Source organism: Roseomonas sp. CCTCC AB2023176 (genome assembly GCF_042259275.1).
In the GTDB taxonomy this organism is placed as follows: domain Bacteria; phylum Pseudomonadota; class Alphaproteobacteria; order Acetobacterales; family Acetobacteraceae; genus Roseomonas.
Genome location: NZ_CP170086.1, coordinates 3,538,536 through 3,594,260, shown reverse-complemented (window position 1 = coordinate 3,594,260; position 55,725 = coordinate 3,538,536). Strand labels below are relative to the sequence as shown.

The following is a 55,725-nucleotide window of genomic DNA, read 5'->3' as shown; positions in this document are numbered from 1 at the left end:
CTTCTCGAAGAACTGGGCGATGACGGGGTGGCGCGCCGGATGGCTCATCTACCCGCAGGGCCTGGCCGAGGTCTTCGGCCGCCTCGGCCAGTACAACACGACGTCCATCCCGACCTTCGTGCAGCACGCCGCCGTTACCGCGCTGGACGAGGGCGACGACTTCATCCGCACGATGGTCTCCCGCTGCGCCGAAAGCCGCGCGATCATGGTCGAGGGCCTGTCGCGACTGCGCGGCGTCACCGTCTCCGCGCCGGAGGGCGCGTTCTACCTCATGGCCCGGATCGACACCGGCGAGCCCAGCCTCGACCTCGCCTTCCGCCTGCTGCGGGAGGCGAAGGTCGGCGTCGCCCCCGGCACCGCCTTCGGCCCGGACGGCGAGGGCTTCGTGCGCATCTGCTTCGCCGTGTCTCCGGAACTGGCCCGCGAAGCCGTCGCCCGCCTGGCCCGCGTGCTCGGGGAACGATAGGCAGCCCCTATCCGGCCGAATCGCCGACGGGCCGTCGTCGCGCGACCGGCGGCGGCAACGCGGTGTGGCGCGACGGCCCCCGTCCCGGCGCCGGGTAGCTGGCAGGGGCATCCGGCCTGTCAGAAGCCCGCGCCTGACCCGGCGCCCGTTCAGGCCGGTCGGTCCTGCGGCGTGACGCCGATCGCGCCAGCTCAAGGCCCCGGCCGGGCGATACGTCACCCGCCTCGACCGCACGCGTCACTCCGCCCGATGGTCCGCTCGGTGCGCTCCGACCTGGCGCTCGCCAGCGCGCGCGAGGTCGCGGCGCCCGTGGTCGCCGCCCGGTTCTGTCCGAAGGTGGCGCCGGGCCGACGAGCCTGGCCTGGGCCGATTGGCGCAGGCCGGGCCACGCCGACCTGATCCGGACGCCGCCGGCGCGGGTTCCGCGCGCAAGGCCGACCTCGCGCGCGGCTGGTGGCAGCCGACCATCGGGACGCCGCGGGAGGGGCGGCGCAGGGCGGCGTCGCTCGAGCGCGCGGGACACGCGACTGGCCAGGGAGCACGAGGTCGCGACGCCCCGGGACGGGTGACGCCGTCCTGGCGCGGTCCGCACCGAGGCGCGGAGCCTTCCTGAGCCGGCCCGCCGCGCGCTGGCCCGTCGGCCCCGTCGGGGTGGGTCCGGCCGCCGCCACCCGCCCATCCCTGGACGCGTTGCCGCACCTTCGGGTTGCAGGCCCAACCCTCGCGGGCTGATACTGCCCAGAACCACAACGTCCCGGGGGCGGCAACCGCGATGGCCAAGCTGAACATCAACGGCAACGTGGTCGAGGTGGACGCGGAGCCGGATACGCCCCTGCTCTGGGCCATCCGCGACCATGTCGGGTTGAGCGGAACGAAATACGGTTGCGGCGTGGCCCAGTGCGGCGCCTGCACGGTGCATATCGACGGACAGGCGATCCGGTCGTGCTCCCTGCCCGTCTCCGCCGTCGCCGAGGACCAGAAGATCGTGACGATCGAAGGCCTGTCGCCCGATGGGAACCACCCGGTGCAGGTCGCGTGGCGCGCGCTGGACGTGCCGCAATGCGGGTTCTGCCAGTCCGGGATGATCATGGCGGCCGCCGCGCTGCTGGCGGAGAAGCCGCGCCCGACGGACGCGGACATCAACGAGACCATCACGAACATCTGCCGCTGCGGCACCTTCAACCGCGTGCGCGCCGGCATCCACCAGGCCGCCGCCGCGGGCACGACGGGCTGGGGGGAGGACGCCATGAACACGCTCGATACCGTTCGTCCGTCCCGCCGGGGCATCCTGAAGGGTGCCGGCGCCGCCGCCGTGCTGCTCGGCTTCCACGTGCCGCCGAAGGGCGCGCTGGCACAGGGCGCCACGCCCGCCCCTCGGCGGTGCCGGAAGTCAATGCCTGGGTCGTCATCCACCCCGATGACCGGGTGGTCTTCCGCATGGCGCGGACGGAGATGGGGCAGGGCACCCGCACCGGCCTCGCGCAGCTCATCGCGGAGGAGCTGCAATGCGACTGGTCGAAGGTGTCGACCGAATACGTGACGCCGGGCCAGAGCCTCGCGCGCAACCGCGCCTGGGGCGCCTTCCTCACGGCGGGCAGCCAGGGCATCCGGCAGAGCCAGGACTACGTCCGCAAGGGCGGCGCGGCGGCGCGCATGATGCTCGTCCAGGCCGCGGCGAACCGCTGGGGCGTGCCGGCGGATCAGTGCACGGCGCGCAGCAGCGTCGTCACGCATGGGCCGAGCGGGCGGACGCTGCGCTACGGCGAGGTCGCGGCGGAGGCCGCGCGCCTGACGCCGCCGGCGGACGTGCCGCTGAAGGACCCGCGGGACTGGACGATCGCCGGGCAGCCGTTGGCGCGTTTCGACACGGCGGACAAGACGACGGGCAAGCAGGTCTATGGCGCGGACCTGCGGATGCCCGGGATGCTCGTCGCGGTGCCGCGGCGCTGCCCGGTCTTCGGTGGGCGCCTGCGGTCCTTCAACGCGGCGGCGGTGACGGGCATGCCCGGCGTGAAGCACGTGCTGCAGGTCGGGGATTCCTGCGTCGCGGTGGTGGCGGATACCTTCTGGCGCGCGAAGACGGCGCTCGACGCGCTGCCCATCGAGTGGGACGTCGGCGAGAGCGGCCGCGTCTCCTCCGCCACCATCGGTGCGATGCTGGACGAGGGGCTGACGGCGTCGCAGGCCTTCGTCGGCAACCAGAACGGCGACGCGCGGGCGGCGATCGCCGGCGCCGCGCGGAAGGTGGAGGCGACCTACTCCTACCCCTTCCTCAACCACGCGCCGATGGAGCCGATGAACGCCACGGTGCTGTGGACGCCCGCGCGCTGCGACGTCTGGTGCCCGACGCAGAACGGGGAAGCGGCGCTGGCCGCCGCCGCCGCGGCCGCCGGCCTGCCACAGACGGCCTGCGACGTGCACCGCGTGGACCTCGGCGGCGGCTTCGGCCGGCGCACCGTCCATGACTGGCTGGAGGACGCGGTCCGCATCGCCCGCCAGGTGCCCGGCGTGCCGGTGAAGACCATGTGGACGCGCGAGGAGGACATGGCGCAGGGGCGCTACCACCCCGTGACCAAGGCCCGGCTCGTCGCGGCGCTCGACGCCAACAACGAGATCACCGGGCTGCACTTCCGCATTTCCGGGCAATCCATCCTGTCCACCGCCTTCCCCGGCGGGCTGCAGAACGGGCGCGACCCCGTGCAGTTCCAGGGCCTGAACCCCGGCGGGGCGGAGGGTGCGATCGGCTACACCTTCCCGAACCTGCTGGTGGACCACGCGATGCGGAACACGCATGTGCCCGCCCATTTCTGGCGCGGCGTGAACCACAACCAGAACGCCATCTACCTCGAATGCTTCCTGGACGAGGTGGCGCATGCGACGCGGCAGGATCCGCTGGCACTGCGGCGGAAGCTCATGGCGAACCACCCGAAGCACCTGGCCGTGCTGAACGCGGTCGCGGAGCGCACGGGCTGGGGCACGCCGGCGCCGGCGGGCGTGTTCCGGGGCCTGGCGCAGCAGATGGGCTTCGGAAGCTACGTCGCGGCCTGCGCGGAGGTCTCGGTGAGCGATTCGGGGCAGCTGCGCATCCACCGCATCGTCGCGGCGACGGATCCGGGCCACGCCGCGAACCCGCGCCAGATCGAAATGCAGGTGGAGGGGTCCTTCGTCTATGGCCTCTCCGCGCTGCTCTACCAGGAGATCACGATCAAGGACGGTGCGGTCGAGCAGACGAACTTCGACACCTACAACGTCCTCCGCATGGACGAGATGCCGAAGGTCGAGACGATCGTCATGCCCTCGGGCGGCTTCTGGGGCGGCGTGGGCGAGCCGACGATCATGGTGGCGGCGCCCGCGGTGCTGAACGCGATCTTCGCGGCGACGGGCAAGCGCATCCGCGACCTGCCGCTGAAGCATCACGACCTGCGCCGCGCCTGACACGGGGCGGGGTGCCCGTGCGGGGAGTGGGGCTGGCGGTGCTCGCCCTGCTCGCCGCGGCGCCGGCGGCAGGGCGGGTCGCGCCCTTCGTGGTGGAGGAGGACGCGATCGCCGCGCCGCTGGACGGACTGTCCGGCGGCGCGGCGCGGGGCGAGGCGGTGGTGCGGAACCGGGAGACGGCGAATTGCCTCATCTGCCATTCCATCCCCGGCACGGCCGAGCGCTTCATGGGCGATGTCGGCCCGCCGCTCGTCGGGGTGGGGGCGCGGCTCTCGCCGGGGCAGATCCGTTTGCGCGTCGTGGATCCCACGCGCGTGAATCCCGAGGCGATCATGCCGCCTTACCATCGGACGGAGCGGCTGCTGCGCGTGGATCCGCGCTACCGCGGCCAGCCCGTGCTGACGGCGCAGGAGGTGGAGGACGTCGTCGCCTACCTCTCGGCCTTGAAGGAGTGACGCGATGAAGGGGTTTTCGCGGCGCGCGGCGCTGGCCCTGCCTCTCTCCGCCGGCGCGGCGGTGCGGGCGCGTGCCCAGGTGCCGGCCAACCTGACGCAGGTGCAGAGCGAGGAGAGTTTCGCGGACGCCGAGCGCGCCATCCTCGCCGGCCGGCCGCCGGTCGCGGGCGGGATCGTTCTCGACCTCCCTCCCCTGTCGGAGAACGGCAATTCCGTGGACCTGGCCGTGCGCGTGGAGAGCCCGATGACGCGGGACGACCACGTGACGGCCATCCACATCCTGTCGGAAAAGAACCCCTTCCCGCGCGTCGCGACCTTCCACCTGACGCCGCGCTCGCTCGGGCCGCGCGGAGGCGGCGACGCGGATCCGGCTGGCGACGAGCCAGACGGTCGTCGCCCTCGCCGAGACGAGCCGCAGGACCGTCCACCGCGTCAGCCGGGAGGTCGTCGTCATCCTCGGCGCCTGCGTGGAGACGGGCTGACCATGCGGACCGTCCCCATCACCGCGCGCATCACGATGCCACCCTCCGCCCGGCGCGGGGACGTCGTGCCGGTCCGCGTCCTCGTCCGCCACGGGATGGAGCGGGCGACCAACGCGGCCGGCGTCGCGCCGACGCCGCGGAAGATCCTGCACAGCTTCCGCGTGACCTACGGTGACGAGGAGGTGTTCCGCATGAACCTTTCCACGGGCATCACCGCGAACCCCTATGTCGAGTTCACGACCGTCGCGACCGAAAGCGGCACGCTCGTTTTCGAGTGGCAGGAGGATGGTGGCGCCGTCTACCGCCGCGAGGCACAGCTGGACGTAACGTGAGCGCGGGACGCCGGACGAAGCGCGCCCTCGTCCTCGCCCTGCCCTGGGTGGCGGTGGGGCTGCTGGCGGGGGCCGCGGAGATCCGGCCCACGCGCGACTACCTTTCCCCCGAACTCCGCGGCGCGCAGGACGATCCGTCGCGGCATCCCGGCTGGCTCTGGGTCGAGGAGGGCGAGTCGCAGTGGCGGGCGGGCGGGCGGAGTTGCCAATCCTGTCATGGCGACATCGGCTCCATGGCCGGCGTGGCCGCGCGCTACCCCGCCGTCGCCGCGGACGGGGCGCTTCTGAACCTGGAAGGCCGCATCGAACGTTGCCGCACGGCGAACCAGGGCGAGGCCGCCTTCGGCTACGAGAGCGAGGCCCTGCTCTCCCTGACCGCCGCAATCGCGCTGCGGTCGCGCGGCATGCCCGTGGCAGTCGCGACGGAAGGGCCCGCCGCGCCGTTCCTGGAGGAGGGGCGGCGCTTCTACGAGACGCGCCAGGGGCAACTGAACCTGGCCTGCGGGCAATGCCACGACGACAACGCGGGACGGCACCTGCGCGGCGACGTGATCTCGAACGGGCTCGGCACGGGCTATCCGGCGTACCGGCTGGACTGGAACACGCTGGGGTCGCTGCACCGGCGCCTGCGGGCCTGCTCCCTCGGCGTACGGGCAGAGCAATTGGCGCTCGGCTCGCCGGAATACCTCGCGCTCGAACTGTTCCTCGCGAGCCGTGCGAGGGGCCAGCCAATCGAGGCGCCGGGCTTGCGGCGCTGATCGAAGGGAGCGCTACCGGCCTGAGGCCCTGACGCCTCGTCGGTGCCTCGGCGCGCACCGGGGCAGGACTGCGGGACCGCAGCAACCGCACCAGCGCCTGGCGGCTCACATCGTCGCCGGGCCGGGTCGTGAGGCCGGGGCACTCGCGCGGCAAGGGACCCTTGCTCCCCGCCCGAGCGCTGCAGCACCATCACGGCAAGCATCGGGAGGAGACGACGCGTGCGCACGATCCGCGGTCCGGCGGTGTTCCTCGCCCAGTTCGCCGGCGATTCCGCACCGTTCGACAGCCTCGACGCCATCGCGGGCTGGGCCGCCGGGCGGGGCTTCGTGGGCGTGCAGATCCCGTCCTGGGACGCGCGCCTTTTCGACCTCGCGCAGGCGGCGGAGAGCACCGCGTATTGCGACGACGTCCGCGCGACGCTCGGCCGGCATGGGCTGGCGCTGACGGAACTGTCCACGCACCTTCAGGGCCAGCTCGTCGCCGTGCATCCTGCCTACGACGAGGCCTTCGATGGCTTCGCAGCCGCCGCGGTCCGCGGCGATCCCCGTGCGCGGCAGGAATGGGCGGTGGAGCAGATGCGGCTCGCGGCCCGTGCGTCGCGCAACCTCGGGCTCACCGCACACGCGACCTTCTCCGGCGCGCTCGCCTGGCCCTACGTCTATCCCTGGCCGCAGCGGCCGCCCGGGCTGATCGAGGCGGCCTTCGCGGAGCTCGCGGCGCGCTGGCGACCGATCCTCGATGCCTTCGACGAGGCGGGCGTGGACGTCTGCTACGAGATCCATCCTGGCGAGGACCTGCATGACGGCGCGACCTTCGAGATGTTCCTCGCAGCCGTGGGTGGGCATCTCCGCGCGAACGTCCTCTACGATCCGAGTCATTTCGTGCTGCAGGCGCTCGATTACCTCGACTTCATCGACCGCTACCGCGACCGTATCCGCATGTTTCATGTCAAGGATGCGGAATTCCGGCCGACCGGGCGCGTCGGCGCCTATGGCGGCTACCAGCGCTGGGCGGATCGTGCGGGACGTTTCCGCAGCCTCGGCGACGGGCAGGTCGATTTCGGCGCGGTCTTCTCGAAGCTGACGCAGTACGGCTTCGACGGTTGGGCGGTACTGGAATGGGAATGCGCGCTGAAGCACCCGGAGGACGGGGCGCGCGAGGGCGCGGAGTTCATCCGCCGGCACATCATCCGCGTGACGGAACGGGCCTTCGACGACTTCGCCGCCGGCGGGACCGATGACGCGGCGAACCGGCGCATGCTGGGACTGTCCCCGTGAGGCGCCTGCGGCTCGCGATGGTGGGCGGCGGGCGCGGCGCCTTCATAGGCGGGGTGCACCGCATGGCCGCGCGGCTCGACGATCGCTTCACGCTCGTCGCGGGCGCGCTGTCGGCCGATCCGGAGAAGGCGCGCGCCTCCGGCGCCGATCTCGGCCTGCATCCGGAGCGGGCTTACGCGGATTACGCAGCGATGATCGCCGGGGAGCGTGCGCGCGCGGACGGGGCGGAGGTCGTGTCCATCGTTACGCCGAACCACGCGCATCACGCCCCCGCGAAGGCCTCGCTGGAGGCAGGGCTGCACGTGATCTGCGACAAGCCGCTGGCCCTCACCGTGGAGGAGGCGGAGGACCTCGCCGACGTGGCGAGACGGACCGGGCGTGTCTTCGTGCTGACGCACAACTACTCCGGCTATCCCATGGTGCGGCAGGCCCGCGCGATGGTGGCGGCGGGCGAGATCGGGCCAGTGCGCGTCGTGCAGGTGGAGTATCCGCAGGACTGGCTGTCCGCCCCGCTGGAGGCGACGGGGCAGAAGCAGGCGGAGTGGCGCGTAGACCCCTCGCGTGCGGGGATGGGCGGCTCGCTTGGCGACCTCGGCACGCACGCGCACCAGATCCTGGAATACGTCACGGGGCTGCGGGTCGAGGCCGTGCTTGCGGATGCGCAGTCCTTCGTCACGGGGCGTCGCGTGGACGACAACGCCCACCTGCTGCTGCGCCTGTCCGGCGGCGCGCGCGGGATGATGTGGACGAGCCAGGTCGCGCCGGGCAACGATAACGCGCTGCGGCTGCGCGTGTACGGGGAGCGGGGCGGGCTGGAATGGGCGCAGGAACACCCGAACCAGCTGCGCCACGCGCCGCTGGGCGAGGCGCCGCGAATGCTGGCGCGCGGCGTGGGCGCGCTCTCCCCGGCGGCGGCGCATGCGACGCGCATCCCGTCCGGTCATCCGGAAGGCTACCTGGAGGCCTTCGCCATCCTCTACCGCGACGCGGCCGAGCGCATCCTCGCGCTGGAGGAAGGGCGGGAGCCCGACCCGCTCTGCACCACGACCCCGACGGTGGCGGACGGACTGCGCGGGATGCGCTTCGTGCGCGCCGCGGTGATATCCTCCCGCGCCGGCGGGGTCTGGAAGGCGCTGGACGTCCCTACCTGACGCGCGGTGTGGGTCAGGGCAGCAGGACGAGCGACCCGGTCGTGCGGCGGCCTTCCAGGTCCTGGTGGGCGCGCGCCGCCTCGGCGAGCGGGTAGCGGGCCGGAGGCGCGACGCGGAGCACGCCGGCCGACACGGCGTCGAACAGGGCGCCTGCGATCCGCAGCAGGTCCGGTCGCCCCGCGGTGTAGTGGAACAGCACGGGGCGCGAGAGCGAGGCCGACTTGGCGGAAAGCGTCGCCGGCGCCACGGGTTCGATCGGTCCGCTGGCCTGGCCATAGGAGACCAGGCACCCGCACAGTGCGAGGGCGCCGAGGGAGGCGGCGAAGGTGTCGAGGCCCACGCCATCGTAGATGACGCGGCATCCGCGGCCGCCGGTGATCTCCTTCACGCGCGGGACGAAGGCGTCGCCGCGCGAGACGATGGGATGGTCGCAGCCGTGCTCCGCGGCGAGGCGCGCCTTGTCCTCCGTGCCGACCGTGCCGATGACCGTGCAGCCCAGGTGCTTCGCCCATTGGCAGAGCAACAGGCCGACGCCGCCGGCAGCGGCGTGGACCAGCACGTGGTCGCCCGACCGCACCGGCGCGGTGTCGTGCAGGAGGTACTGGGCCGTCATGCCCTTGAGCATGATGGAGGCCGCCGTCTCGTCGCTGATGGAGTCGGGAAGGCGCACCATCTGCGCGGCCGGCGCGACCCGGTGGGTGGCATAGGCGCCAACGGGTGCGCAGGCGTAGCCCACGCGGTCGCCGGGCGAGAGGTCCGACACCGTCTCCCCCACCGCCTCGATCACACCGGCCCCCTCCATCCCGATCGTGACGGGCATGGCGGGCAGCGGGTAGGCACCGCTGCGGTGGTAGACGTCGATGTAGTTCACGCCGATCACGGTGTGGCGGAGCAGGACCTCGCCGGGACCGGGGCGCGGGACCTCGACGTCCTCGAGGCGCATGACCTCCGGTCCGCCCGGGGCGTGGATGCGGATGGCCTTCGGCATGCTCAGCGGTTCCCGCCGAAGTAGCGCTGCGCAACGGTGTCGAAGGCCTTCAGGTAGACCTCCTTCTCGGCCATGGGGATGAGCGTCACGTCATCGCGGGGGTCCGCGACCCAGTCGCCGGTCCAGGCGCCGAAGGTCTGGCTGCAGTCCGTCACGGGCCACAGGCGCGGGCCGCTGACGTAGTTCATCCAGGGCAGATCGGACTTGCTGATGAAGTAGGAGAAGGACCGCTCGGCGTCGTCGAGGTGAAGCAGGTTCTCGTTCAGGTGTCCCTCCCCGAAGCGGAAGTCGCGGATGCCCGAGACCTTGTCGCCGCGCACGCCGCCGAGCATGTGCATCTCCGTAATCGCGTCGTGCCAGCCACCCATGCCCGCGAAGTCGCGGATGATGCACCAGACCTCCTCGACCGGTCCCGGGATTACCGTGCTGCACCACACCTTGTTCGGCGGGAAGCCGGCCCAGCGCTTTGCGGCGGCTGGCTTGACCATGCCGGGCAGGCGGGTCTTCAGCGCGTCCCAGCCGGCCTGGAAGACGTGCTTCGAGATGATGCCCACATACTTTCCCTCGTCGCCCGGGGCTTCGTCAAAGGTCGCCTCCCACTCGGCGAAGGTGCGGTCGCTCGCGGTCACGGGCATCAGGCGGATCCGCGCGACGTAGTTCGTCACCGGGAAAGCCGGGGTCTCGAAGTTGTAGGAGAAGGAGTAGGTCCGGTCGCAAAGCGACAGCAAGCGCTCCCGCACGTGGCCGCCGTTGGACATTTGGAAGGAGCGGACGCAGCCGACGACGTCGGGATCGAGACCGTCCTCGATCTCCGAGCGTACCACGGCGGGCACCCAGTTCGGCAGGCCGTTGAAGTCGCGGACGACGGACCAGACGGTCTCGACCGGTGCGTCCAGGATGGTGGAGGCGTAGGCGCGGGCCATCTCTCGGGTTCCCCTAGAAAGCGATCTGCTTGAAGTCGCGGGTGCGTTGGGTCAGGGCGACCTCCGTCGGCAGGCGCTCCATCGAGGACGCGCCGTAGAAGCCGTGGACGCCCGGCGTTTCCCGCAGGATGAAGGATGCGTCCTCCGGCGTCGCGATCGGGCCGCCGTGGCAGAGGACGATGATGTCGGGGCGGATCCGGCGCGCGGCATCGGCCCATTTCGTGATGAGGGCCGGACAATCCTGCAGCGTCAGCGCGGTTTCCGCGCCGATCGAGCCGCCGGTCGTCAGGCCCATGTGGGGGACGATGATGTCGGCACCCGCGCGCGCCATCTCCGCCGCGTCGTGCTCGGAGAAGACGTAGGGCGTGGTGAGCAGGTCCTTCTCCCGGGCCGCTCGGATCATGTCCACCTCCAGCGCGAAGCTCATCCCCGTCTCCTCGAGGTTGGCGCGGAAGGTGCCGTCGATCAGGCCGACGGTCGGGAAGTTCTGCACGCCGGCGAAGCCCAGCGCCTTCAGCTGGTCTAGGAAGTGGTCGAGGATGAGGAAGGGGTCGGTCCCGTTTACGCCTGCGATGACCGGGGTGCGTTTGACGACGGGCAGGACCTCCCGCGCCATCTCCACCACGATCTCGTTCGCATTGCCGTAGGCCAGCAGCCCGGCGAGGGACCCGCGGCCGGCCATGCGGTAGCGGCCCGAATTGTAGATGACGATGAGGTCGATGCCGCCTCCCTCCTCGCATTTGGCGGAAAGTCCGGTTCCGGCACCGCCGCCGATGATGGGCTCGTGGCGTTCGATCATGCCGCGGAAGCGCTGCAGCAGTTCCGCGCGGGTGGGGCGGGGCATGGGATCGCGTGTCCTCAGGTGATCTCGCGGAAGGCCGCGACGACGGCCTCCGCGAAGGCGGGGTCGTTGATGGCGGCCTGCACCTCGACCAGGCGCCGGTTCGGGCCGGGCTGGAAGCGGGCGCGCAGCGTTTCGAAGAGCGCGGCATCCGCCGCGGCGTCGTGGAAGGGCATGCCGGGCACGGCGATGGCGGAGACGCCGCCGAGAGGCAGGAGGAACCGCACGGGGCCTTCCATGCGGTTCAGCCGCGCCGCGATGAACTCGGCGATGGCCGCGTTCTCCTCCGGCGTCGTGCGCATCAAGGTGACCTGGGGGTTGTGGACATAGAGGTTGCGGTCGGCGAAGCGGGCGGGGACCGTGTCCTTCGCGCCCCAGTTCACCATGTCCACCGCACCGACCGAACCGACATAGGGAACGCGCGTGCGGATGACGCTGCCGAAGCGGTCCTCCGTGCAGGGGAAGACGCCGCCGACGAGGAAGTCCGGGACCTCGGTCGTGGTGAGATCGAGCAGGGCGGACAGGAGGCCGGAATCCGCCAGCTTCTCCATGCTCTGCCCGCCGGCGCCGGTGGCGTGGAAGACGTAGCATTCGTAGTCGGCCTCCAGCGCCTGGCGCACGGCCGTGACCACGGGCGTCGTCACGCCGAACATGGTCATGCCGATGCCCGGCTTTTCCCCGGCTGGCGCCGCGGGCGGCTGGTGCATCGCCATGCCGGCCGCAGCGTGGGCGGCATTGGCGATGACGCGGCGGGAAATCGCGTTGATCCCCGCCACGTCCACGACGGAATACATCAGCGCGAGGTCGGAGGGCCCGACATAGGGCGCGACGTTGCCCGAGGCCACCGTCGAGACCATGAGCTTCGGCACGCCGACCGGCAGCGCGCGCATGGCCTGGGTGACGAGCGCGGTGTTGCCGGAACCCCCGAGTCCCAGCACCGCGCCAATGTCGGTCCGTGCGGAGAGCCAGCGGGTCAGCGCTTCCGCCATGCCGACGACGGCGAGGCCGCGGTCGTTCAGGCCGAGCACGGCACCGGCGCCGTCGGGGTGGCGGGAGGCGACCTCCTCCGCCGGCACGTCGGCCGCGTGGCCGTGGCCCTTCGTGCCGACATCCACCAGCAAGGCCTCGGCACCGGCGCCGCGCACGCAGTCCGTGGCGAAGCGCAGCTCGGCTGCCTTCGTATCCATCGTCCCGATGACGTAGACCTTTGCCATCTCCCCTCCCCTTCTCAATGGCCGCCGGCGGAGACGCCGAGGTAGCGGCGCTGGATGTCCACGTCGTTCGCGATGGTCGCGGCCGGCATGGTCGCGGCGATGCGGCCGGTGACCATGATAGCGACCTCCTCTGCCACCGCGGTCGCGACGCGCAGGTTCTGCTCGACGAGCAGGAGCGAGATGCCGTCCTCCGGCAGGCGGCGCAGCACCTCGATCAGATGGTCCACGATGACCGGGGCGAGGCCCTCGGACGGCTCGTCCATCACGACGAGGCGCGGGTTCATCAGCAGGGCGCGGGAGATGGCGAGCATCTGTTGCTCTCCGCCCGAGAGCTGGGTACCGCCGTTACGGCGCCGTTCCGCGAGGCGGGGGAAGGTGTCGTAGACCCGCTCGATCGTCCAACGAGCGCCGCGCGGAGGCGCGATGAGCTTCAGGTGCTCGTGCACCGAGAGGGACGGGAAGGTACGGCGCCCCTGTGGGACGAGGGCGACCCCGCGCCGCGCGATCCGGTACGGCGCGAGGCCGGTCAGGCGCTCGCCGCCGAGCGCCACCTCACCGTCCGCCGCGGCGACGAGGCCCATGATGGTGCCGCAGAGCGTGGTCTTGCCCATGCCGTTACGGCCGACAAGGGCAAGCGGCTTGTCGCCGAGCGTGAGAGAGACGCCCTGGAGGATATGCGCCTGGCCGAAGCGCACGTGCAGGTCGCGAACCGCGAGCATCAGTGGCCACCGCCGAGGTAGATGGCCTGCACCGTGGGATCGCTCTCGATTCGGTCGGGCGGCGCTTCGACGACGACCTCGCCGTCCTTCATCACCGTCACGATGTCCGCGGCGGGAAGCGCGATGTCCATGTCGTGCTCGATGAGGATGAGGGTCAGGCTCCGCGGCAGTTCGCGAAGCAGGCGCAGCAGTTCGGGACGGTCGCCGGGCGACAGGCCGGCGGCCGGCTCGTCCAGCATGAGGACCCGCGGATCGCCGGCGAGGGCCATGCCGACCTCCAACTGGCGTCGCTGGCCGTGGGACAGGTTCACGACCTCCGCATCCAGCAGGTGCGACAGGCGCATGCGGTCGGCAAGGGCCGTCGCCTTCGCCATGCCCTCGTCGCCCGCGCGCGGACGAAGGAAGGAGAAGCGGTTCGGGCGCAGGCCGCGCACCGCGACGAAGAGGTTCTCCCGGACCGTCAGACCGTTGAAGAGGAGGGAGGTCTGGTAGGTCCGCCCGATGCCCAGGCGCGTGCGCTGGTGCGGGCGCATCGCCGAGATGTCGGTCCCGAAGAACTCGATCCGCCCGCTGGTCGGCGGGAAGTCGCCGCAGATCGCATTGAACAGCGTCGTCTTTCCCGCGCCGTTCGGGCCGAGGATCGCGCGCCGCTCCCCCGGCGCGACGTCGAGGGTGACGTCGCGCACGGCCTGGAGCGCGCCGAAGCGGCGGCCGACGTTGCGCAGCCGGATGGCAGGGACGGTCACGGGGGTTCCGGGAAGGTGGGGGCCGGCGCAGGCCGGCCCCCGGGGATCAGTTCAGGAGCCCTGGGCGATGCAGCCCGGGTTGTCGCGCGACGGCGCGCCGAGGGCGAGGAAGCGATCCTCCGGCGTGCCGAGCGTCTGGTTGACCTGCGGTACCTTGCCGAAGGCGACGACCTGGGCGCGCCCGTCCCGCTCCTCGATCTTGTTGAGCAGGATGTCGGAGATGGCCTGGCGGTTGTGGTCCAGCCGGACGTCGGCGCCGGTCGGCGCCTTGATGCGGGCGCCGGCAAGCGCGCGCTGGAAGGCCTGCTGGTTGTTCGACAGGTCGCCATCCACCTCCCGCAGCGCGTGCAGGATGCCATAGAGGTTCGTCGTATAGTTCACGCCGTGGATCGAGGGGGACTGGAAGCCGCCCTCATTCAGCCAGCGGCGGCGGTAGCGCTCGACGAAGTCGCGCCACATCGGGTCGTCGATCACGTCGGCGATCGGGCCGGCGGAGAGCATGCCGGCCATCACGCGGCGGTGCGGGCCGCGGGCGGAGAGCATCGTCTGGTCCGCCATGATGGAACCGCCGATCAGCGGCTTGCTGCCGCCGGCCTGGGCGTACTGGGTCATGAAGGCGAGGCCGTCCGTGCCGCCATGGATGACGACGATGGCCCCGGCGTTGGAGCGGTTGATCTGCGCAATCTGCGCCGCGAAGTCCGTGGTGCCGAGCGGCGCCCAGTAATGCGTCACCCGGCCACCAAGGCGGCAGAACTCCAGGTTGAAACCGAAGACCTGGGCGTAGGGGAAGGCGTAGTCGCCCGCGGTCACCGCGACCTCACGGATGCCCATCGTCTCGTAGACGTGCTTGCCCAGCCCCGCCATCCACTGCGTGCCGTCGGTCGAGAAGCGGAAGAAGTTCGGAGACGGGTTCCGCAACGTCGTGTCGGAGGCACCCGAGGAGCCGTTGACGATCGTCTTGCCGGTCAGCGTGCGGGAATAGTCGCGTAGCGCGATGCCCTCCGCGCCCGACAGTGGCCCGAGGATGATGTCCACGCCGTCTTGCTCGATCAGCTTGCGGGCGCGGGCCAGGGCGACGTCGGCCTGGGCGTTGCTGCTTTCCCGGATCAGCTCGATCCGGCGGCCGCCGACCGTGTTGTTCATGCGATCCAGTTCTAGCTGGATGCAGCGGTAGGCGTCCTGGCCGCCCGTAGCGAAGGGGCCTTCCAGCGTCGCGATGCCGCCGAGCTTGATGGGCGCGCGCTGCGCGATGGCGGGTGCCTTGAGACCACTCGCGGCCAGGGCGGCAAGGCCGCCCGTGCCGAGCAGCGCCACGCGCCGCGTCACTTTCGTCGTCATGACCGTTCCTCCTGTGGTTGGCCCCCTGGTCGGGGTAGTCCCGCGGGCCGGGGACGCAGCCCCAGCACCCCGCGCAGCCGGCCCGCGATCCCGATCACCCCGTCCGGCGAGACGAGGACGATCGCGAGGAAGACGAGGCCGATCAGCGTGTTGAAACGCTCGCGGTCGTAGATGCTGGCCGCGAAGGTGTCGAAGACCGTGAAGATCAGCGATCCCAGGAACGCGCCGATCGGGTGGCCGAGCCCGCCGATGACGCTCATGATCAGCACGTTCACGGTGGCGCCGAGGCCGATGGAGCCCGGTGAGATGCCGATGTTGTAGATCGTCGCGAGCACGCCGCCGCAGCCCGCGACGAAGCCGGCGACGCCGAAGGCCGCGATGCGGTGCAGTCCGACGGAATAGCCGAGCGTCGCCACGCGCCGCGGGTTGTCGCGGATGCCCTGCAGCACGAGGCCGAAGGGGCTGCGCACCAGGTAGAGGATGCCGAGATACAGCAGCGCCGCGACGCCGAGGGCGACGTAGTAGAAGACCCAGGGGTCGCGGAAGCTCCGGCCGAGGAGCGTCGGTCCCACGACGTTGCGGATGCCCTCGTATCCGTTGAACCAGGCGAGATTCGTCTCGACGAAGCGGAAGATGCCCATGGCGACGGCCAGGGTGATCATCAGCAGGTAGATGTCGCGCGTCCGCACGGCGATCGCACCGACGACGAGGCCGGCCAGGGTTGCGGCGAGCAGGCCGATCGGGACGGCCGCGGCGTAGGAGAAACCTCCGGCGATGCGCGGCACCGCCCCGTCGACGAGGATCGCGACCGCGTAGCCCGCGACGCCGGCCATCGTCATCTGCGCGAGCGAGACGAAGCCGCCATAGGTCGCGAGGAAGGTGAGCGACAGCGCGATGATCCCGAAGACCACCGCGCGCCCCAGGATGTTCGCGGTCCAGAACCCGGCCTGGCCGGGCGGCAGCACGGCCGCAAGCAGGAAGGGCGCGGCCGCCAGGACCAGGAGCCCGGCGATCGTCCGGGGCATCACGCGGTCACGCACGGCCGAGCAGCCCCTGCGGCCGCAGCGCCAGCACCGCGACCATGATGGCGAAGGTGAGGATGACGGAGTAGGTCGGGAACAGCGCTTGCCCCAGCTGCTCCGCGAGGCCCACGAGGACGGCGCCGACCGCCGTGCCGGTTACGGATCCCATGCCGCCGACGATGACGACGACGAGGGAGATGAGCAGGAAGCGCCCGTCCTGGCCCAGTGCCAGTGGCTGCGCCGTGGAGCCGATGACGCCGCCGAGGCCGGCCAGCGCGGCGCCGAGCGCGAAGACCGCGATCCCCACCGCCGGCACGTTCACGCCGCAGGCGCCGAGCATCTCCCGGTCGTCCACGCCGGCGCGGATCATCATGCCGAGGCGGGTCCGGTTCAGCAGCAGCCAGAGGCCCACGCCGACCGCCGCGGCCACCGCGATCTGCACGAGGCGGAAGGTCGGGTAGCCGCCGACGCCCGGAACCTGCGTGGAGCCGAAGATCGCGTCCGGCGCGAAGAACTGCCGCGGGTTGCCGCCGAAGACGGCCAGCAGCTGGTCCGCGACGATGATGGAGAGCCCGATGGTGACGAGAGCCTGGCGCAGTTCCTGCCCCTGCATCCAGCCGAGGAAGAGGCGCTGCATCAGCGCGCCCGCGATTGCCGCCGCCGCGATCCCGGCGCCGAGGCCGGCATACCAGGCCCACCACACGTCCTGGTCGTAGAGCGGCTCGAAGACCCGGTACCCGACGTAGCCGGCGATCAGGTAGAGCGAGCCATGCGCCATGTTCACGACGCGCATGAGGCCGAAGATGAGCGAGAAGCCGCTGGCGACGAGGAAGTACAGCGCCGCGAGCGTCAGCCCGTTCAGAACGACGGTTGCCGCGAGGTCCATCCCCGGTGCGTTCCCCGACCCTTCCCCCGACGCCGGCTGAACCGGTGCCTCGTCAGCCCCTTTGGGGGCCGTTGATCCCTGTGTGCGGGAGCCCGACCGAAGCCTCAAGATGAAAAGCGGGTTAGGATTGGGTAAAACTGGGTCATGCCCGCGCCGCGCCGCCTGACTGTCATCGCCGACCTCCAGCGCGTCCCCGCCGGCCGACGACGCGACGCGATCTTCCTGCCGGCCCTCGCGCCCTTCCCGCCCGCGCTCTGGCCGCTGGCGGGGCTCCTCCCCATCCTCGACATCAACGGGACCCTGCGCGACGCGCTCGCCGGCAGGCCCGCGCCGCGTTCCGCAGCCCCCATCGCCGGCATCTTCGCCTGCGATCCCTTCCTGCGCGTCGCCGATCTCGCCCCCGTCCTCCGCAGGGCCGGCATCCTGGAAGTCGCGAACTTCCCGACCGTGCAGGCCCATGCCGGCGACACTGCCGAGGCGTTGCGATCGCTCGGCCTCCGCGCCGAAGCCGAATACCGGGTGCTCGCCCGCTTCGCGGAACACGGGCTCTCCCCCATCGCCTGCGCCACCGGCCGGGAGGCCGCAGCCGCGGCCATCGCCGCAGGGCTCCGCCGCATCCTGCTGCATCCCGGCATCGAGCCACCGGCGGACCCCGCGCGTTGGTGGTCCGACCTCGCAGGCTTCGTGGCGGTCGAGGGCGGAGAGCCCTTGGCCTGGGCCGATCCCCCTCAGGGCCGGAGGTCGAGGCGCCGCATTCGGTTGTAGAGCGTCTTGCGCGAGATCCCGAGGAAGGCCGCCGCCTCCCCGCGCCGGAAGCGGTGGCGCCGCAGAGCATCGAGGATCCAGGCGCGCTCGTCGCCGACGGGTCCGGCTGGTGCCGCGGGCTCCGCGCTGCCCGTCGCCGCCTCCATCTGCGCGACGCCGATGCGATTCTCCGCCCCGTCCGTCGCGGCGCGGGTGAGCACCTCGCGCAGGCCGCGTAGATTGCCCGGCGGGGGTTGCGCCATGAGGAAGCGCAGCGCCGCGGGGTCGAGCGACGGGGCCGGGCCGCGCCCGCGCAGCCCGGACAGCATGGCGCGCGCCAGGGCCGGGATGTCCTCCAGCCGCTCGCGCAGCGGCGGGACCACGAGCCGCTGCGCAGAGAGGGACCGGGCGAGCGCCTGTCCGCCGGGCGGATGCACGAGCATGAGGCGGGCGCGCGGCGGACGCTCCGGCGCCGCCGCGAAGCGCTCGAAGGTGCCGCGCTCGATCCAGTCGGCGAGGCGGCCCCGCAGGACCGGCGGCAGGGCGTCCGCGCCCTCGATGACGACGCTGACGCGTGGCTGCGCGAGGAGCCCGAGGGCCACACCGTCGCCGAAGAGCCGGCGCGCCATGTCCTCCCGCGCGTCGAGGACGACGAAGGCGCCCCCGCGGCGTCCCGCGACATGCAGCGCGCGGGCGACGGTGGTGCGGCCCGATCCCGGCTCGCCCTCGATCACCACGGGCAGGTCCGTCAGCGCGATCCGGGCGATTCGGTCCGCCAGGGACGCCATCGCGCGCGACCGGCCGATGAGGCCGGACACCTCCGCCACGCGCTCGCGCTCGCGCGACGCAGCGGCCCGCGCCGGCCGCAGGAGGCCGGCCGACTTGAAGGCTGAGGTGGTCTGCATGACCGACAGTTCGAGCGGCAGCCGGTCGAGCGTGGACCCGCCGACATAGCCGTCGGCGCGCGAGGCGTCGCAGACGGCGAGCATGTGGGCGGGGTCCACGATCGGACCGCCCTCCACGAGGCAGAGCGTCGCCGGGGCTGCGCGGCGCACGTGCCGGAAGACCGCGCGCGCCCGTTCCGCCGCTTCCTCAAGGGGAACCCCGCCCGGCACGCCCTGGCTGCCCCCGGCATTCCAGCCGAAGTTGAGGCAGAGCCGCTCAACGCCCGCTCCGAGGAGCAGGTCCACCTCCGCGCGCGTCTTGGCGTAGCCGAGCGTCATCAGGCCGGCGTCGCGGGCGGCGCGGAGCACCGCGGCCTCCCGCGCGAAGCCGAGCCCGGCCTCCTCCAGCGCCGCGCGGAAGGGGCCGTCGTAGTGGATCGCGGTCGGGAAGTTGGCGATGCCCTGGTAGCCGGCCTGCCTGACCCGGGCGACGAGGGCCGCCGCCTCCTCCCTCGGGTCGCAGGCGGCGGCGCCGAAAAAGACGGGGATGGCGACGCGGTCGAGGATCTCGGCGCGGGCGAAGGCGTCGGTGAAGGCGTTGCTGTCCCGGATGGGCAGCATGGCCGCGACCGAGGGCGCCCCCATCACGCGGAGCCGTCCCGCGTTCAGGACAAGCAGGAAATCGGCACCGCCATCCGCGGCCGCCCGCGCGGTCATGCCCAGGCCGATGGCCGCGCCGACGATGATGTCGCCCTTTCCCACGATCGGCAGCCTAGTGCCGGCGGGCCGCGAGGGAAGGCCGGCCTCCACGCGGCCGGCAGCGCCCGGACCGCCGCAACCCGCCCCGATGGCCTGGCGAGGACGCGGCGGTGTGCACGTGCGCCGGGGCCCCGGGCCGCGCGGGACGGCGCCGTGCCGCCCATCCCCGAAGACCGGCCACGCGGCCGTGATGCGCCGATCGCCGGCCGGGCGCTCGCGATGGACGCAAGGTGAGGAGGCCGCGGGTGGCACGCCGCCCCGCGACGGCATATGGGTGCAGGTCGGGATGGGCACGCGATCCGCCGCATCCGACGACGTTGCTGGAGCCGTTCTTGTCTTTCTCTGCCCCGGCATGGCCGGTCCCCTGACGGTCCGGGCCTTTCTCGCCGGGGGCGGCAAGACCGGAGCGCTGATGCGGGGCCAGGACTGGTCGGCCTCGCCGCTCGGCGACCCGGCCACTTGGCCGCAATCCTTGCGGTCGGTCGTCGGACTGCTCCTCGGTTCCAAGTTCCCGATGTTCGTCGCCTGGGGGCCGGAGCTCGGCTTCCTCTACAACGACGCCTACGCCGAGATTCTCGGCGCCAAGCACCCGGGCGCCCTCGGGGGCCGCTTCCAGGACATCTGGGCCGAGATCTGGCCCGATATCTCGCCCCTGATCGAGGCTGCCCTGGCCGGCGAGGCGAGCTACCGGGAAGACCTGCCGCTGGTCCTGAACCGCCGTGGCTTCGACGAGCAGACCTGCTTCACCTTCTCCTACTCTCCCGTCCGGGACGAGGACGGCCGCGTTGCCGGGATGTTCTGCGCGGTGGCGGAGACGACGGACCGGGTGCTCGTCGAGCGCAAGCAGGCCTTCCTCGTCCGGCTCGGCGACGAACTCCGGGGCGTGGAGGACCCGAAGCGCCTGCCGCTGCGCGCGGCGGAGCTGCTGGGGCGCGAGCTCGGTGGCGACCGCGCCGGCTACGGCGGGATCGATCCCGGTGGAGAGGTCGTGTCCGTGGAGCGCGACTGGACGGCCGCCGGCACGCCGTCGCTAGCCGGCGCGGCCCGCCTGCTCGATGCCTTCGGACCCGCCGTGATCGACGAGCTCCGGGCCGGGCGCACCCTCGTCGTCGAGGATTGCGAAGCCGATCCGCGCACCGCCGATCCGGCCTTTCTCCCGACCTGGCAGGGCATCGGTACACGTGCGCTCATCGTCGTGCCGCTGCGCCGCGGCGGCCGGCTCGCCGCCATCCTCTACGTCCACAGCGCCGCCCCGCGCCGCTGGACGCCGGCCGAGGCCGACCTCGTCGAGGAGGCGGCCGGGCGGACCTGGGACGCCGTCCAGCGCGCCTGGGCCCAGGCCGATCTGCGCGCCAGCGAGGAGCGCCTGCAGCTCGCCCTCGACGCGTCGGGCATGGTCGGGCTCTACGACTGGCACATGCCGGAGGACCGGCTCTACGCCGACGCACGCTTTGCCCGGCTGTTCGGCGTGGCGCCGGAGCGGGCCGCCACGGGCGCGCCGCTCGCGGATTTCGCGCGTTCGATCCATCCCGACGACTGGCCGCGGGTGGAGGCGGCGATGGACCACACCTTCGCGACGGAAGCACCCTTCGAGGCGGAGTACCGGCTGGTCCGGCCGGACGGGGAGGTCCGCTGGGTCGCCGCGCGCGGCCGCTGCTTCCGGGCCCGCGACGGGTCCCCGCGGCGCTTCTCGGGGACGGTGGTGGACATCACGGAACGGAAACGGGCGGAGGAGCGGCAGGCCCTGCTGTCGCGCGAGGTGGATCACCGGGCGAAGAACGCCCTTTCCGTCGTGCTGGCGGCCCTGCGGCTGACGCGCGCGCCCGACCTGCCCTCCTACGCGCACGCGATCGGGGGGCGCGTTGCGGCCCTGGCACGGGCGCAGACGCTGCTCGCGGATGACCGCTGGGCGGGCGCCGACCTCGTGACGCTGCTGCGCGGGGAACTGGCCCCCTTCCTCGACGCCGGGGGCGGCCCCGAGGTCGAACTGAGCGGGCCGACCGTCGCGCTGCCGGCGGGGGCGGCCCAGCCCTTCGCGATGGCGATCCACGAGCTCGCGACGAATGCGGTGAAGTACGGCGCGCTCTCCGTCCCCGCCGGACGCGTCGTGGTCGGCTGGACCGTCACGGGCGGGCCGTCGGGCTGCCTGCGCCTGCGCTGGTCGGAGAGCGGCGGGCCGCGCGTCGAAGGACCGCCCGACCGCCGCGGCTTCGGGACCCGCGTGCTGGACGGCACGGTGCGCTCGCAGCTTGGCGGCACGCTGACCCTCGCCTGGAACGCGCCGGGCCTCGTCTGCGACCTGGCGGTGCCGCTCGGGGCCGGATCGGCGTCACTTGCCGACGAAGGCACGTCCGCCGCGGGGTGAGGCGGCGCGCGGCGGCGCGGGACGAAGGCGGCCGGTGCCGTCTCGTGCCCTTCCGGCCGTCCGGTCGATCCCGGCCCGGGGGAGCCGCGGGCGGGTCGGCGACGTCGTAGCCAGGACGCCAAACGCGCAGCCGCGCCGGGGCGGCGGAGGTGCGCTGCGCCTTCACCGCGGGCTCCGCGCCCTTCGTCCAATCCGGCGTGCCGTGCTGATGCGTCCGGCCCTTCGCTCTTCCGGCACGGGCCACCCGTTCCGGGGACGCGAGAGATCGGTTGGCCGCCGGCCGGAAGCGCTGCCGGCCTGCCTCTGGCCTGCCGGCAGCCGGTGCGTCCGGTCAGATGAGGTCGAGGTTGACCGGCAGCAGGACGTTGTCGATCGCTTGGAGGGCGCCGTTCGCGGCCAGTACGTCGCCGCCCTCGTCGAAGCGTACGGCGTAGCCCGGCTCCGCGTCGCGGATCCCGTTGCCGCGGAACACGAGGTCCGGCCCGAGCAGCGTCTCCACGCTGCCCTCCGCCCGCAGTTGCTGCTTCGAGAACGTCCCGTCCAGCACGTGGTAGGAGAGGATGTCCGTCAGCACCGGGTTGGGATCGCCGCCGCCGAGGGACGTCAGGGCCTGCACGATCGCCCCGAAGGCGCCCGCTTCGTCCTCGCCCCCGAAGCCGAACCGCTGAGCGAGGCGGACGAAGCCCGCATCGGTCGGGGCGAGCAGCGTCAGGCTGGCCGCCGCGTCGCCTAGCGCGCCGTCGAGCCCGACGGCCTCCAGCGCGGCGTTCAGGATGTCGAAGTCGTGGCCGTTCCGGTCGAAGCCGTCGCCCGAGGCGTCAAGCAGTCCGGCCAGGGTCGGCAGCGGGGCCGTCCCGGGGCCGGCCTGCGGCACGTCCAGCGGCAGCAGCACGCGGTCGATTGCCTGCACCACGCCGTTCGTGGCCTGGAGGTCGGCGCGCCCCACGATGACCCGCGCGTCGGGCAGGGTGGGATCGAGGTCGATCAGCTGCCGGCCGAATGGCGTGATCGCTTCGCCGGACAGGGTCGTGACGCTCGGCGCCGCGACGATCTCGGCGGCCGTCAGCGACTGACCCGACACGTGATAGGTCAGGATATCCGTCAGCAGGGGTACCGGGTTGCCGTCGGGCGAGAGCGCCGTCAGCCCGTCCACGATCGCATCGAACGCGCCGGCCTCGTCGCGGCCGCGGAAGCCCAGGTCACGGGCGAGACGCAGGAAGGCCGCGTCGGTCGGGGCGAAGAGCGTGAGGTCGAGCGACAGGTTGTCGAGCGTCGCCGTCAGCCCGGCCGCGTCGAGGGCCGCGTTGAGGATGTCGAAATCCTGCCGGTTGGTGTCGAAGCCGCTGCCGGAGGCCGCGAGCTGGTCGGCGATGGAGCTGCCGAGGCCTGGTCCGGACAGGTCGAGGTCGAAGGGCAGCAGCACTCGGTCGATCGCCTGCACCGCGCCGTTCGACGCGGCGACGTCGGTCTGCCCCGGGACGAGGCGGGCGTCGCGGAGCTCGGGCTCGGCGTCCACGACGGTGGTGCCGCGGACGTCGAGCGTCGCGCCGTTCAGCGTCGTGATCGTGTCCTCGGCGTTGAGCTGGCGGACGTCCAGCCGCTCCGGCACGACGTGGTAGGTCAGCACGTCGGTCAGCAGCGGGATCGGGTTGCCGTCGGGCGCGAGGCCGGTAAGCGTCGCGACGATCGCGTCGTAGGCGCCGGCCTCGTCGGTGCCAGTGAAGCCGAAGGTCCGGGCGAGCTGGACGAAGGCAGCATCGGTCGGCGCGAAGACGGTGAGGTCGGCCGCCGGGTCCGCGAGGGCCGAGACCAGTCCCGCATCGCTCGCGGCGCGGAGGAGGATGTCGAAGTCCGCGGCGTTGGTGTCGAAGCCGTTGCCGGACGCCGCGACGATGCCGGCGATGCTCGGCGGCGTTGGCAGGCCGTCGGAATTGCCGGGCAGGTTGATCGGCAGCAGGACCTCGTTGATGGCCTGGATGTTGCCGTTGCCGGTTTCCAAGAAGAGCGGCTGGAGACGAGCATCGGCCGCGTCGGGGTCACCATCCTGCAGGGCGCCGGCGAAGGGCCGGACCGTCGCGCCATCCAGCAGGGTGGGCAGTTCCGGCGTGCGCGCGATGCCCGCCGTGGTCAGCGGCTCCGGCACGACGTGGTAGCGCAGGACGTCGGTGAGCAGCGGGATCGGGTTGCCGTCCGGCGCGAGGCTGGTCAGCGCGGCGACGATCGCATCGAAGGCGCCCGCCTCGTCCTGGCCCTCAAAGCCGAGGCTGCGCGCGAGGGAGAGGAAGGCGGCGTCCGTCGGGGCAAGCAGGGTCAGCGAGGCCGCCGGATCGGCCAGGGCCGCGTCGAGGCCGGTGGCGCGAAGGGCCGCGTTGAGGATGTCGAAGTCGCCTTGCCTATCGTCGAAGCCTCGGTCCGACCTGGCGAGGCGGCTGGCGATGGTGCCGGTGGGGGTGCTCATCGGGGTCTCCGGAGGGCGGTTGACGCTGGCGCCTGCCAGCCCGTGGGGAAATATCCCACGCAGTCGCTCATGTCGTCCTGAAAGCACACTGATCGATCTTCACAGCCGCGTGATACTGAGAGATATTCCCGCATGACTTCCGATGCGGGGGAGGGTGCGAGATGCGGCCGCTTGAACAGGGCTGCTAAACTGCGCATCTTTCCCACAGACCTAGCCTGGGACTCGTGAGCACAACCCCGCAGCACCCGCCGCTCCTCGCGGCGCTGAAGGCGCTTCTCCGGCCCCTCGTGCGGCTCCTCGTCGCGCGCGGGGTGACGCTCGCCGGCATGGTCGCGGCGCTGAAGGAGCTCTACGTGGAGGTGGCCGTCCGCGACTTCCGCCTCGGCGAGCGCGCGCCGTCCGACAGCCGCGTCAGCCTCCTGACCGGCGTCCACCGCAAGGACGTCCGGGCCATCCGGGACCAGGCGCGCCCCGTCTCCCTGCCACGGGGCGGCGGGCTCGGCGCGACGGTCGTCGGGCGCTGGCTCGGCGATCCCGCCTTCGCCGGGGCCGATGGCAGGCCCGCCGCGCTCAGCCGGGCGCGCTTCGACGCGCTCGTCGCGGGCGTGTCCACGGACATGCGTCCCCGGACGGTGCTGGACGAGCTGCTGCGCCTCGGCCTCGTCGCCTGGGACGAAGCGGTCGATGAATTGCGGCTGCTCGCCGACGCCTACGTCCCCGGCGACCCAGCGGCGGAGGAGTCGCTGCGCTTCTTCCGCGACAACCTGCGCGACCACCTCGCCGCGGCCACCGCCAACCTGCTCGCCGGGCCGGGAGAGCGCCGCTTCCTCGAGCGGGCGGTCTTCTACAACCGCCTGCGCCCCGAGGACCTGGACCAGCTGGAGCAAGAGGCGCGCACCCTCGGCCTCGCGGCCCTGCGGCACCTCAACAGCCTGGCGCTGGAACGCCAGCAGGCGGCCCGTGGCATGCCCGACGCCACCGAACGCTTCCGCTTCGGCCTGTTCTTCTTCCGCGAGGCGGCGCCCGACGAGGCGCAGCCGGATCCCGCCGGAGAGCCGTGATGACCCGCCGCCGCGATACGTTCCGCGCCATCCCGGCCGCCATGCTGCTCGCCGCGGGCTGCGCGCCCGCGACCCGGCGCCTCGCCGCGGGTGGAGAGGAGGGCGGAATCGGCGGCACCGGCATCTCCCCCGCCGGCAATTCCCCCGCCGGCAACTCCCCCACTGGCATCTTCGGCACCGTCACCGCGCTGGGCAGCCTCTACGTCAACGGGCTGCGGGTGGAGACCCCGCGCGACACGGTGATGGATACGACGGACGCCCAGCCGGTCCTGCCCGGCGATACGGTCGCAGTGGAAGCGACGCGGGAGGGTGACCGCTTCCTCGCGCGCCGCGTGACGGCGTTCCACCCGCTGATCGGTCCGGTGGAGCCGTTGCGGGATGGTCGCCTCGCGATCCTCGGGACGCCCGTCGTCTTGGGCCCGACCCTCCCCGTCCGGGCTGCGGACGGGGGCTTCGGTTCCGTCGGCACCCTGCGACCAGGCCAGCCCGTCGCCGTGAGCGGGCTGTGGCGCGGGGATGCCGTCGTCGCCACCGCCCTCCGCCCCGTCGGCGCTGCGGCGGGCACGGTGCTGCGGGGCCAGTTGCGGCGTGACGGGTTCGCGTGGCGGGTGGGCGCGACCCGCCTGCGCTTCCGCAGCCTTCCGTTCGACCTGCCCGAGGAAGCCTTCGTCACCGTGCGCGGTCGGCCCGAAGCCGGCGGGCTGGCGGTCGAGAGCCTTGAGGAGCAGCCGCTGGCGGTCTTCGCGGGACGCATCGCCGCGCTCTCGGTCGAAGGCTTCGGCGCGCGGAACCGCGGGGCACCTGGTTTCCACTTGGCCGGCTTCGGCCTGCCCCTCGACCCCGAGAGCCCCGCGATGCCAGCGCCCGGCGAGCGTCGCCTGTTCCTCGGCCGCTACGGGACGAGCTTCCGGGTGGCCGAGGGTCTGGCCCTTCCGCCGGACCCGGACCGGCGCGCCGCCCTCCTGGAGGGAGCGGAAGGGGCCTCCGCGATCCGCCGGTGGCTCGCGAGGACATGAGCGGGTGCCGGCACACGCCTTTCGTTGCCGGGGCGGGGTTGCGCGGCCGCGGGGCTTCGATTCGCCCCGACCTGCCCGCAATCGCGGCGGCCCGGCGGAGCGCCCCCGACGAGGCGCCTCCGACGGGCCGCCCCGCCCGGCGCCGGGCAACAGGCCATTCGTCCCCGTATTGTCCCGGACCCTTCACGAGGCGACGCCGCACGCCGGCGTAACCGTCGGCCGCTGTGCCGCGAAGATCGGCAGGCCACGCGTTGTCCGAGGAGGGTGAGGCATGACCAGGGCTCTCGCCGAGATCGTCCTCGCCGCCGGCGCGGGCTACGCGCTCGTCGGATTGGTCGTCGGGGTCGCATTTCTCCTGCGCGAGATCGAACGGGCCGTGCCCGCGGCTCGCGGGGCCTACGCGGTGCGGCCGCTGCTGCTGCCGGGGCTGATCCTGGCCTGGCCCATCGTCGTCGCCCGCTGGGGACGAACTTCGGGCTCCCGGCCGACGCGCGACCTGACGGCCGGCTGATGCGGCCGGCGCAGCGGCGCGTTCATGCCTGGGCCTGGATGGGGCTTCTCGTCCTGCTGTGCCTCATCCTCGGTTCGGCCGTCCTGCTGCGGCCGGACCACGGGGCATCGGCCGCGGTGCGCCTCTCCGCGCGGGGTGGGCAGCGGTGAGCGCGCGCCTGCTGCCCGTGAGCTGGACGCGCGCGAAGATCGCTTACGACGTCGTGCTCGGCGTGGCGGTCGTGGGGTACCTGCTGGCCTTCCTCTACCTCGCGCCGCTGCTGGCGGATCCGAACGCGCCGCTCGATCCGCCGACGCTGTCCCTCCGCGCATTCGGCAGCCTCGCCTTCCTCCTGCTCACGGCGGCGCTCTGCATCGGGCCGCTGGCGCGGCTCGACCGGCGGTTCCTGCCGCTGCTCTACAACCGCCGCCACCTCGGCGTGGTCACCTTCCTCGTCGCGCTGGCGCATGCTGCGGAGGTCCTGGGCTGGTACTTCGCCTTCAGCCCGACGCCGCCGCTCGTCGCGCTGCTGTCCTCCGAGCCGCTGGCGGGACCGGGTCACGCGCCGCCCTTCGTTCCCTTCGGGGTCGTGGCGCTGCTGATCCTCTTCGCGCTCGCGGCGACGAGTCACGACTTCTGGCTTGCCTATCTCGGCCCGACGTCGTGGAAGTGGCTGCACATGGCGATCTACCCGGCCTATGCGCTCGTCGTGGCGCATGTGGCGTGGGGCTACCTGCAATCCTCGACGGGTCCGGTCTTCCCGCTCGTCATGCTCGGATCGGGAGGGCTCGTCACCGGGCTGCACCTCGCCGCCGCGCGTGCGGGCCAGCGGGCGGAAGTGGTGAGCGCCGCGCAGGACACGGGCTGGCTGCGCGTCGGACCCTGCGACGCAATCCCGGAGGGGCGGGCGGTCATCCTCCGGCCTGAGGTGGGCGATCCCATCGCCGTCTTCCGCCATGCCGGGCGCCTGGTGGCCGTGACCAACCTCTGCGCGCACCAGAACGGCCCGCTCGGGGAGGGCCGCATCCTCGACGGCTGCATCACCTGTCCCTGGCACGGCTTCCAGTATCGCTTTGAGGACGGCTGCGCGCCGCCGCCCTACACCGAGCGTCTGGCCACCTATCCGCTGCGGATCGAGGGGCGCGATGTCCTCGTCCACCCGGAGCCGCACCCGCCCGGGATGCCGGCCGAACCCGTCGCGCTGCCAGGGTCACCATGAGGCCCGCGCGTGACGCGGCGAGGGACGCGTTCTTCGTCGGCTGGGCCGCCTCCCCTCCCCCGCGCTGCGGCGCTTTCTCGCGCTCGTCGCGGTCGCGGCGCTGGTGCTGCTTCCCGCAGCGGCGCTCGTCATCGGCGCAGCCTCGCGCGACGTGGCGGGGCGGGGCTTCGCGACGGTGCCGGGGGGCCGCCCCTCGCGGACCTGCCGGTCGAAGGAGGGGTGACCGGAGTGCTGCTCGACGGCCCTACGCCGCTCCTGCGCGTGCCGCCGGGCGAGGGCCGCGCGACCTCGCGAACCCTCTTCCTCTCCGGCGACGGCAAGCGCGGTGCGCCGCTCGGCGATCCGCCGCCCTACGGACGCATGGTGCGGATCGAGGGCTTCGTCCTGCGCCGCGGGACGCTCGAGATGCTCGTGGCCTCCGGGCCGCCGATGCCGGTCGCGGCGGAGCCGGTGGCCCCACAACCCGCCGAAGCCCTCGGGCGCTGGCGCGTGACGGGCGAGATCTGCGACGGCAAATGCGCGGCGGGCGCCATGCGCCCGGGCACCGGCCTGTCGCATCGCGCCTGCGCGGTCCTGTGCCTGGACGGCGATATCCCCGCCGTCTTCGTGGCGGCGTCGCCCGTCACCGGGCAGGCCTTCCTCCTCCTCGCGGACCGCGAGGGTCGCGCACCGATGCCGGCGTTCCGGCATCTCGTTGGCCACCGCGTGACGCTGGAGGGCGAGGTCGAGCGGCGCGGCGACCTGCTCGTCTTCCGTGCCGAGGAGCCTTGAGGGTCTCGCGCCCCGCGCTGGTCGGCGCGCTCGCGACCGTCGTGATCCTCCTCGCCTGTCCCGCGGTGTGGATCGCAGCGGGATGGCTGTCCGGAATGTGCGATCTGGGGCCGCTCGACGCGCTGTTCCGGCCGGCCGTCCTCCTCACCTTTCTCGGCGTCCTCGCCCGCTACGCCGACGGTGCGATACAGCGGGTCGCAGATCATCCGGAGAGACCCCTTGGACCCTATGGCTGACGCGGCACCCATCATCCTCGTGACCGGCGCGACCGGGCATCTCGGCCGCGCCGTTCTCGCGGATCTGGACGCGAGGGGCTGCCGCATCGCGGCGATGGACCGCACGGGGGCGCCGCTCGAAGCGGTTCTCGCCGACCTGCCGGGCGCCGCGCGACACCTCCCGCTGGCCGGCCACGACCTGACCGACGCCGCGTCCTGCGGGGAGGCCGTCGCGGCGGCCGAACGGCATTTCGGCCGCGTGGACGGCCTCGCGCATACCGTCGGCGGCTTCGCGATGACATCGGTGACGGAGGCGGGGCCCGCGGAGTGGGAGGCGATGTTCCGCCTCAACCTCCTCGGCACGGCCAATATCTTCCGTGCGGCGATCGGGGCGATGCGTGCGCGGCGCGCGGGCAGCCTCGTCGCCGTCGGTGCGCTCGCGGCGATCTCGGCACCAGCGATGCAGGCGCCCTATGCCGCGTCGAAGGCCGGCGTGCTGCGCCTTGTGGAGAGCGCCGCGGCGGAGTTGCGCGGCGACGGCATCCGGGTGAACGCGGTGCTGCCGACGACGCTCGACACGCCCGTGAACCGCGCGGCGATGCCGGGGGCGGATCACTCGGCCTGGGTGCAGCCGGCCGCGGTCGCGCGCGTCATCGGCTTCCTCCTCTCCTCCGACGCATCGGGCATCACCGGTGCGCTGCTTCCGGTCACTGCGCCGGGCTGAGCGCGTAACCACCCATCACGCCGTCGCGAAGCGATGCGCAGGTGATAATCCCCGGATCATGACGGAGGCGAGGATGACGCAGCTTCACGCACCAGCCCGGCCTGCCTCCTATGACAAGGCGGTCGCCCTGGTGCTGCAGGGCGGCGGCGCGCTCGGCAGTTATCAGGCCGGGGTGTACGAGGCGCTCGCGTCCACGGACTACCTGCCGGACTGGGTTGCGGGCATCTCCATCGGTGCGGTCAACGCGGCGATCATCGCGGGCAACCCCGTGGCGACGCGGGTCGAGCGCTTGCGGAGCTTCTGGGAAGGCATCACGGCGCCCCAGCCCTTCTGGCCCCCGGGCTTCGACCGCGCGCTGGCGGCCTGGACGGGCGACCATCGCGCGCTCGGCGCTTGGTCGGCAATGGCGTTCGGGCAGCCCGGCTTCTTCTCGCCGCTGGAACCGCTGGCGTGGTTGCAGGCGGCCTGGGCCGGCACGACGCCCACGAGCTACTACGACACCTCCGCGCTTCGGAGCACGCTGGAGCGCCTGATCGACTTCGACCGGATCAACTCGCGGGAGACGCGCCTCAGCGTCGGCGCGGTGAACGTGCGCACGGGCAACTTCGCGTATTTCGACAGCGCGGAGACGGTCATCCGCCCGGAGCACATCATGGCCTCCGGCGCGCTGCCGCCCGGCTTCCCGACGGTGGAGATCGACGGCGAGCACTATTGGGATGGTGGGCTCGTCTCCAACACGCCGCTGCAATACGTGATCGACACGCTGCCGCGCCGTAGCCGCCTGACCTTCCAGGTCGATGTCTTCCCCGCCCGCGGCCCGCTGCCCACGTCGCTGACCGACGCGCAGGAGCGCGAGAAGGACATCCGCTTTTCCAGCCGCACCCGCGCGGCGAGTGACATGATCCGGCGCACCCACGACGCGCGGCACACCGTGAACATGCTGCTGGAGAAGCTGCCGCCGGAGCTGCGCGCCTTGCCCGAGGCCGAGGCGCTGTACCATTTCGGCTGCGTCACCACGATGGACATCGTCCAGCTGATCTACCGTCCCGAGGAGCCGCAGGGCCAGGCGAAGGACTACGAGTTCAGCCGGCGCACGATGGAGGCGCGCTGGGCCGCCGGATTCCGCGACGCCGGCACGACCCTCGCCGCCTCGCCCTGGCTGGTGCCCATGCCGCCGGAGATCGGCGCCCGCACCTTCGATGTGCCGGGCGAGGCTGCGCCCCGGCCAAACCCGCCATCGGCTGAGAAGCCGGCGGTGCGCAAGGCGGCCTGATGCGCGCCGCCGAGGTCCGGGCAGGTGCCTTTGCCATGCCCCGGACGAGCCCGTCCTATCCCGTTGGCCCGTACGCCTATGCGCGGCGCGAGTATCTTACCGTCACCTACCGCACCGACCCGGAGGCGGCCGCCGCCGTCATCCCGGCGCCGCTTCGGCCCGGCCCACCGGAGGTGCGCTTCCAGTTCGTGCGCGTGCCGGACAGTACGGGCTTCGGCGACTACGCGATGGCGCTCCAGATCCTCCCCGTCCTCACGCCGGAGGGGCAGGAGGCAGGCTACGTCCACGGCTCCTACGTCAACTCGCACACGGCGAATGCGGCGGGTCGGGAACTCTGGGGCTTCCCGCACAAGCTGGCCGCGCCCTCGCTCGCGGTCGAGCGCGACACGCTCGTCGGCACGCTGTCCTTCGGGCCGGTGCCCGTCGCGAGGGCGACGATGGGCTTCAAGCACCGCGCGTTGAAGGAGGAGGCCGCACTTGCGGAATTGCAGGCGCCCGGTGTGCTGCTGAAGATCATCCCGCACGTGGACGGCAAGCCGCGGATCTGCGAGCTCGTTCGCTTCCGCATGAGCGGCGTGCGCTTCCATGGGGGCTGGTCGGGACCGGCCGCGCTGGATCTGCTGCCGCACGGCCTGGCGCCGGTGGCGGAGCTGCCTGTGCGCGGCGTGCTGTCCGCGACCCACCTCCTTGCCGATTGCGTGCTGGAGCACGGCTCGGTGATCCACGACTACCTGCGGGGCCGCGGCGCATGACCGAGGACGACGTGCTGCGGCGGGCCTTCGCCATGCCGCTCCTCAATCCCTCCTTCCCGCCCGGACCCTATCGCTTCGCGCGGCGCGAATACCTCGTGATCACCTACCGCACCGATCCCGAGGCGCTGCGTCGCGTGGTGCCGGAACCGCTCGAATGGGATGCGCCGATCGTCAAGTATGAGTTCATCCGCATGCCCGACAGCACGGGCTTCGGGGACTATACCGAAAGCGGCCAGGTCATCCCGGTCCGGCTCGGCACGGAGCGCGGCGGCTACGTCCACGCGATGTTCCTCGACGACGACCCGCCGATCGCGGCGGGGCGGGAGCTCTGGGGCTTTCCGAAGAAGCTCGCGCAGCCCTCCCTGCGGGTGGAGCGTGACACGCTCGTCGGCACGCTCGATTACGGGCCCGTACGCGTGGCGACGGGAACGATGGGCTACAAGCACGCCGTCCTGCCGGATGAGAGGGTCACCGAGGCACTGGCGGAGCCGGGCTTCCTGCTCAAGATCATCCCCCACGTGGACGGTACGCCGCGCGTCTGCGAACTCGTGCGGTACGGCCTGACGGACGTCGTCGTACGCGGCGGCTGGACGGGGCCGGCTGCGCTGTCCCTCACGCCGCATGCGCTCGCGCCGCTCGCCGACCTGCCGGTGCTGGAAGTGCTGGGCGCCACGCACCTCGTGGCCGACCTCACCCTCGCCCTCGGCGAGGTCGTGCACGACTACCTGGCGTGACGCCGAACGGGACTGGACCTCCACGCATGACGCTTCTTCGGGATCAGGTGGCGCTCGTCACCGGCGGCGCGAGCGGCCTGGGCCGTGCCATCGCGCATCGCATGGCGCGGGAGGGCGCCCGGGTCGGCATCGCCGACCTCTCCCTCCCCGGTGCAGAGGCGACGGCCGCCGATTTCGTCGGCGAGGGCCTGGAGGCCATGCCCATCGCGATGGACGTCAGTCGCGAGGATGACGTGGAGGAGGGCGTGAGCGCGCTGCTGTCGCGCTGGGGACGCGTGGACATCCTTGTCAGCAATGCCGGCATCCAGATCGTCCATCCCGTCGAGGACTTCCCCTTCCAGGAGTGGAAGCGAATGCTCGCCATCCACCTCGATGGCGCCTTCCTCACGACGAAGGCGTGCCTGCGCCCGATGTATGCGGCGGGGCGGGGCTGCATCGTCTACATAGGCTCGGTCCATTCGCGGGAGGCTTCGGTGCTGAAGGCTCCCTACGTCACGGCGAAGCACGGACTCCTCGGCCTCGCGAAGACCGTCGCGAAGGAGGGCGCGAAGCACGGCGTACGGGCCAACACCGTCTGCCCCGGCTTCGTCCGCACCCCGCTCGTCGAGAAGCAGATCCCCGAGCAGGCCCGCGCCCTCGGCCTGACGGAGGAGCAGGTGATCCGCGACGTCATGCTGAAGGACACGGTGGACGGCGAGTTCACGACGGCCGAGGACGTCGCGGAGGCCGTGCTGTTCTTCGCCTCCGCCCGCACCAACGCGCTGACCGGCCAGTCCCTCGCCGTCAGCCATGGCTGGGGCATGGCGTGACGGGCGAGCCGCGCGTCGCCGACGTCGTCGCGCGGACCCTGGCACGGACGGGCATCCGACGCGCCTTCGGCGTGCCGGGCGGCGAGGTCCTGACCCTCGTGGATGCCCTGGCCCGCGCCGGGATCGATCCGATACTGGCACGGCAGGAATCTGCGGCAGCCGCGATGGCCACGGCGACCGCCACGCTCGGGACTACGCCTGGCCTGGCCTTCACGACCATCGGCCCGGGGCTGATTAGCGCCGTCAACGGCGTTGCGAACGCGTTCCAGGAACGGACGGCCCTGATCCTGCTCTCGGGCGTCGTCGAGCGCGCGATCCGCGGGCGCTTCACGCATCAGGTGGTGGACCACGCGGCCATCCTGCGCCCGATCGTCAAGGCGAGCTTCGAGGTCGAGGCGACGGCGCGGCGGAGGTGGTCGAGCGAGCGCTGCGCCTGACACTCGCGCCGCCGCAGGGGCCGGTGCACCTCGACCTCGCGCCGGACACGGCCGCGTACATCGCGCCTCCGGGCCTGACGCGCCCTTCCACCCCTGTCACGCTGCACCCCGCCCCGGCCCCGGACGACCCGGCCGTGCGAGCCCTGCGCGACCGCCTGGCCGGATCGGAACGCCCCATCGTCATCGCCGGGACCGAGGCCGTCGCGGGGGACGCCCGGCAGGCCCTGCGCGACCTCGCGCGGCGCCACGGCGTGCCGGTCGTCACGACCTACCGCGCGAAGGGCATCGTGGATGAAACCCTGCCGGGCGCCCTTGGCGCGGCGGGCCTGTCGCCACTCGCGGACCGGCTACTCATGCCGCTGATCCGAGCGGCGGACCTCGTCCTCCTCGTCGGCTACGATCCGATCGAGATGCGCGTCGGTTGGATGGATGCGCTGGGCGATGCGGCGCGCGTCGTCGAGCTTTCGGCCCAACCGCCAGACCACGGCATGCACGCCGCGGGCCTCGCGATCAACGGCCGCTGCGGTCCGATCCTGGATGCGGCGATCCGCGATTTGCCAATGCGCCCACGCTGGCCGGGCGACGCGCCCGCGGCCGTGCGGGCAGGCCTGCGCGAGGCCTTCACGCCGACCGGTGACTGGGGACCCGGGGTTGTCTTCGCCACCCTCGCGGCGGCCCTACCCGCGGACGCGATCGTGACGGCCGACAGCGGCGCGCACCGGATCCTTCTTTCGCAGGCTTGGCAGTGCCGGGAACCGCTCACGCTCCTGCAATCCTCCGGCTACTGCACGATGGGCGTCGCGGTCCCCATGGCGATTGGCGCGGCGCTCGAGCGGCCGGGATGCCGCTGCGTCGCCGTCACGGGCGATGGCGGCCTCGAGATGGTTGCAGGCGAACTGGCGACGATCCGCGACCTGGGGGTGCCGATCACGATCCTCGTCCTCCAGGACGAGTCGCTGGGACTGATCGAGCTGAAGCAGCGCTCGGCAGGCCTGCCCCGCGCCGCCGTGACGCTGGGGCGGACCGGCTTCGACCGGCTTGCCGAAGCCTTCGGGGGCGTCGGTGCCGTGGTCGAGGACCGCGCGGCGCTGCGGATCGCCCTGGATGCGTCCTTCGCGCGACCGGGCCTCTCGGTCGTGTGTGCGCGCATCTCGGCGGACGACTATTCTGGCCGGTTGTAGGCCGCCGGCAGCACGCGACGGACGTCACCCGGGGCGAACGGAACCGCGCGCCGCAGTCGGCTTCGGGGACGCGTGCCTTCCGGATCGCCAGGGCAGAAACCTTCGGCCCGCGGCGACGAAGCCTTGCAACGGGTGCTGCACGCCGGGATCGCGGCGATCGGCCCGGTGAGGGATCCGTCATGCTCGATACCGTCTCGACCAGGCCGGAGGAACGAAGCGGCCCCGTTGGCTCGATTCCGTCGGCGGGTCAGACCGCACTCGCGCGCGCGTCGCACGGAATCCTCGCGCATGGTCGTGGCGTTGGCGACCTCCTCGACGCGGCCATCGCGGCCGAGGGCGACCTCGTCGCCGCCCATGCGCTCCGCGGCTTCTGCGCCTACCTGTCCGGCCGTTCGGCGTTGCGGCCGGTCGCCGCCGCCGCGGCCCAGGCCGCCGAGGTGGCGGCATGCCGGCGTGACGCCACCCCGGACGAGGCGGCGATGCTGGAAGCGCTCGCACTTCTGGGGAAAGGCGCCTGGCTCGCCGCCGCCGGGCGTCTCGAAGCTGGCGTTCCCGCGGCGGCGCAGCCCGCGCTGCTGCTGAAGCTCGCGACCGGCCTGCGCTTCATGCGCGGCGACATGGCGACTGCACTGCTCGCGACGGCAGCCGCCGTGCGCCATGGGGATCGGAACGATCCGGACCACGGCTACGTCCTCGGCATGCACGCCTTCGCGCTCGGCGAGGCGGGCGAGACGGAGACGGCCGAGGCCTGCGGCCGTGCGGCCGTCGCGCGGAACGCCGACGACACCTGGGCCTGGCACGCCGTCGCCCACGTCCTGGAGACCGAGGCGCGGGTCGGCGAAGGCATCGGCTGGATCGAGGGCGGGCGCGGCCACTGGTCGCAGTCCGGCGACTTCCGGCGCCACCTCTGGTGGCACCTCGCCCTGTTCCACCTCGCGACCGGGGGCGAGGAAGAGGCCCTGGCCCTCTACGATGCGGAGATTGCCGCACCGGCTTCGGATGACCCGCGCGACGAAGCGAACGCCGTGGGCCTGCTCTGGCGCCTGGAATCGGCCGGCATCCCCGTCGGCCGGCGCTGGGAGGCCGTCGCGGACCGCGCCCGCGCGATGCGGAGCGAGACCGAATGGCTCTTCGCGGCGCTTCACCGGATGGTCGCGCTCCTCGCCGTGCGCGACCGCCGCGCGGCCGAGGAGAGCCTTGAAGCCGTCGAGGCGGTAGGGCGCACCGGGCATCCGGAGATGCGGCGTGCCGTGAGTTGCACCGCACTCCCCCTGGGCCGTGCCTTGCTGGGCACGGTGCGCGGCGTGGCCGCGCCGCTGCGCGACGCCTTCGGGCCGCTGGGCGGCTCCGTCGCACAGCGCGACCTCTTCCTCCGCGTTCTCGGGGAAGGGGCCGCGGCAGCGGGCGACCGCGCCCTGCTCGCGCAGGTCATCGCCGTGCGCCGCGGCCTGCGGGCGCAGGACCAAGTCGATGCGTTGCTCTCGGCGTCGCTGCGCCGGACCGCGCGCGGCGGCAGGCCTCGTCCGGACGAGCCGCAGCCCGCCCTGACCGGCCGTGCTGGAGGCTCGGGTCCTCTCCCATGACGCGCGCCGGCGTCGCCCGCGTGGCCGTCGCCGTCCGCATCAGGCGCTGGCAGAGCCACGCGACGCTGTCCGACGAAGCAGCACGGATCGAGATGCCGATCACCGGCGGCCGCAGCGGTCGACGCGCCGGGCGTCGGTGCCGCCCCGCCCCGCCCCGGCGTCAGGCGACTTCCGGCTGAAGCCGCGGCAGCGGTCCGTAGAGCTCGGGCATCTCGCCCACGTCGTGGCGCATGAGGCCCGGGACGCGGACGAGACGGGTCGCGAAGGTCCCGTCCCGATGGAAGTCGTGCTCGACGTAGCCCAGCAGCTTCTCGCCCACGCGCCGCTGCCAGGCATCGCCCACGACGAAGGACGCGCTGGGTCCCCAGACCTGGCGCATGCCGTCCACCACCCCGCGGTCGCGCCACTGGTGGATATGGCCCGAGGCGAGCAGCGCCGGCGGGTGCGCGCGGAGGATCGAGAGCAGCCGACGCCGCGCGGTCGGCTCCACGCACCAGTAGGTGGCGGCCGCCTCGTCCGGGTGTTCCTCGTACAGCGGCTTGTGGAGGAACAGGGCAACGGACCGCGCGCCGGCCCCGTCCAGGGCCTCGGTCAGCCAGCGCTCCTGCTCCGTCGTCTCCGGCAGGCCCGCGGCCATGACCTGGCTGTTCAGGCCGATGAGGCGCCAACCCGGCACGTCGCGGAGGAACCAGTCGGGCCCGATCTCCGCCCGCCAGCGCGCGACGCGCTCCGGGTTCGCGGGTTGCCGCGTCGCAGGGTCGTCGCCGACGTCGTGGTTGCCGGGGACGGCGGCCCAGTCCAGCCCCAGCCCGTCGTGGAAGGCGCGGGCCATGCGCAGGTCGCCCACGTCGTCCGCCCCGTTGAGCGACAGGTCGCCGGTGTTCACGACGAGGTCAGGGCCGGTGCTCCGCAGCCAGTCCTGCAGAGCCCCGCCATTGGCGGAGAAGGCAGGAACCCTCGGCGAAAAATGCGTGTCGCTGATCTGCGCGACGCGGAAGGTCATGGTCTCACGACCTCCGCGGCAGCAGGCGACGCACCTCGGTCGCCATGTCGCGCTGGACCGCCTCCGGCGTGGCCTGCCCCTCGACCACCCGGGCCATGTTGTCCACCATCACCTGCGTGACGCGGACGGAGTTGGCGCCGGGGAAGGCGTACCAGGGCACCATCAGCGGCACCTGGCGCGTCGCGGTCTGGAACAGCGGATTGTCGCGGTAGAAGTCGGCGAGGTAGCGCGGGTCGTCGATCGCGATCTGGTTCATTGGGATGTAGCCCGTGTTCTTCACCATCAGCGCCGTGCCCTCGGCCGAGGTGGAGAAGCGGAGGAACTTCCACGCCGCGTCGCGCCGCGCTGGATCGCGCGCCGTCAGCATGCCCGCGGCGCCGCCCGTCGGAAGGCGGCCCTTGTCTTGGTCTATGACCGGCATCGGCCCGGTGCGGAGGTCGAAGTTCCGGCCAACCTGCTGGACCGTCCCGCGCAGGACGGCCGTGGTCCAGTACATCAGGCCGAGCTTGCCCGCAGCGAAGGCCTGCTGCGCCGCCTGGATGTTGAGGTTGGGCATCCCGCCCTCCTTCACCATCCGGTCGAGCAGGCGGAGAGAGGCGAGGCCTTCGGAACCGGCGAAACCGACGTCCCGCTCATCCGGCGTGAGCATCGAGGCGCCGTGGCCGTTGAGGAGAGCCGAGAACATCCAGTCGTCGCCCGCCCAGCGGAAGAACATGCCCTCGTTTCCATCGCCGAGCGCCTTGATGCGGCGCGAGAGGGCGATGTGGCCGTCCCAGTCGGTCGGCATCGCGTCGGGGTTGCCGCCGGCGCGGCGGACGAGGTCGGCGTTGAAGTAGCAGATCGGGTTGGAAGCGGCATAGGCGAGGCCGGACTGGAACCCGCCGAAATGTGCGAGGGCCAAGAGGTTCGGCGTGTAACCGAGGGCGGCCGGGTCGCCGTCGGCACGCAGCAGCGGCATCAGGTCCTGCGCGATCCCGCGCTCCGCGAAGATGCGCAGGCGGTTGAAGCCCTGGTAGGAAAGGTCCGGCAGCTGGTTCGTCGCGGCCTGACGCAGGACCAGCTGCATCCCCTCCTCGTAGTTCGGGGTGGTCTGCCACTCGATCCGGATGTTCGGCTCGCGGCGCGCGAATTCCGCAGCGATGGCGTCGTAGCTTTCCTTGAAGATGAAGGGTTGAGCGTACTGGACCGTGATCGTGACGGGCTGCTGCGCGCGCCCGATCCGCGGTGCCGCGAGGATGCCCGCGGCGGCGGCCAGCGCCGCGCGGCGTGTGGCGGTGACGTGCGTGATCCGACCCATGACGAACTCCTTCAGCCCTTGAGGCCCGTGGTGGCGATGCCTTCCACGAAGCGCCGCTGCGCGAGGAGGAAGGCGAGGACGAGGGGCGCGGTCATGACGACGGCGGCGGCCATCATGGCCCCGAAATCGTCGCCTGCCTCCTCGGAGCGGAAGTAGAGGACGCCGAGCGCGGGCGTGGCGCGGGCGTGGCCCTGCACCGCGATGAGCGGCCAGAACAGGTCGTTCCAGTGCGCGACGACCGAGAAGATCGCGAAGGCCGTCGCCGCAGGCCAGGCGTTGGGCAGGATGACGCCCCAGACGATCCGCGCCTCGCCCATCCCGTCCAGCCGCGCGGCGTGGATCAGCTCGTCCGGCAGCGCCTTGAAGAACTGGCGGAAGAGGAAGACCGCGAAGACGGAGATGGTGGAAGGAAGGATGAGGGCCGCGAAGGTATTGAGCCAGCCGGCCCAGGACAGCGCGACGTAGAGCGGCAGGGCCGGCACGTGCGCCGGCACGAGCAGGCCGAGCATCACCGCGCCGAAGAGCCATTCGCGGCCGGGGAAGCGCAGCTTGGCCAGGGCGTAGCCGGCCGGAACCGCGAAGAGGAGCTGGAAGAACAGGATGCCGCCGCACACGACGAGGCCGTTCCAGAGATACGTCAGCACCGGCAGCCGGTCGAAGACTCGGCCGTAATTCGCGCTCCCGCCCCAGCGTTCGGGGATGAGCGACAGGGAAGCCCGGAAGATCTCGTCAAGCGGCTTGAGCGACGCCGCCACCATCCAGAGGTAAGGCGCGAGAACGACCAGCCCGAGGATTGTCAGCGCCGCGAGGCGCGGCAGATCGCGGAACAGCGGCTTATCCATAGTGCACGCGCCGGTCCAGGACCCGCGTCTGCACCCACATCAGGGCGAGGACGACGAGCAGGAAAACAAGCGTGATCGCTGCGGAGTAGCCGAGGCGGAGGAAGGTGAAGCCCTCCGTGTACATCGTGTAGAGCAGCACTTCCGACGCCTTGTTCGGTCCGCCCTGCGTCAGCACCGCGACCGTGTCGAAAACGCGGAACGACCGGATCACCGTGATCGTCACGACGAAGAGCGTGGTCGGGCCGAGCAATGGCCAGGTCACGAGGCGGAAGCGGTCGAGCGCGGAGCACGCGCCGTCCAGCTCGGCCGCCGCGTAGGTCTCACGAGGGATCGCTGTCAGCCCCGCGAGGAACAGGACCATGTTGAATCCCGCATTCTCCCACACGCCGATCGCGGCGAGGGTCGCAAGCACCGTGTCGGACGACGACAGCCAGAAGGGCGTCGGCAAGCCGAGCGCGCGAAGGGCGGCGTTCAGGGGCCCGATCGTCGGGTGGAGCAGATACTGCCACGCCGAGGCCATGGCGACCGTAAGCGAGACGACGGGAAGAAAGAACACGGCGCGGAAGAGCGCCCGGCCTCGCGTCCCCGCCTCGATCAGCAAGGCAAGAAGCAGGCCGAGGGCGACGGAGGCCGGGGCGGTGATCCCGACGTAGATCACCGTGTTGTGGAGGGAGGTGCGGAAGCCGCGGTCTTCCGCCATCTCCCGGAAGTTCTCGAGCCCGATCCAGGCCGGGGCGCCGGCGCCGAGTTCGAAGTCGGTGAAGGCCAGCAGGACGGCGGCGAGCGTCGGTAGCAGCAGCATGATCACGTAGGCCAGCGCGGCGGGAAGGGTCAGCAGCCATCCGGCCGTCCATTCGCCCGGGGCCCGGACCGCGCGGCGGCCGGAGAGGACGGCTTCAGACAAGCGCGTCGGCCATCGACCGCGCGGCGACCCGCCGACCCGCTGCATCGAAGACGAGGGTGCGCGAGATGGGGAAGGAGACGCCCGTCTCTCCTTCGGTCAGCGTACCACGCTCGTCCGCCGGCACCCGCATCACCAGCGGCGTACCGCCCGGAACAGCCGTGAGATGCACGAGGACGGAGTCGCCGACGAACTCGACCGAGCGTGTGACGGCGCGGAGGCCGAGACTTCCCGGCCGCAGATCCTCCGGCCGGACACACAGCGTGAGCGGCCCGGGCGCGGTCCTCAGGCCGACCGGCACATCGCCGATGCGCACCACGCCGTCCGCATCGGCCACCGCCGGAAGTTCGTTGATCCGCGGCGAGCCGATGAAGGTCGCGACGCGCAGGTCAGCGGGATCGGAATAGACAGCCTCCGGCGAGCCGACCTGGAGAATCTCGCCGTCCCGCATCACGGCGACGCGATCCGCCATGGACAGCGCCTCCTCCTGGTCGTGGGTGACGTAGACGGTCGCTGCCCCCGCCTGACGGTGGATCGCAACGATCTCGCGCCGCGTCTCGACCCGCAGCGAGGCATCGAGGTTCGAGAGCGGCTCGTCCAGCAGGAAGGCGGCGGGGCGCCGGACGATCGCGCGGGCCAGCGCCACGCGCTGCGCTGCCCGCCGGAGAGCTGCCCCGGGCGGCGCGCGAGGTAGGGCCCGAGGGCCAGCGCGTTCGCGGCCGTGCGGACGTCCCGCGAGATCCCATCCTGGACCGCCCGCGCGCCGGGCATCCAGCGTCCGACGAAGGGCAGGCGTTGCAGGCCGCTCAGCCGGCGCATGGCGAGCGGGACGGCGATGTTCTCCTCCGCCGTCAGGTGCGGGTACAGCGCGTAGGACTGGAAGACCATCGCGACGTCGCGGTCCGCGCCGCGCGCCCCGGTGACGTCACGGCCGCGGACGCGGATGCTTCCCTCGTCCGCTGCCTCGATGCCGGCAATGATACGCAACAGCGTGGACTTGCCGCAGCCCGACGGCCCGACGAGAGCGACAAACTCCCCCGCCGCGACGTCGAGCGAGACGCCGCGCAGCACCGTCGTGCCGCCGAAGGTCTTTCGAAGGCCCTGCAGGGATATGCCGTCCGACGCCAATCCGAACCCCCCGGCGCGCCCCTCCGTCGCCGCCCGGCGTTTGACGGGATTCGCATGGCGGCTTCGTTGCACGGCCGTGAAGCTTCGAAGACGCCGCTTGCCGAGGGACGCGCCGTCGCGCCGCGTCAGGCGTCACGCAGTTGCCACGGATGCGTCATCGGGGCGCAGCCCTGCCCCTGCTAGTCGCCCGGCCGTCGATTTCGGGGTTGGGCACGGGTGTCGCAGCGCAAGAACGTCCTCCTGATCGTCGTGGACCAGTGGCGGGCGGACTTCGTCCCGGCCCTCGGCGCCGGCTTCCTGCGGCTGCCGAACCTCGACCGGCTGTGCCGGGAAGGCGTCACCTTCGCCAACCACGTCACGAACTGCGTGCCCTGCGGACCGGCGCGCGCGAGCCTCCTAACCGGGCTCTATCTGATGAACCACCGGGCCGTGCAGAACACGGTGCCGCTCGACGCCCGCCACATGAACCTCGGGCGGGCACTGCGGCTGATCGGCTACGACCCCGCCCTCATCGGCTACACGACGACCACGCCGGACCCGCGGACGACCGGCCCGCGTGATCCACGCTTCACGACGCTCGGCGACCTGATGGACGGGTTCCGCAGCGTCGGGGCGTTCGAGCCGACGATGGACGGCTACTTCGGCTGGCTCGCGCATCAGGGATACGCCCTGCCGAAGAACCGGGAGGACATCTGGCTTCCGGAGGGTGAGGACGCGGTGCCCGGCGCCACGGACCGTCCCTGCCGCATTCCCGCGCACCTGTCGGACACGGCCTTCTTCACCGAGCGCGCGCTGACCTATCTGAAGGGGCGCAACGGCAAGCCGTGGTTCCTCCACCTCGGCTACTACCGGCCGCACCCGCCCTTCATCGCGCCGGCGCCCTACAACCGCGCCTACCGGCCGCAGGACATGCCGGCGCCCGTGCGCGCGGCGACTTGGCAGGAGGAGGCGGCCCAGCACCCGCTGACAGATTTCTACCTCCGCGGGACCTCGCAGGGGTCCTTCTTCCACGGCGCGGGCGGCGCTGCTTCGGAGCTGGACGAGAACGCGGTCCGCCTGATGCGCGCGACCTATGCGGGACTGATGCAGGAGATCGACGACCAGCTTGGGCGCGTCTTCGCGCTACTGGACGAGACGGGGCAGTGGGACGACACGCTGATCGTCTTCACCTCGGACCACGGCGAGCAGCTCGGTGATCGCTACCTCCTCGGCAAGATCGGCTACCACGACCCGTCCTTCCGGATCCCGCTCGTCGTCGTGGATCCGTCCCGCCGTGCCCGGGCCGGGCAGGTAGAGCGCGGCTTCACCGAGAGCGTGGACGTGATGCCCACGATCCTCGACTGGCTCGGCGGTGAGGCTCCGCGCGCCTGCGACGGAACGTCGCTGCTGCCGCTGGTCGAAGCCGGGCCGCCCGGCACTTGGCGCGATCACCTGTTCTACGAGTACGACTTCCGCGACATCTTCTACTCGAAGCCCGAGGCATCACTCGGCCTCGACATGGACGACTGCTCCCTCTGCGTCGTGCAGGACGAGGATTGGAAGTACGTCCACTTCTCCGGCCTTCCGCCCCTGCTCTTCGACGTCCGCCAGGACCCGCACGGGTTCAAAGACCTCGCGCGCGATCCCGCCCATGCCGGGCGCCTGGCCGAGTACGCGGGCAAGGCGCTATCCCATCGCATGCGCCACGCCGAGCGGACGCTGACGCATTTCCGCGCGACGCCGCAAGGGCTGGACGAACGATCCGGCGACCGCCCGTCGCCCGCGCTTCGGGAAGCCGCGGAATGAAGGTCGCGCGCCGCCCGCTGTTCGGTCCGGGGGCAGCCGCAGCCTTGCCGCGCATCGCGCGCGCCCAGTCCGATACGCGGCCGGCCATTACCGTCGCGGTGCAGGACGTGCCGCGGTCGCTGGACCCGCTCACGCAGTTCGGTCTGTCTTACGTCAAGCGGCGCGACGCGGCCTGGTCCCTCTTGCCAGTCGAATGGATGGACTTCCGGCCAGCCTTCCTGCGCGCCGCCTCGCTCCGCTGAACCCACCGAGTGAACGGAGTTATCCCGATGCTGAATCACCCCCGTCGTTCCCTCCTCCTCGGCGCCGGCGCGGCCCTCGCCGTGCCGCGCTTCGCGATCGGTCAGTCCGACACGCGCCCGACGATCAACATCGCGGTGCAGAAGATCAGCAACTCCAACACGCTGGAGCCGCTGCGCGAGCAGTCCAACGTCGGCGAGCGGATCTTCTACTCCTCTCTTTGGGAGGGGCTGATCGGCCGCGAGTGGCTCGGCAATCTCGGCTCCGTCCCTGGTCTCGCGACCTCCTGGCGGCGGATCAGCGACAGCGTCGTCGAACTGTCCCTGCGGGACGGCGTGAAGTTCCACGACGGCAACACGATGACGGCGGAGGACGTTGCCTTCTCCTTCGGGCCGGAGCGCATGTTCGGCGACACGCAGCCGACCGCCCAGGGGCGCACGATCTCCGTCCGTGGCGACGCCATCCCGACGCGCGCGGGACGCGACCTGCCGGCCGAAGTGCCGGCGGTTGCCCGCCGGTCCTGGCCGGCGCTGGAGCGGGTGGAGATCGTGGACGCCCGCACCGTCCGTTTCCACAACGCGACGCCGGACGTGACGATGGAGGGGCGCCTCGCCCGCTACGGCAGCGACATCATCTCCCGCGCCGGCTACGTCGCGGCGGAATCCTGGTTCGATTGGGCGCGCAAGCCCGTCACGACGGGTCCCTACAAGGTCGCGGAGTTCCGGCCCGACCAGTCGCTCACGCTGGTCGCGCATGACGAATACTGGGGCGGCCGTCCGCCCATCCGGCAGATCCGCTTCCTCGAAGTCCCGGAGGTCTCGGCCCGCATCAACGCGCTGCGGTCGGGCGAGGTGCAGTTCGCCTGCGACATCCCGCCCGACCAGATCCCGAGCATCGAGCGCGAGCGCGCCTACGAGGTCCAGGGCGGCACGATCCTGAACCACCGCATCACCTGCTTCGACAAGACCCACGCATCCCTGCGCGACCCGCGCGTGCGCCGCGCCTTCACCCACGCGATCGACCGGCAGTCCATCGTGGACAGCCTTTGGGCCGGACGCACCGTCGTGCCGCGTGGGCTGCAGTGGGAATACTATGCCGACATGTTCCAGGCGGATTGGGAGGTGCCGAAGTTCGACCAAGCCGAGGCACGCCGCCTGCTGCGCGAGGCCGGCTACCGCGGGGAGCCCATCCCCTACCGCCTCCTGAACAACTACTACACGAACCAGACCCCGACGGCGCAGGTGCTGGTCGAGATGTGGCGCGCGGTGGGGCTGAACGTCTCGATCGAGATGAAGGAGAACTGGTCGCAGATCCTGGAGCGCAGCCCTGGCCGCGCCGTCCGCGACTGGTCGAACTCCGCACCCTTCAACGATCCGGTCTCCTCGCTCGTCGCCCAGCACGGCCCGAACGGGCAGCAGCAACAGGTCGGCGAATACACGAACGACGAGCTCAACCGCCTGTCGGTCGAGCTGGAGACCAGCACGGACCGTGCCCGCCGTCGCGTCGTCTTCCGCCGCCTGCTGGAGATCGCCGAGCGCGAGGACCCCGCCTATACGGTGCTGCACCAGAACGCGACCTTCACCGCGAAGCGTCGCGACATCCGCTGGAAGGCCAGCCCCGCCTTCGCCATGGACTTCCGCCAGGGCAATTGGGGCGCTTGATGTCGGGGATCACCCGCCGGGGGGCGCTGGCGTCTGCCGGCGCCCTCGCCCTGCCGCGCATCGCGATCGGGCAGTCCGACAACCGGCCGTCGCTGACGATCGCGGTGCAGAAGATCAGCAACTCCAATACGCTGGAGACGCCGCGGGAGCAGTCGAATGTCGGCTTCCGCCTCTCCGGGCTCTATGCGGAGCCGCTGATCGACACGGACTGGACGGGTGACCTGCGCCCCCTCCTCGGCCTCGCCACGGCCTGGCGCCGGCGGGACGAGCACACGGTGGAGTTCGACTTGCGCGAGGGCGTCCGCTTCCACGACGGCACGCCCATGACGGCGGAGGACGTCGCCTTCTCCTTCGGTGAGCGCCTCTTCGGCACACAGGGGCAGAGCGGCGAGGGTCGCTCCTCGATCCTCGCGGGCAGCGCGGGCAGGGAACCGCCGGCGGAGGTCGTCGCGGTGGGCCGCGCGACCTTCCCGAACCTCGCGGGCATCGAGGTCGTCGGGCCCCGAACGATCCGCTATGTCACCTCCCGGCCCGACGTGACCGTCGAGGGCCGCGTCGGCGTCAATGTCGGTGTCATCCTCTCCCGCGCGGCCTTCGCGGCGTCCGAGAACTGGCTGGCCTGGGCGCGGCGCCCTGTCGGTACCGGTCCCTACCGCATCGCCGACTACCGCCCGGACCAGTCCCTCACCTTCGAGGCGCATGATGAGTATTGGGGCGGCCGCCCGCCGGTCCGCCGCATCCGCTTTGTGGAAGTCCCGGAAGTCTCGGGCCGCGTCGCCGCCCTCTTCTCCGGCGAAGTGGATTTCGCGTGCGACATCCCGCCGGACCAGATCACCCTCGTCGAACGCAACCCGCGCTTCGAGGTCCTGGGCAGCCCGATCAACAACATCCGCATCATGGGCTTCGACAAGACGCATCCCGTCCTCGCCGACGCCCGCGTGCGGCGCGCGATGACGCATGCGCTGGACCGGCAAGCCATCGTGGACACGCTCTGGGCGGGCCGCACGCAGATTCCGCGTGGGGTGCAGCTGGAAAGCTATGGGCCCATGTACCTCCGGGACTGGGAAAACCCGCGCTACGATCCCGCCGAGGCACGTCGCCTGCTGCGGGAGGCTGGTTACCGCGGCCAGCCCATCCCCTATCGCCTGCTGCGCGACTACTACGTCAACCAGGTGGCCAATGCGCAGGTCATGGTGGAGATGTGGCGCGCGGTCGGCCTGAACGTGCAGATCGAGATGAAGGAGAACTCCTCCCAGCTCACGGAACGCACGCCGGGGCGCGGCATCCGTGACTGGTCGAACACCTCGACCTTCGGCGATCCGGTCGCGGGCATCCTGCGTTCCTTCGGCCCGCGGCGCGAAGCCGAGCTAAACGGCGAATGGACAAACGAGGAGTTCAACCGCGCTGCGGACGAACTCGTCGCCTCCACCGACATGGCCCGCCGCGCTGCGCTGTTCCGCCGCATGCTGGAGATCGTGGAGCGCGAGGACCCCGGCCTGATCGTCCTGCACCAGGCCGCGTCCTTCACCGCGAAGCGGCGCGACATCGCCTGGCGGGCATCCAAGGGCTGGGCCCTGGACTTCCGCTCCCACAACCTTCGTTTCGGGGCCTGACCGTGAAGCGCGCCATCATCCTCGTCCTCGACGGCCTGCGGCGTGACTCCGTCACGGCCGAGGCCATGCCGAACCTGCACGCGCTGTCGCGTCGCGGGGCCTGGTTCGCCGCGCATCGCTCCGTCTTCCCCTCCGTCACGCGCTGCTGTTCCACGGCGTTCTCCACGGGCTGCCACCCCGCGCGGAACGGGATCCAGGGCAACACCGTCGCACTGGCGGAAAGCGGCCGCCTCGTCCTCCGCGACGTGGGCGAGCCCGACTTCCTCGACCACAAGCAGGCGGCGACGGGGACGAAGGTAGAGGTCCCGACCACCGCGGACCGTGTGGCGGCCCATGGCGGTTTCGCGATCTACAGCAATGGCTCGCCCGGCTCCTGCCGCGTGCACGACCCGAACGGGATCGCGCATGTCCGCAACCGCGTCTCCGGCTGGGGCGGCGCGGACCCCGGCGCGCTCGGCACGACGGTGGATGCGGCGGGCGACGCGGCCCTGATCCGCCGCTACGTCGCCGAGGCCGTGAACGGCCCCTTCGCGGTCACCGTCGCCTGGTGCTGCGAGCCCGATCACCGCCAGCACGAGGTTCCGCTCGGCTCTCCCGAAGCCCTCGCCATGCTGCGCCAGGCCGATGAGCGTGTGGCCGAGGTCGCCGCGGCGGTCGAGACGCGGCGCGCCGCCGGTGAGGACATCTTGTTCCTCGTCGCCTCCGACCACGGCCATGACAGCGTCGAAGCCGTCGTGGACGTGAATGCCGTGCTGGAAGAAGCCGGCATCCGCCGCGGCCCCGACGATGACGGCCTGCTGACCGTCGCCAATGGCAACACAAGCCTTCTCTACGCCCTGCCCGACCGCTCCGCCGACGCCGCGCGTGCGCTGGACCTGCTGCGCCAGAAGGACTGGGCCGGCACGGTCATGGACGCCGGCGGCCTGCGCGCGCACGGCCAGGCGGGGCGCCACAACCTCTTCGGCGCCGTCGCGCTGCGCAGTCGCGACGAGCCGAACGAGTATGGTGTCCGCGGCCTTTGCGTGATGGCGAAGCCGGATTTCGGGAAGCCGGACCGCCTGGGCAACGGCATGCACGGCGCACTCGGCGTGGGGGAACAGGGCCCGACGCTGCTCGCCATCGGCGGCGGCTTCGCGGCGGGCGTCGTCACGGCGCCGAGCAGCCTCGTGGACATCGCGCCGACGGTGCTGGCCCATCTGGGCCTGCCGGCGGACGGGATGGATGGCCGTCCGTTGCAGGCGGTCGGCGCCGCAGCAGGCCTCGCGGCTTGACCCAGCCCCTCGCCGAGATCCGCGGCCTCACCGTCGCGTTCGACGGCGTCCTCGCCCTGCGGGGCGTAGACCTGGCGATCGGGCGCGGGGAGACCCTCGGCCTCGTCGGAGAATCCGGCTGCGGCAAGTCGGTGACCTGGCTCGCCGCGCTCGGCCTGCTGCCGGCGAAGGCGCGGGTCTCCGGCTCCGTCCGCCTGGACGGGCGGGAGATCCTCGGCGCGGATGCCGCGACGCTCGACACTGTGCGCGGCGGCCGCGTCGCGATGATCTTCCAGGATCCCGCCTCCTCGCTGAACCCCGTCCACCGGATCGGGACGCAGCTCGTCGAGGCGCTCCGGCTGCACCGCGGCATGAACGGATCCGCGGCGCGTGCCGAGGCGAAGCGCCTTCTCGACCAGGTCGGCATGCCCGATGCCGGGCGTCGCCTGGACGCCTACCCGCACGAGCTCTCCGGCGGCCAGAACCAGCGCGTGATGATCGCCATGGCCCTCGCGGGCCAGCCCGAACTGCTCGTCGCGGACGAGCCGACGACGGCGCTCGACGTCACGATCCAGGCGCAGATCCTCGACCTCCTCGCGACCATCCGGCGCGACACGGGGATGGCCCTCGTGCTCATAAGCCATGACCTCGGCGTGATCGGGGAGGTCTGCGACCGCGTCTGCGTCATGTATACCGGCCGGATCGTGGAGGAAGCAGCCGCCGCCGACCTCTTCGCCCGCCCCGCACACCCCTACGCCGCCGGATTGCTGGAGGCGCTGCCGCCGATCGAGGGTGAGCGCCGGCCGCTGGCCGCCATCCCCGGCAGCGTGCCCGAGCCCTGGGCCATGCCGCCCGGCTGCCCCTATGCGCCGCGTTGCCCCCGCCACGTAGCTGCCTGCGACACCGCGCCCCCTCCTCTGCTGGACGTCGCGCCGCGCCGCCGCGCGGCCTGCATCCGCCCGCTGGTCGCCGCGGAGGCCGCCTGACATGACCCACCCGCTTCCCGAGGCGCCCCTTCTCCAGGCGCGCGGCTTGGTCCGCCGCTACTGGATGCGGCGCGGCGCCTTCGGCCGCCCCGCCGAGGTCCGCGCGGTGGACGGCGTGTCACTCACGATCGAACGCGGCCGCACCCTCGGCCTCGTCGGGGAGTCCGGCTGCGGCAAGTCCACCACCGGGCGGCTCGTCCTTGGCCTGGAGACGCCGGACGCTGGCGACGTGGCCTTCGACGGCGCGCCGATGCCGCCGCCGGGCAGCGCGGCCTGGCGGCGCCAGCGGGCCCGGCTTCAGATGGTTTTCCAGGACCCCCTCGGCGCGCTGGATCGGCGCATGACCGTCGCGGACCAGATCGCGGAGCCCCTCGTCATCCACGGGATCGGCGAGGGACGCGACCGCGTGGCCGCGCTGCTGCGCGACGTCGGGCTGCGGCCGGACCAAGGCACGCGCTACCCGCACGAACTCTCCGGCGGGCAGCGGCAGCGCGTCGTCCTGGCCCGCGCGCTCGCGACCGATCCGGACCTGCTGGTCTGCGACGAGCCGATCTCCGCCCTCGACGTCTCCATCCAGGCGGGCGTGATGAACCTGCTGTCGGAAGCGCAGGCCCGGCGCGGCACGGCCATGCTCTTCGTCAGCCACGACCTCCGCGCCGTGCGGCAGATGAGCCACCGGATCGCCGTGATGTATCTCGGCCGTATCGTCGAGGAGGGCGATCCCGACGGCATCCTGCGCGAACCCGCGCATCCCTACGCGCAGGCCCTCGTCTCCGCGATCCCGCACCCGCAGCGGCGCGGCGGGCGCATCGTTCTGCAAGGCGACCCGCCGAACCCGGCGGACCGGCCGCGCGGCTGCGCCTTCCACCCGCGCTGCGCCCATACCGCGCCGCTCTGCGTCGCCGAGGTGCCGGCCCTGAAGCCGCGCCCCGATGGGCGGCTCGTCGCCTGCCACGTCGCGCATGGGGAGGTGTCGCCCGGCCCAGGCGGCGTCCGCGCCGCAATGATCAAGCCGGCGACGCCCGTCGCCGAAAGGGCAGCCGCGTGATCCGCTTCGTCGCCACGCGCGCGGCCCGCGCGCTCCTGACCCTCGTCCTCGTCGTGACCTTCGCCTTCGTGGTCCTGCGCCTGTCCGGTGACCCCGCGCTCCTTATCATGAGCGCCGACGCGCCGCCCGAGGCCATTGCCGCCTTCCGCCGGGCCTGGGGCCTGGATGACCCGCTCTGGGTGCAATACGTGAACTACTTCGGCGCGATCGCGAAGGGCGACCTCGGGCGCTCCATGCGCGACGGGCGCGACGCCATCACCCTCGTCGCCGAACGCATCCCCGCGACCCTCGCTCTCACCATTCCCGCCCTCCTCATCAAGGTCGGGATCGGCATCCCGGCGGGGGTCTATGCCGCGCTGCACCGCAACTCTCTCGCGGACCGGGCGGTGATGGTGCTGGCCGTCGCGGGCTTCACGGTGCCGTCCTTCGTACTCGGGCTGCTGCTCGTGCTGCTCTTCGCGGTGCAGCTGGGCTGGCTGCCCTCCGGAGGGCAGGATTCCTGGCGCCACGCCATCCTGCCGATCATCACCCTCGGCGTCGGCGGGGCCGCGGCGCTCGCGCGCTTCACCCGCTCCGCGATGCTCGAGGTGCTGGGCCAGCCCTTTATCCGCACGGCCTCCGCGAAAGGCGTGCCCTGGCACCGCGTCGTGCGTGGCCACGCGCTGCCGAATGCCGCGATCCCGACCGTCACGATCGTCGGCTTCATGGTCGGATCGCTCCTCGCGGGCGCCGTGGTGGTGGAAAGCGTCTTCTCCTGGCCCGGCGTCGGCCGCCTGCTCGTCGTCGCCGTCGCGAACCGGGACCTGGCCGTCGTGCAATGCATCCTGCTGCTGGTGGCGGCGACGATGATCTGCGCGAACCTCGTGGTGGACCTGCTCTACGGCGCCCTGGACCCGCGACTCCGCGCGCCCGTCGCCGCCAGGGGAGCGGCCTGATGTCCGACCTCACCGCGGGCGAGATCGTCCCGACCCACGCCGCCGCGGCGCCGCCCCGGTCGCGGGCCGGCATCCCGCCGCTCGTCCTGTTCGGGGTCGGCTGGCTCGCGCTGATGCTCGGCATCGCCGTCCTCGCCGATCTCGTCAGCCCCTTCCCCTACACCGCCCTCGACCTCCGCAACCGCCTCTCCCCGCCGATCGGGTTCGGCGGGACCTGGCTGCACCCCCTCGGCACGGACGAACTGGGCCGCGACGTCCTCTCGCGCCTCATCGTGTCCATCAGGATGAGCCTTCTCATCGCCTTCGGGGCCACCGTGATCTCCGCCGTGCTCGGCGTCACGCTCGGCTTCCTCGCGGCGCACTTCCGGGGCTTCGTCGAACAGGCCGTTCTGGCCCTCGTGGATTTCCAGGCCGCGATGCCCTTCCTCATCCTCGCGCTCGCGGTCCTCGCCTTCTTCGGCAATTCGCTGACCCTCTTCATCTGCCTCCTCGGCCTGCACGGGTGGGAGCGCTACGCCCGGATCGCGCGGGGCTTGGCGGTCAGCGCGGGCGCGCAGGGCTATGCGGGGGCCGTGCGGCAGCTCGGCGCCTCGCCGCTGCGGGTCTATGGCCGGCACGTCCTGCCGAACATCGCCTCGACCCTCATCGTCTCCATGACCCTCGCCTTCCCCGAGATCATCCTGCTGGAGAGCGGGCTGTCCTTCCTCGGCCTCGGCGTGCAGCCGCCGATGACGTCGCTCGGCAACATGGTGGGTTACGGACGGGAATACCTGACGCGGGCACCGTGGATCCTGCTCTCGCCGGCGACGGTGATCGTCCTGACGACCCTGTCCGTTTCCCTGATCGGCGACTGGCTGCGGGACCGGCTGGACCCGACGCTTCGTTAGGCCGGATCGCCGCGGGGCGGAAGCAATCCGATCGGGTTGGCTGGTTTACGAGCAGTGACCTGGACTCGCCGGCGCCGACGACGGTCGGCGTCACCGAACTCTGGCAAGCCTGGTTCGCGTGGCCGCGCAGATCCGGGCCGCCCGGGCGGCCGCCATCCCATGCCGCCGAAGCGGGCGGGGGCGGCTGCTACTCGCGGTCGGCGAACCGGTAGCCAACCCCGGGCTCCGTCACGATGAGCGACGCGGCCTCCCCGAGCTTCGCCCGGAGATGCCCGACATAGACCCGCAGGTATTGCGTGTCTTCCGCATGCGCCGGGCCCCAGACCCGGGTAAGGAGCTGCCGGCCGGTCGCGACCCGCCCGGGTCCGGCCGACGCGATGGCGACCAGCAGGTCCCACTCCTTCGGCGTCAGCCTCAGCGGCTCCCCGCCCCCGACGACGGCCACGCGCCGCGCCAGGTCGATCTGCAGCGGGCCGGCGTGGATCACCGCCGGGCTGCCGCCTCCCGTGGAGCGCGCGGCACGGCGCAGGGCCGAGCGGATGCGGGCGAGCAGCTCCGCCATCGTAAAAGGCTTCTCGACGTAGTCGTCCGCCCCGGCATCGAGGGCCGCGACCTTCTCCTCCTCCCGGTCGCGGGCGGAAACGACGATGACCGGCAGGCCGGAGAAGGCGCGCAGGCGCTCCAGCACGACCTTCCCATCGAGGTCCGGCAGCCCGAGGTCGAGGAGGACGAGGGCCGGAGGATGCGTGGCGATCAGGCGCAGCGCGTCCGCCGCGGTCTCGGCGCGAAGCGGGACATAGCCGGCCGCCTGCAAGGCGGGCGCGAGGAACCGATGGATCTGCGGCTCGTCGTCCACGACGAGGATGCAGGGGGCCGTAAGGTCGCTCATGATGGGAAGCGCAGCGTCATCCGCGTGCCACGCCCGCCGGCGCCGATCGGGCTTTCCGCCGCGATCCGCCCGCCCATGGCGTGCACGAGCCCGCGGCAGATCGCGAGGCCGAGGCCCGTGCCCGCGGTGATCCGGTCGGTGCGGCCGACCCGGTGGAAGGGATCGAAGACGCGGTGCAGGTCCTCGGTCGGGATCCCCGGGCCGTCATCCTCCACGCCGATCACCACCTCCGGCCCGGCCCGGCGCGCCGTGACCGTCACCCGTCCCTCCGGACCCGAGAACTTGAGCGCGTTGTCGAGGAGATTCCCGAGAACCCCGTCCAGCAGCACCGCATCCAGCCGCGGCTGGGGCAGGTGCGGCTCGATGGCGGTCGCGATGGCGCGGCCGGTGGCGCGGGACAGGCGGGCGGCCACGGCCTCCAACGCCTCGGTTACGTCCACGGGCTCCCGGCGCGGCCTGATCTCGCCGTTCTCGATGCGGACCATCTCCAGGATATTCGCGATGTAGCGCCCGAGGCGGGCCGTCTCCTCCTCCGCGACCTCCAGCAGGTCCGCGCGGGCCTCCGGCGACAGGCCTGTCCCAACCGTCCGGAGCGTCTCCAGCGCGCCGCGCACCGAGGTCAGCGGCGTCCGGAGGTCGTGGCCGAGGGAGGTGAGGAGGGCCGTGCGCAGCCCCTCCGTCTCGGCGCGCGCGGCGTCGCGGGCGCGGCCCGCCATCAGGTCCAGGCGCTCGAGCGCGATGGCGGCCTGGTCCAGCAACGCGTTCACCGTCCGGTCCGTCTCCCCGTCCAGCCCCGGGCCCTCGCCGAGACGCAGCCCCAGCAGGCCGAGGGCGCCGCCCCCGCCCGCGCGCCGCCGGTCCGCATCGGCCGGAACTGCCAGTCCGTGCCGCTGGGCAGGGTGTCGGTTCCCCGGCCGGTGGGCCGCGCATGCGCCAGCGCCCAGCGCGCCGCGGCCATCCCCGCCTCGTCCGGGGCGGCGTCGAAGGGAATGGCGGCGCGCAGGACCGGCTCGGGCGTGGTCTCGCCGGGCGCGGGCGGTAGGGGAAGGAGGATGCAGGCAGGCCGGCTCGCCAGCCGCTCCGCCTCCCGCGCCACCGCCTCCAGAAGGTCGGCCTGCCCGTGCATGGCGCCGAGGCGGCGGGAGAACTCGATGAGGCGTCGAAGCGCGACGACGCGCGCGCGGGCCGCGCGGACCGACCGCCCCAGCGTCCCCGTGGTGCCGGTGAGGAGGGCGGCCACGAGGAGGAAGACGACGACCCCGACGACGTCCTGCGGGCCCGCGATCACCAGCGTATAGCGGGGCGGGAGGAAGAGGTAGTTCCAGGCGAGGAAGGAGAGCACCGCCGCGGCAAGCCCGTGCAGCGGCCCGAAGCCGACCGCCGCCGCGACGATGCCGACGAGGTAGATCATGCCCATTGCTGCGTCGGGGATGATGGCGTCGAACAGGTCGGAGACCAGCGTCGCGGCGCCGACGAGCGCCGGCGCGGCGAGCGCCGCGATCCAGGGCGGCAGGCGGGCCGGCTCACCCGCCCGGCGTACCGGGGCGGCACCGATCGGCACGAGGTGGAGGGAGAAATCCGTCGCGCGCCGGCCGAGGATAGCCGAGAGGGTCCGGCCCGTCAGCCGCCGCCACGCTGCCGGCTTGCCGCGGCCGATGACGAGGTGGGTGGCGTTGCGCGCCCTCGCGTGGCCGAGGATGGCGCGCGGCAGGTCCGTCGCCACGACCGTCTCTGTCTCCGCGCCGAGCGACTCCGCGAGCCGGAGGGCGTCTTCGGCGCCGTCATCCCCCCGTCGGGACGCTCGACGTGGAGGGCAAGCAGGGGCGCATGCAGCGCGTCGGCGATCCGCCGTGCCTGGCGGATGACCGCCTCCGCACCCGGATCGGCCCCGACGAGGGCGAGGACGCGGTCACCGGTCGGCCAGGGCCCCTCGATGGCGTTGGCGCGCATGTAGCCCGTGACGTCGGCGTCCACGCACTGCGCAGTGCGCCGGAGAGCGAGCTCGCGCAGCGCAGCCAGGTTCCCCTCGCGGAAGAAGCCGCGCAGCGCGCGTTCCGCCTGATCGGGACGATAGACCTTTCCCGCGCGCATCCGCTCCAGCAGTTCGCCCGGGGGAATGTCGATCAGTTCGACGGAATCGGCGCCGGCAAGGACGTCATCGGGTACGGTCTCCGCGACGCGCACGCCGGTGATGCGGGCCACCGCGTCCGACAGGCTCTCCAGGTGCTGGACGTTCATCGTCGTCCAGACCTCGATGCCCGCGGCGCGCAATTCCTCAACATCCTGCCAACGCTTGGGATGCCGGCTCCCCGGCGCGTTGGTGTGGGCGAGTTCGTCCAGGAGGAGGACGGCCGGCCGCCGCGAGAGAGCGGTGTCGAGGTCGAACTCCTCCAGCGCCTTCCCGCGATACGCCATCCGGGCGCGCGGGAGGACCGGCAGGTCGCCCAGCTGCGCTTCCGTCTCCGTCCGGCCATGCGTCTCGACGATGCCGACGAGAACATCGGCGCCGGCCTCCCGGAGCTTCCGCGCCTCCTCCAGCATCTCGTAGGTCTTGCCGACGCCGGGCGCCGCGCCGAGGAAGACCTTCAGACGCCCGCGCCCCTCGCGTCGCGCGACCGCGAGAAGCGCATCGGGGTCCGGGCGTCCGTCGGCGATCATGGGTTGTCCGGACTACCCCATCCCGGGCCCCGCCGCACGCCGAGGCGGCTCACCGCAGCGCGTCGAGCGCGAGGTTGAGGCCGAGGACATTCA

Annotated in this window: 55 protein-coding genes and 3 pseudogenes (2 of these 58 running past the window's edge); 36 read left to right on the top strand and 22 right to left on the bottom strand. The window is 72.3% G+C overall.

The features are described from left to right. The 10 genes and pseudogenes from ACE7GA_RS18010 to ACE7GA_RS17965 form a co-directional block, all read left to right on the top strand. A protein-coding gene (locus ACE7GA_RS18010; RefSeq protein WP_376089466.1) for a pyridoxal phosphate-dependent aminotransferase crosses the window boundary here: on the top strand, nt 1-466 show its 3' end. 728 nt of this gene lie to the left of the window's left edge; only the last 466 of its 1,194 coding nucleotides appear in the window; the start codon falls outside the window, past its left edge; it ends in the stop codon at nt 464-466. A 772-nt stretch (nt 467-1,238) separates the two neighbouring features. Further along, nucleotides 1,239-1,688, top strand: a pseudogene (locus tag ACE7GA_RS18005) ((2Fe-2S)-binding protein); the annotation flags it as partial. Nucleotides 1,689-1,903: 215 nt separating this feature from the next. Beyond that, nucleotides 1,904-3,901, top strand: a complete 1,998-nt coding sequence (locus ACE7GA_RS18000; RefSeq protein WP_376089463.1) for a molybdopterin cofactor-binding domain-containing protein — start codon at nt 1,904-1,906, stop codon at nt 3,899-3,901. Between the two features lie 11 nt (nt 3,902-3,912). After that, nucleotides 3,913-4,356 carry a sulfur oxidation c-type cytochrome SoxX gene (gene soxX, locus ACE7GA_RS17995; RefSeq protein ID WP_376089460.1) on the top strand — a complete coding sequence of 148 codons (444 nt, stop codon included), beginning with the start codon at nt 3,913-3,915 and terminating at the stop codon, nt 4,354-4,356. 4 nt (nt 4,357-4,360) lie between these two features. Further along, nucleotides 4,361-4,681 (top strand): annotated as a pseudogene (locus ACE7GA_RS17990) (thiosulfate oxidation carrier protein SoxY); the annotation flags it as partial. A gap of 40 nt (nt 4,682-4,721) precedes the next feature. After that, nucleotides 4,722-4,838, top strand: a complete 117-nt coding sequence (locus ACE7GA_RS17985) for a hypothetical protein (protein WP_376100344.1) — start codon at nt 4,722-4,724, stop codon at nt 4,836-4,838. 2 nt (nt 4,839-4,840) lie between these two features. Beyond that, nucleotides 4,841-5,170: a thiosulfate oxidation carrier complex protein SoxZ gene (locus ACE7GA_RS17980; protein ID WP_376100341.1), complete on the top strand. Its 330-nt coding sequence runs from the start codon at nt 4,841-4,843 to the stop codon at nt 5,168-5,170. Continuing rightward, nucleotides 5,167-5,928: a sulfur oxidation c-type cytochrome SoxA gene (soxA, locus tag ACE7GA_RS17975; RefSeq protein WP_376089457.1), complete on the top strand. Its 762-nt coding sequence runs from the start codon at nt 5,167-5,169 to the stop codon at nt 5,926-5,928. Before ACE7GA_RS17980 ends, soxA begins: the two co-directional genes overlap by 4 nt. Nucleotides 5,929-6,147: 219 nt before the next feature. Continuing rightward, on the top strand, nt 6,148-7,206 hold the full coding sequence (locus ACE7GA_RS17970; protein ID WP_376089454.1) for a sugar phosphate isomerase/epimerase family protein: 1,059 nt from the start codon (nt 6,148-6,150) through the stop codon (nt 7,204-7,206). Beyond that, a complete protein-coding gene (locus ACE7GA_RS17965; protein ID WP_376089451.1) occupies nt 7,203-8,357 on the top strand; it encodes a Gfo/Idh/MocA family protein in 1,155 nt (384 codons plus the stop codon). The genes ACE7GA_RS17970 and ACE7GA_RS17965 overlap by 4 nt, the downstream gene beginning before the upstream one ends. 13 nt (nt 8,358-8,370) lie before the next feature. On the opposite strand, the gene ACE7GA_RS17960 is transcribed toward ACE7GA_RS17965, so the two are convergent. From ACE7GA_RS17960 to ACE7GA_RS17920, 9 genes are read right to left on the bottom strand one after another with little or no spacing between them, the layout of a single operon-like run. Further along, entirely contained in the window at nt 8,371-9,345 is a 975-nt protein-coding gene (locus ACE7GA_RS17960) for a quinone oxidoreductase (protein ID WP_376089449.1), read from the bottom strand. A 2-nt stretch (nt 9,346-9,347) separates the two neighbouring features. Beyond that, nucleotides 9,348-10,268 (bottom strand): SRPBCC family protein, encoded by a 921-nt coding sequence (locus ACE7GA_RS17955; protein WP_376089447.1) that lies wholly within the window; start codon nt 10,266-10,268, stop codon nt 9,348-9,350. Between the two features lie 13 nt (nt 10,269-10,281). After that, nucleotides 10,282-11,112, bottom strand: a complete 831-nt coding sequence (locus tag ACE7GA_RS17950; RefSeq protein ID WP_376089444.1) for a phosphoenolpyruvate hydrolase family protein — start codon at nt 11,110-11,112, stop codon at nt 10,282-10,284. Between the two features lie 14 nt (nt 11,113-11,126). Continuing rightward, entirely contained in the window at nt 11,127-12,323 is a 1,197-nt protein-coding gene (locus ACE7GA_RS17945) for a Tm-1-like ATP-binding domain-containing protein (protein WP_376089441.1), read from the bottom strand. Nucleotides 12,324-12,337: 14 nt separating this feature from the next. Then, nucleotides 12,338-13,042, bottom strand: coding sequence for an ABC transporter ATP-binding protein (locus ACE7GA_RS17940; protein ID WP_376089438.1), 705 nt, complete (start codon nt 13,040-13,042; stop codon nt 12,338-12,340). Next, nucleotides 13,042-13,788, bottom strand: coding sequence for an ABC transporter ATP-binding protein (locus ACE7GA_RS17935; RefSeq protein ID WP_376089435.1), 747 nt, complete (start codon nt 13,786-13,788; stop codon nt 13,042-13,044). The genes ACE7GA_RS17940 and ACE7GA_RS17935 overlap by 1 nt, the downstream gene beginning before the upstream one ends. A 51-nt stretch (nt 13,789-13,839) precedes the next feature. Continuing rightward, entirely contained in the window at nt 13,840-15,126 is a 1,287-nt protein-coding gene (locus ACE7GA_RS17930; RefSeq protein ID WP_376089432.1) for an ABC transporter substrate-binding protein, read from the bottom strand. Continuing rightward, nucleotides 15,123-16,151: a branched-chain amino acid ABC transporter permease gene (locus ACE7GA_RS17925; protein ID WP_376089429.1), complete on the bottom strand. Its 1,029-nt coding sequence runs from the start codon at nt 16,149-16,151 to the stop codon at nt 15,123-15,125. Before ACE7GA_RS17925 ends, ACE7GA_RS17930 begins: the two co-directional genes overlap by 4 nt. A gap of 7 nt (nt 16,152-16,158) precedes the next feature. After that, nucleotides 16,159-17,034, bottom strand: a complete 876-nt coding sequence (locus ACE7GA_RS17920; protein ID WP_376089426.1) for a branched-chain amino acid ABC transporter permease — start codon at nt 17,032-17,034, stop codon at nt 16,159-16,161. Nucleotides 17,035-17,178: 144 nt separating this feature from the next. On the opposite strand from ACE7GA_RS17920, the gene ACE7GA_RS17915 reads away from it, so the two are divergent. Then, a complete protein-coding gene (locus tag ACE7GA_RS17915; RefSeq protein ID WP_376089423.1) occupies nt 17,179-17,799 on the top strand; it encodes a phosphoenolpyruvate hydrolase family protein in 621 nt (206 codons plus the stop codon). On the opposite strand, the gene ACE7GA_RS17910 is transcribed toward ACE7GA_RS17915, so the two are convergent. After that, on the bottom strand, nt 17,763-19,424 hold the full coding sequence (locus ACE7GA_RS17910) for a phosphoenolpyruvate hydrolase family protein (RefSeq protein WP_376089420.1): 1,662 nt from the start codon (nt 19,422-19,424) through the stop codon (nt 17,763-17,765). The genes ACE7GA_RS17915 and ACE7GA_RS17910 overlap by 37 nt on opposite strands. Nucleotides 19,425-19,773: 349 nt before the next feature. Here ACE7GA_RS17910 and ACE7GA_RS17905 point away from each other — a divergent pair, with 349 nt between their 5' ends. Further along, a complete protein-coding gene (locus tag ACE7GA_RS17905) occupies nt 19,774-21,786 on the top strand; it encodes a PAS domain-containing protein (RefSeq protein ID WP_376089417.1) in 2,013 nt (670 codons plus the stop codon). 331 nt (nt 21,787-22,117) lie between these two features. Here the strand turns inward: ACE7GA_RS17905 and ACE7GA_RS17900 are convergent, their stop codons facing one another. Continuing rightward, nucleotides 22,118-24,244 carry a fasciclin domain-containing protein gene (locus ACE7GA_RS17900; protein WP_376089414.1) on the bottom strand — a complete coding sequence of 709 codons (2,127 nt, stop codon included), beginning with the start codon at nt 24,242-24,244 and terminating at the stop codon, nt 22,118-22,120. Nucleotides 24,245-24,468: 224 nt separating this feature from the next. On the opposite strand from ACE7GA_RS17900, the gene ACE7GA_RS17895 reads away from it, so the two are divergent. From ACE7GA_RS17895 to ACE7GA_RS17825, 15 genes are all read left to right on the top strand, one after another. Beyond that, nucleotides 24,469-25,305, top strand: a complete 837-nt coding sequence (locus ACE7GA_RS17895; protein ID WP_376089411.1) for a DUF6502 family protein — start codon at nt 24,469-24,471, stop codon at nt 25,303-25,305. Beyond that, the gene (locus ACE7GA_RS17890; protein WP_376089408.1) at nt 25,305-26,321 is read left to right on the top strand and encodes a DUF5666 domain-containing protein; all 1,017 of its coding nucleotides are present in this window, start codon (nt 25,305-25,307) and stop codon (nt 26,319-26,321) included. The genes ACE7GA_RS17895 and ACE7GA_RS17890 overlap by 1 nt, the downstream gene beginning before the upstream one ends. A gap of 271 nt (nt 26,322-26,592) precedes the next feature. Beyond that, entirely contained in the window at nt 26,593-26,832 is a 240-nt protein-coding gene (locus ACE7GA_RS17885) for a hypothetical protein (protein ID WP_376089405.1), read from the top strand. Beyond that, nucleotides 26,832-26,981: a hypothetical protein gene (locus ACE7GA_RS17880; protein ID WP_376089402.1), complete on the top strand. Its 150-nt coding sequence runs from the start codon at nt 26,832-26,834 to the stop codon at nt 26,979-26,981. Before ACE7GA_RS17885 ends, ACE7GA_RS17880 begins: the two co-directional genes overlap by 1 nt. After that, complete coding sequence (locus ACE7GA_RS17875; RefSeq protein ID WP_376089399.1) at nt 26,978-28,030, top strand: Rieske 2Fe-2S domain-containing protein; 1,053 nt, start codon at nt 26,978-26,980, stop codon at nt 28,028-28,030. The genes ACE7GA_RS17880 and ACE7GA_RS17875 overlap by 4 nt, the downstream gene beginning before the upstream one ends. Before the next feature lie 219 nt (nt 28,031-28,249). Beyond that, nucleotides 28,250-28,801: a hypothetical protein gene (locus ACE7GA_RS17870; protein ID WP_376089396.1), complete on the top strand. Its 552-nt coding sequence runs from the start codon at nt 28,250-28,252 to the stop codon at nt 28,799-28,801. After that, complete coding sequence (locus ACE7GA_RS17865; RefSeq protein ID WP_376089393.1) at nt 28,798-29,037, top strand: hypothetical protein; 240 nt, start codon at nt 28,798-28,800, stop codon at nt 29,035-29,037. The genes ACE7GA_RS17870 and ACE7GA_RS17865 overlap by 4 nt, the downstream gene beginning before the upstream one ends. Next, entirely contained in the window at nt 29,030-29,740 is a 711-nt protein-coding gene (locus tag ACE7GA_RS17860) for an SDR family NAD(P)-dependent oxidoreductase (protein ID WP_376089390.1), read from the top strand. Before ACE7GA_RS17865 ends, ACE7GA_RS17860 begins: the two co-directional genes overlap by 8 nt. Before the next feature lie 73 nt (nt 29,741-29,813). Beyond that, entirely contained in the window at nt 29,814-31,013 is a 1,200-nt protein-coding gene (locus tag ACE7GA_RS17855) for a DUF3734 domain-containing protein (protein ID WP_376089387.1), read from the top strand. Further along, on the top strand, nt 31,013-31,765 hold the full coding sequence (locus tag ACE7GA_RS17850; RefSeq protein ID WP_376089384.1) for an acetoacetate decarboxylase: 753 nt from the start codon (nt 31,013-31,015) through the stop codon (nt 31,763-31,765). Before ACE7GA_RS17855 ends, ACE7GA_RS17850 begins: the two co-directional genes overlap by 1 nt. Beyond that, nucleotides 31,762-32,499 (top strand): acetoacetate decarboxylase, encoded by a 738-nt coding sequence (locus ACE7GA_RS17845; RefSeq protein ID WP_376089381.1) that lies wholly within the window; start codon nt 31,762-31,764, stop codon nt 32,497-32,499. Before ACE7GA_RS17850 ends, ACE7GA_RS17845 begins: the two co-directional genes overlap by 4 nt. A 26-nt stretch (nt 32,500-32,525) precedes the next feature. Continuing rightward, the gene (locus tag ACE7GA_RS17840) at nt 32,526-33,308 is read left to right on the top strand and encodes a 3-hydroxybutyrate dehydrogenase (RefSeq protein ID WP_376089378.1); all 783 of its coding nucleotides are present in this window, start codon (nt 32,526-32,528) and stop codon (nt 33,306-33,308) included. Continuing rightward, nucleotides 33,305-33,745 (top strand): thiamine pyrophosphate-binding protein, encoded by a 441-nt coding sequence (locus ACE7GA_RS17835; protein WP_376089375.1) that lies wholly within the window; start codon nt 33,305-33,307, stop codon nt 33,743-33,745. Before ACE7GA_RS17840 ends, ACE7GA_RS17835 begins: the two co-directional genes overlap by 4 nt. Beyond that, complete coding sequence (locus tag ACE7GA_RS17830; RefSeq protein WP_376089372.1) at nt 33,721-34,926, top strand: thiamine pyrophosphate-binding protein; 1,206 nt, start codon at nt 33,721-33,723, stop codon at nt 34,924-34,926. The genes ACE7GA_RS17835 and ACE7GA_RS17830 overlap by 25 nt, the downstream gene beginning before the upstream one ends. Nucleotides 34,927-35,105: 179 nt before the next feature. Next, nucleotides 35,106-36,509 carry a hypothetical protein gene (locus ACE7GA_RS17825; protein ID WP_376089369.1) on the top strand — a complete coding sequence of 468 codons (1,404 nt, stop codon included), beginning with the start codon at nt 35,106-35,108 and terminating at the stop codon, nt 36,507-36,509. A 160-nt stretch (nt 36,510-36,669) separates the two neighbouring features. On the opposite strand, the gene ACE7GA_RS17820 is transcribed toward ACE7GA_RS17825, so the two are convergent. From ACE7GA_RS17820 to ACE7GA_RS17795, 6 genes and pseudogenes are all read right to left on the bottom strand, one after another. Then, on the bottom strand, nt 36,670-37,512 hold the full coding sequence (locus tag ACE7GA_RS17820) for a metallophosphoesterase family protein (RefSeq protein WP_376089366.1): 843 nt from the start codon (nt 37,510-37,512) through the stop codon (nt 36,670-36,672). 4 nt (nt 37,513-37,516) lie between these two features. Further along, nucleotides 37,517-38,809, bottom strand: a complete 1,293-nt coding sequence (locus ACE7GA_RS17815) for an ABC transporter substrate-binding protein (protein WP_376089363.1) — start codon at nt 38,807-38,809, stop codon at nt 37,517-37,519. Nucleotides 38,810-38,820: 11 nt separating this feature from the next. Continuing rightward, on the bottom strand, nt 38,821-39,651 hold the full coding sequence (locus tag ACE7GA_RS17810) for a carbohydrate ABC transporter permease (RefSeq protein ID WP_376089360.1): 831 nt from the start codon (nt 39,649-39,651) through the stop codon (nt 38,821-38,823). Further along, nucleotides 39,644-40,555, bottom strand: coding sequence for a carbohydrate ABC transporter permease (locus ACE7GA_RS17805; protein ID WP_376089357.1), 912 nt, complete (start codon nt 40,553-40,555; stop codon nt 39,644-39,646). Before ACE7GA_RS17805 ends, ACE7GA_RS17810 begins: the two co-directional genes overlap by 8 nt. After that, the gene (locus tag ACE7GA_RS17800; RefSeq protein ID WP_376089354.1) at nt 40,548-41,198 is read right to left on the bottom strand and encodes an ABC transporter ATP-binding protein; all 651 of its coding nucleotides are present in this window, start codon (nt 41,196-41,198) and stop codon (nt 40,548-40,550) included. Before ACE7GA_RS17800 ends, ACE7GA_RS17805 begins: the two co-directional genes overlap by 8 nt. A gap of 62 nt (nt 41,199-41,260) precedes the next feature. After that, nucleotides 41,261-41,623 (bottom strand): annotated as a pseudogene (locus tag ACE7GA_RS17795) (ATP-binding cassette domain-containing protein); the annotation flags it as partial. Between the two features lie 273 nt (nt 41,624-41,896). Here ACE7GA_RS17795 and pehA point away from each other — a divergent pair. From pehA to ACE7GA_RS17750, 9 genes are read left to right on the top strand one after another with little or no spacing between them, the layout of a single operon-like run. Continuing rightward, entirely contained in the window at nt 41,897-43,465 is a 1,569-nt protein-coding gene (pehA, locus tag ACE7GA_RS17790; protein ID WP_376089351.1) for a phosphoric/sulfuric ester hydrolase PehA, read from the top strand. Further along, nucleotides 43,462-43,707 carry a hypothetical protein gene (locus ACE7GA_RS17785; RefSeq protein ID WP_376089348.1) on the top strand — a complete coding sequence of 82 codons (246 nt, stop codon included), beginning with the start codon at nt 43,462-43,464 and terminating at the stop codon, nt 43,705-43,707. The genes pehA and ACE7GA_RS17785 overlap by 4 nt, the downstream gene beginning before the upstream one ends. A 27-nt stretch (nt 43,708-43,734) precedes the next feature. Beyond that, nucleotides 43,735-45,366 carry an ABC transporter substrate-binding protein gene (locus ACE7GA_RS17780; protein ID WP_376089345.1) on the top strand — a complete coding sequence of 544 codons (1,632 nt, stop codon included), beginning with the start codon at nt 43,735-43,737 and terminating at the stop codon, nt 45,364-45,366. Beyond that, the gene (locus ACE7GA_RS17775; RefSeq protein WP_376089342.1) at nt 45,366-46,979 is read left to right on the top strand and encodes an ABC transporter substrate-binding protein; all 1,614 of its coding nucleotides are present in this window, start codon (nt 45,366-45,368) and stop codon (nt 46,977-46,979) included. Before ACE7GA_RS17780 ends, ACE7GA_RS17775 begins: the two co-directional genes overlap by 1 nt. Before the next feature lie 2 nt (nt 46,980-46,981). Next, on the top strand, nt 46,982-48,250 hold the full coding sequence (locus tag ACE7GA_RS17770; RefSeq protein ID WP_376089339.1) for an alkaline phosphatase family protein: 1,269 nt from the start codon (nt 46,982-46,984) through the stop codon (nt 48,248-48,250). Further along, the gene (locus ACE7GA_RS17765; RefSeq protein ID WP_376089336.1) at nt 48,247-49,215 is read left to right on the top strand and encodes an ABC transporter ATP-binding protein; all 969 of its coding nucleotides are present in this window, start codon (nt 48,247-48,249) and stop codon (nt 49,213-49,215) included. Before ACE7GA_RS17770 ends, ACE7GA_RS17765 begins: the two co-directional genes overlap by 4 nt. Nucleotide 49,216: 1 nt before the next feature. Continuing rightward, nucleotides 49,217-50,263 (top strand): ABC transporter ATP-binding protein, encoded by a 1,047-nt coding sequence (locus ACE7GA_RS17760; RefSeq protein ID WP_376089333.1) that lies wholly within the window; start codon nt 49,217-49,219, stop codon nt 50,261-50,263. Continuing rightward, a complete protein-coding gene (locus ACE7GA_RS17755) occupies nt 50,260-51,198 on the top strand; it encodes an ABC transporter permease (protein WP_376089330.1) in 939 nt (312 codons plus the stop codon). The genes ACE7GA_RS17760 and ACE7GA_RS17755 overlap by 4 nt, the downstream gene beginning before the upstream one ends. Next, entirely contained in the window at nt 51,198-52,085 is an 888-nt protein-coding gene (locus ACE7GA_RS17750) for an ABC transporter permease (protein ID WP_376089327.1), read from the top strand. Before ACE7GA_RS17755 ends, ACE7GA_RS17750 begins: the two co-directional genes overlap by 1 nt. 187 nt (nt 52,086-52,272) lie before the next feature. Here ACE7GA_RS17750 and ACE7GA_RS17745 read toward each other — a convergent pair whose 3' ends face one another. The 5 genes in view from ACE7GA_RS17745 to kdpC are tightly spaced (at most 49 nt apart) and all read right to left on the bottom strand, a layout consistent with a single transcriptional unit that may run on beyond the window. Further along, nucleotides 52,273-52,974, bottom strand: a complete 702-nt coding sequence (locus ACE7GA_RS17745; protein ID WP_376089324.1) for a response regulator — start codon at nt 52,972-52,974, stop codon at nt 52,273-52,275. Further along, nucleotides 52,971-53,741 (bottom strand): sensor histidine kinase, encoded by a 771-nt coding sequence (locus ACE7GA_RS17740; protein ID WP_376089321.1) that lies wholly within the window; start codon nt 53,739-53,741, stop codon nt 52,971-52,973. Before ACE7GA_RS17740 ends, ACE7GA_RS17745 begins: the two co-directional genes overlap by 4 nt. Beyond that, on the bottom strand, nt 53,738-54,697 hold the full coding sequence (locus ACE7GA_RS17735) for a DUF4118 domain-containing protein (protein ID WP_376089318.1): 960 nt from the start codon (nt 54,695-54,697) through the stop codon (nt 53,738-53,740). Before ACE7GA_RS17735 ends, ACE7GA_RS17740 begins: the two co-directional genes overlap by 4 nt. Continuing rightward, nucleotides 54,595-55,632 (bottom strand): sensor histidine kinase KdpD, encoded by a 1,038-nt coding sequence (locus tag ACE7GA_RS17730; protein WP_376089315.1) that lies wholly within the window; start codon nt 55,630-55,632, stop codon nt 54,595-54,597. Before ACE7GA_RS17730 ends, ACE7GA_RS17735 begins: the two co-directional genes overlap by 103 nt. Before the next feature lie 49 nt (nt 55,633-55,681). Further along, nucleotides 55,682-55,725: the final stretch of a potassium-transporting ATPase subunit KdpC gene (gene kdpC / locus ACE7GA_RS17725; RefSeq protein WP_376089312.1), read on the bottom strand. Its footprint extends 538 nt past the window's final position; 44 of the gene's 582 nt are visible here — the last part of the coding sequence; its start codon lies off the right edge, out of view; its stop codon occupies nt 55,682-55,684.

Excerpts from the sequence above, each read along its gene's own strand:
- ACE7GA_RS18000 (WP_376089463.1), top strand. The coding sequence starts at position 1,904 with ATGGCGCGGACGGAGATGGGGCAGGGCACCCGCACCGGCCTCGCGCAG.
- ACE7GA_RS17980 (WP_376100341.1), top strand. The coding sequence starts at position 4,841 with ATGCGGACCGTCCCCATCACCGCGCGCATCACGATGCCACCCTCCGCC.
- ACE7GA_RS17960 (WP_376089449.1), bottom strand. The coding sequence starts at position 9,345 with ATGCCGAAGGCCATCCGCATCCACGCCCCGGGCGGACCGGAGGTCATG.
- ACE7GA_RS17955 (WP_376089447.1), bottom strand. The coding sequence starts at position 10,268 with ATGGCCCGCGCCTACGCCTCCACCATCCTGGACGCACCGGTCGAGACC.
- ACE7GA_RS17950 (WP_376089444.1), bottom strand. The coding sequence starts at position 11,112 with ATGCCCCGCCCCACCCGCGCGGAACTGCTGCAGCGCTTCCGCGGCATG.
- ACE7GA_RS17945 (WP_376089441.1), bottom strand. The coding sequence starts at position 12,323 with ATGGCAAAGGTCTACGTCATCGGGACGATGGATACGAAGGCAGCCGAG.
- ACE7GA_RS17940 (WP_376089438.1), bottom strand. The coding sequence starts at position 13,042 with ATGCTCGCGGTTCGCGACCTGCACGTGCGCTTCGGCCAGGCGCATATC.
- ACE7GA_RS17930 (WP_376089432.1), bottom strand. The coding sequence starts at position 15,126 with ATGACGACGAAAGTGACGCGGCGCGTGGCGCTGCTCGGCACGGGCGGC.
- ACE7GA_RS17925 (WP_376089429.1), bottom strand. The coding sequence starts at position 16,151 with ATGCCCCGGACGATCGCCGGGCTCCTGGTCCTGGCGGCCGCGCCCTTC.
- ACE7GA_RS17920 (WP_376089426.1), bottom strand. The coding sequence starts at position 17,034 with ATGGACCTCGCGGCAACCGTCGTTCTGAACGGGCTGACGCTCGCGGCG.
- ACE7GA_RS17915 (WP_376089423.1), top strand. The coding sequence starts at position 17,179 with ATGCCCGCGCCGCGCCGCCTGACTGTCATCGCCGACCTCCAGCGCGTC.
- ACE7GA_RS17905 (WP_376089417.1), top strand. The coding sequence starts at position 19,774 with ATGGCCGGTCCCCTGACGGTCCGGGCCTTTCTCGCCGGGGGCGGCAAG.
- ACE7GA_RS17900 (WP_376089414.1), bottom strand. The coding sequence starts at position 24,244 with ATGAGCACCCCCACCGGCACCATCGCCAGCCGCCTCGCCAGGTCGGAC.
- ACE7GA_RS17890 (WP_376089408.1), top strand. The coding sequence starts at position 25,305 with ATGACCCGCCGCCGCGATACGTTCCGCGCCATCCCGGCCGCCATGCTG.
- ACE7GA_RS17885 (WP_376089405.1), top strand. The coding sequence starts at position 26,593 with ATGACCAGGGCTCTCGCCGAGATCGTCCTCGCCGCCGGCGCGGGCTAC.
- ACE7GA_RS17880 (WP_376089402.1), top strand. The coding sequence starts at position 26,832 with ATGCGGCCGGCGCAGCGGCGCGTTCATGCCTGGGCCTGGATGGGGCTT.
- ACE7GA_RS17860 (WP_376089390.1), top strand. The coding sequence starts at position 29,030 with ATGGCTGACGCGGCACCCATCATCCTCGTGACCGGCGCGACCGGGCAT.
- ACE7GA_RS17855 (WP_376089387.1), top strand. The coding sequence starts at position 29,814 with ATGACGCAGCTTCACGCACCAGCCCGGCCTGCCTCCTATGACAAGGCG.
- ACE7GA_RS17850 (WP_376089384.1), top strand. The coding sequence starts at position 31,013 with ATGCGCGCCGCCGAGGTCCGGGCAGGTGCCTTTGCCATGCCCCGGACG.
- ACE7GA_RS17845 (WP_376089381.1), top strand. The coding sequence starts at position 31,762 with ATGACCGAGGACGACGTGCTGCGGCGGGCCTTCGCCATGCCGCTCCTC.
- ACE7GA_RS17840 (WP_376089378.1), top strand. The coding sequence starts at position 32,526 with ATGACGCTTCTTCGGGATCAGGTGGCGCTCGTCACCGGCGGCGCGAGC.
- ACE7GA_RS17825 (WP_376089369.1), top strand. The coding sequence starts at position 35,106 with ATGCTCGATACCGTCTCGACCAGGCCGGAGGAACGAAGCGGCCCCGTT.
- ACE7GA_RS17820 (WP_376089366.1), bottom strand. The coding sequence starts at position 37,512 with ATGACCTTCCGCGTCGCGCAGATCAGCGACACGCATTTTTCGCCGAGG.
- ACE7GA_RS17815 (WP_376089363.1), bottom strand. The coding sequence starts at position 38,809 with ATGGGTCGGATCACGCACGTCACCGCCACACGCCGCGCGGCGCTGGCC.
- ACE7GA_RS17810 (WP_376089360.1), bottom strand. The coding sequence starts at position 39,651 with ATGGATAAGCCGCTGTTCCGCGATCTGCCGCGCCTCGCGGCGCTGACA.
- ACE7GA_RS17785 (WP_376089348.1), top strand. The coding sequence starts at position 43,462 with ATGAAGGTCGCGCGCCGCCCGCTGTTCGGTCCGGGGGCAGCCGCAGCC.
- ACE7GA_RS17780 (WP_376089345.1), top strand. The coding sequence starts at position 43,735 with ATGCTGAATCACCCCCGTCGTTCCCTCCTCCTCGGCGCCGGCGCGGCC.
- ACE7GA_RS17775 (WP_376089342.1), top strand. The coding sequence starts at position 45,366 with ATGTCGGGGATCACCCGCCGGGGGGCGCTGGCGTCTGCCGGCGCCCTC.
- ACE7GA_RS17760 (WP_376089333.1), top strand. The coding sequence starts at position 49,217 with ATGACCCACCCGCTTCCCGAGGCGCCCCTTCTCCAGGCGCGCGGCTTG.
- ACE7GA_RS17750 (WP_376089327.1), top strand. The coding sequence starts at position 51,198 with ATGTCCGACCTCACCGCGGGCGAGATCGTCCCGACCCACGCCGCCGCG.
- ACE7GA_RS17745 (WP_376089324.1), bottom strand. The coding sequence starts at position 52,974 with ATGAGCGACCTTACGGCCCCCTGCATCCTCGTCGTGGACGACGAGCCG.
- ACE7GA_RS17730 (WP_376089315.1), bottom strand. The coding sequence starts at position 55,632 with ATGATCGCCGACGGACGCCCGGACCCCGATGCGCTTCTCGCGGTCGCG.